The organism is Corynebacterium sp. HMSC055A01, from assembly GCF_001809405.1.
Lineage (GTDB): Bacteria > Actinomycetota > Actinomycetes > Mycobacteriales > Mycobacteriaceae > Corynebacterium > Corynebacterium hesseae.
Window position 1 is genome coordinate 1 of sequence record NZ_KV797598.1, and the last position, 56212, is coordinate 56212.

Here is a 56212-nt window from a genome sequence, read left to right on the forward strand (position 1 = left end):
TACTAATAGACCAAAACAAACACACACACCCAAAAACAGGGTGTGTCAACAACAAACACAACAGTTAAATAATCACACTGCCGTGTTCGCGTCCACTACACAGTATCTGACACAACACCAGCAACCAGACGTTGCCCTAAGTGTTTGTCGGTGGCCTATAGCAGCAGGGAAACGCCCGGTACCCATTCCGAACCCGGAAGCTAAGCCTGCTAACGCTGATGGTACTGCAACCGGGAGGTTGTGGGAGAGTAAGAAACCGCCGACACCAAACAACAACAAACAACTCAATACAACAAGCCCGCCACCATTGAGCAACCACTCAACGGTGACGGGCTTCCTCGTCGTTTTCGCATACAACCTACAAGTACAGACCTGAAAGTACAGACCTACGTGCTGCACATCCACGTCTGCGCTTATGGACCGCAATGGATCCCTGCACCGTTCATACGCGCTATTTGTCCCAGATGAAGCGTCCAGGGTCACTGACATCAATCCTCAGGTAGCGTCTTTTGCGACCGCCCAGTCGGACCCCTACCGGATATATATCCAGGGCTTTGAAATGCTGTCCTGCATCGCGCTGGTCGATGTAGTATCATGCGGCATCGCCAATCAGGCACCCACAACCGCGAGTATGGAAGCGCAGAAGCGGTTTCCTGGCGCCACATCACTCCACAGTGGAAAGGGCGATGCTTTTCGGCACTGCTCGTGGAATGCCCTGATGACGATGACAATCGGTGCAGGTGCAGCTGAACGCATTGCTACTAACCACGAAACTGTCGCTCAGGGGCCAGCGGATGAGACTAGAATGGACCTGTATAACAATGCCCAAGGTCGATTTCTTGGATCTGCTTTCGCAAGTAGTGGCGACGAAGCTTCTGTTCTGAACTAGTGCGCCATCTGGGCTAGAATTGGACTGCTATCTACACTTTCCTAGGATAGGCACGAGTAGGGGGTTATGTTAATGAGACGCATGATGGCGCGGATAGGGTTCACTAGTATTGTCTCCCTATTACTGTCCTCTTGTAGGTTTGATGACCCATTGGCTTCTCATCTCGCGTCCGTAGGACGATCGGGACATGAAACCCCCGTTACTGAGTCCATCACACTGGAGGAACTCTACGGACCAGAGTGGACTGAGTTTTCGCTCGTGTGCCCATACACTCCGTATCAAACAGTCAAAGAAACACTTATGGCTGATGATCCCCCTGTTCCAGAACACGGCTTCTCCGATCGAGAAAACTTCCTCTTTCTTAGAGGAAAGGGCGACAGCGAGAAGTGGGTGAAGTTCTCTCGACAGGCTCTTGATCTGTGTTCTCCATCAAGTCCGTCTTCTTTAATCATGGAGTCAACGACAGTTGCTCTCAGTTTTTCTCTGGATAATCCGGGTAGTGCTTGGATTCTAACCGGCTTGAACAAGTAGTCATATGGGTTCGCTGCCCGTTGAATCCAAGAAGCTGCAGTACACCCTGGACTAGTCAGATGCGGCCAAGATTGACTGGGGCACCATCATATTGTGTGGTTGCGGCATGATCTTCGGCGCCATGCTGGGCAGCTCCGGTCTAGCAGAAACTATCGGTTCCGGACTCAACAGTATGTTGGGCGTATCTAGTGCCCTGGTCATCACTGCCATGGCGGTGCTGCTGGCCATCCTCATCTCTGAGACCACAAGTAATACCCCGGCAGCGGCTGTCACTGTGCCGATTGTTGTTCCACTCGCCATGGCTGCGGGAGTAGACCCTGTTATCCCGGCGATGGCCGCTTCCTTCGGCGCATCCTTTGGCTTCATGCTTCCAATTTTCACGCCGCAAAATGCCATCGTTTATGGCTCCGGCTGCGTTTCCATCGCGCGTATGATCCGCACAGGCGTCAGCTTCGACATAATCGGCGGCGCGCTGATTATCTTCTTTCTCCCAACTGTTGCCGCCTTGGTAGGCATCGGATAGGGGATGAAGAAGACGTAGCCCTCGGCCGCCGTTATGACGGGCCGGGGGCTAGCTCTGCAGGAAGGGGCTCTTCAATCGGCGCTATCGCTCAACGTTCAACCTGGCACTCAACCGATCAATCCGAGCCCTTGTGCACTCGATGCCGCCATGTAGACTCCCACAATTGCCGCGATCCACAACAACGTCACTTTCGCTTCATACTCCAGCCGACGTATGGCGCGCTCCAGACGAGGAAATATAGCCGACCCCGCTGCGCCTGCAATGACAGCCATAAGAGTTGCCGGTAGGACCATGATGATGCAGTACCCCGCAATAAGCGCGACCTTGCCGCTAAACCCGAAGGACATAGACTGGATAATTCCCATTGCGCCTAGGTAGGGCAACATCGTCGCAGCCTCGACAACGGCAGCACCTAGCGCAAGCCCCACCATGCCGGACGCACTCAGTGACGCGCCCCGTGCAAGGCGAGAAGCCCGACTCTTTGGTACTTCTGGGTCGGCGGTCTGCGTGGCCGCGGGCTTTTTAGGGTTTGGCGAGAACGCACCGAAGATGAAAAGCCCCGCGCCCAGTACAAGAGTCACCCACCGGAACCAATCAGTCTCGCTTACGCCAGAAAGTCTCGATACTGCCGCATCGAACCCTAATAGAAGCGCAATACCAAGGCCGCAGTAGGCCGTGGCGATCGTAGCGAGATAGGTGCCCAATAGGCCTAAACGTACTCGTCGCCAGATAACAATCAGTGCAATAGGAATGACAAGGGTTCCTGCACTCAAACTATCTACGAGTGCAAGGCCGGCAAGGGGAAGGAAGTCTGACATGGAATTCTCCAGTAGTCGGGTGTTTGCGGGGAGTTTGACCTTAGATTCGAAAGAGGCCTCAATCCAGCTTCGTACGGTTGTATTAATCGCGGGCTTGGTACGATTGTACGAGGCGCAATGCGCGAGTGCAACTACACTTATGAATGGCTCATCGCATCTGAGCTACGCAAGATTGGAGCTCCATGTCCGTTGATCGCAACACACCCATCACCGGCACCGCCGCAATGATCGCTGATGCTGCTATTCGAGTGATGGTCAGCCAGGGCCTCGATGCCCTGAGCGTGCGCAACGTCGCCACTGAGGCTGGCGTCGCGCCTGGGACTGTCCAGTACCAGATGGGTAAACGGGACGACATCATCGCGAAAGCTTTTGTCAGGTCGTTGCAGCGCCAGGAGTCGCGAGCCCTCACACAGACCGATGCGACGGATTTTCACGCGGTCATCCACGGTCGCCTGGCTGAACTCTTGCCAATTGGACCTGTCCAGCGCGAGGATGCCGCTGTGTGGGTCATAGTGGGAGCTGCTGCTTCGACGCGCAAATGGCTGGCTGACTTATACGACGCCGAGGTGACGAAGTTTCGAGCGCGCGTTTCTGAAGGTCTCGAAGCAGCGCAACGTTTCGGAAAATTGGCCCGAGGGCTGTCGCCTGAGCAAGGTGCTCGTCTTGTCACTGCACTGGTCAACGGGCTGACGATCGACTACCTCAATGCTCCTGTGGACTCGTCGAAGCAGTTGCTGGCAGACCTTGCTTCGGGACTCGCGCTGATTGTAGAACCCGGTTCTCCTAAAGGCCAGAACGGAATGTAGGGGGCTGAAAGCCGTTAAAGACAAGAATGCGCAGGACAGAAGGGGCAAGCTTAGGAGCCTGAATTCTTAGGACTCTGCAGTTAGACGCCGCACGGCTTCGCGAATGACCTCGGGACGCTTGCAGAAGGCAAAGCGAACCTTGGACTTCCACGGCTCTGGGTTGTCCGTGAAGGCGGCCAGCGGGATGGCTGCCACACCCTTTGTTGCGGGCAGCTGCATGCAGAAGTCCACGCCGGTCATTCCGGTGGGGGAGACATCGGCAACCACGTAGTAGGTGCCGCCGGTGTCGTGGACGTGGAAGCCCAACTGTTCTAGCCCTTCCACTAGGATGCCGCGGCACTCTGCAAGCTCAGACACCATGCCATCCAGCCATTCTTGTTCATAGCGCAGGGCATGTGCCACGGCGGGCTGGAAGGGCGTGGTGGAGACGAAGGTGGTGAACTGCTTGGCTTTGATGACGCCGTCGAGAAGCTTAGGCTCCGCAATGGCCCAGCCGGTCTTCCAGCCGGTGCAGCTGAAGGACTTGGCGGCAGAAGACACCGTGACGGTGCGCTCGGCCATCCCCGGCAGGGAGGCGATGCTGACGTGCTCGGCGGTGCCGAAGGTGAGGTTTTCGTAGACTTCATCGGCCAACACGCGGAGGTCCTTCTCCACGCAGAGCTCGGCAAGCTCGGTGAGTGCCTCGCGGGAGAAGACCGAGCCGGTCGGGTTGTGCGGGGTATTGATGATGACCATGGCGGTCTTATCGGTCACGGCCGCACGTACCGCAGCAACGTCGATATCCCAGCTGTTGCCGGATTCCTTCAAGGGGACGGGGATGCGGGTGGCGTCGGCAAGCGCGATGGCGGCGATATAGGCGTCGTAATAAGGCTCGAGGACGATGACCTCCTGGCCGGGCTCCACGAGGCCCAAGACTGTTGCGGTGATGGCCTCGGTAGCACCGGCGGTGACCACGACGTGGTCCTGCGGCACGGAGTAGGCCTCCGCGATGGCGTCGACCGGTTCTGGGACCCCGCGTAGGGGAGCGTATTGGTTGTTGCCGCCGGCGATATTCTCCTGGGCAATCTCCAGCATGCGCTGTGGGCCATCGCTATCGGGGAAACCCTGGCCCAAGTTCACCGCGTCATGCTCCACAGCAAGCGCGGTCATGGTGGCAAAGATGGTTTCGCCAAATTCTTCAAGCCTGTGAACAGTCATTTAGAGCACCAACAGATCGTACTTCGTAGCCTTCACATCAGTCAGACGCTTGCGTGCGCGCTCCAGCCGCTGCCACTGATCCTCCGGAATGGACTTGCGTGCAATCGTCACGGTCTCCGCGTCCGGGGTGCCCCAAGCAATTGGCATCGGGGTGATCTGCTGCCAATGGTCTTTATCGCTGCTGCTGCGCTGGCCAGAAACAGCGGCCACCGGGACCTTAGTTCCCACGGTGCGCTTGATGCCTGGAATGCTCGTGACCGTGCGCAGGCATGCGCCCCACCGCGGCGGCGCCTTCGGGTCAACATTGGTGTTTACCAAGGCCATGAGGACCATGTCGCGCTCGTTGACCTCCGCGACGACGGCCGGGGCAAGCGGATAAGAGTCATAGAGCTTTTGTGCCGTGCCGACCTTGCTTGAGGCCATGATGCCAACAACGGCGCAAAAGATTCCGAAGAGCACCATGCCGACGGCCAGCGTGATGCGCCAGACGGCATCCATGCCCAAGTAAACGGCGAGGGCTCCGAGGATAAGAACCAAGCCCATGATGAGGCCGGAATTGCGCAGGCGCGAGGAATCCCGCAGGAGCTCGTTGTTCTTCTTGGCAAAGTCTTCGTTGACGTCAAACTTGAAAATCTTCATCAGCTCACAAGTCTACTTCGTCCACCAGCCGGTAGGCATAACCTTGCTCGGCCAAAAACCGCTGGCGGTGCATGGCGTATTCCGCGTCGATCGATTCGCGCGCCACCAACGTGTAGAAGGTTGCTTCCTGCCCGTCCTTCTTCGGGCGCAGCAGGCGGCCCAAACGCTGGGCCTCCTCCTGACGGGAGCCGAAGGTGCCGGAAACCTGGATGGCCAGGGCGGCTTCGGGGAGATCGATGGAGAAGTTCGCGACTTTGGAGACCACCAGGGTAGGAAGCTCGCCCTCGCGGAATTGCTGGAAGAGCTTTTCGCGTTTGGCGGTGGATGTCTTGCCGTCGATGACGGGCGCGCCGAGGTGCTCACCGAGCTCCTCCAGCTGGTCCACGTAGGCGCCGATGATGAGTGCTTGCTGTCCCTGATGCTTCTTTAGCAGCTTGTCGACGGCCCGCAGCTTAGCGCTTGCCGACGCCGCAATCCTATACCTCTCCCGCGCCTGTGCCGTGGCATAGAGCAGGCGCTCCTCCTGCGTCATATCCACGCGCACTTCCACGCAGTCCGCGGTGGCGATATAGCCGGCGGATTCCAGCTCCTTCCACGGCGCGTCATAGCGCTTGGGACCGATGAGCGAAAAGACATCGCCTTCGCGGCCGTCCTCGCGGATGAGTGTGGCGGTCAGTCCTAAGCGGCGGCGCGATTGTAGGTCGGAGGTCATTCGGAAAACTGGGGCCGGCAGGAGGTGCACTTCGTCGTAGATGATGAGGCCCCAGTCGTGGGAATCGAAGAGCTCGAGTGCACGGTATTCGCCCTTGGTCTTGCGGGTGACCACCTGGTAGGTGGCGATGGTAATCGGCTTGATTTCCTTTTTCTCCCCCGAGTACTCACCGATCTCCTCTGGCGTGAGGCTGGTGCGGCGCAGCAGCTCATCGCGCCACTGGCGCCCGGCCACGGTGTTGGTCACGAGGATGAGCGTGGTGGCCTGTGCTTTGGCCATGGCGGCAGCACCCACGATGGTTTTGCCCGCGCCACAGGGCAGGACCACGATGCCGGAGCCACCGGACCAGAAGGAATCGGCGGCATACTGCTGATAGTCGCGAAGCTGCCAGTCCACTTCCTCGGTGCTCAGCGCGATGGGATGGGATTCGCCGTCGACATAGCCGGCGCGGTCATCGGCGGGCCAGCTGACTTTGAGCAGCTCTTGTTTGAGCCGCCCGCGTGCGGAAGGCGGCACGGCGATGGTGCTGTCATCGATGCGCGGGCCCAGAAGTTCGCTGACTTTTTTGGTGCGCGTGAGCTCTTCTAGGATGACGGGCTCGTCCGATTCGAGGATGAGACCGTGGGCTGGGTGGGCCAACAGGCGCACGCGGCCGTAGCGCGACATGGTCTCGGCGACGTCGATCAGCAGCGCCTGCGGCACCGGGAAGCGGGAGTAGTTCTCCAGAACGTCGACGACTTGCTCGGCATCGTGCCCGGCGGCGCGCGCATTCCACAGGGCTAGCGGGGTGATGCGATAGGTGTGGATGTGCTCGGGCGCGCGCTCCAGCTCAGCAAAAGGCGCGAGTGCTGCGCGAGCTTCGTTGGCTTGGGGGTGATCCACCTCGAGGAGGACGGTCTTGTCCGATTGGACGATGAGCGGTCCGGGCATGATGGGGCCTTTCTACTCTGTGCGTCAGGGAGGGACTTAATCCCTGTCGGCGAAGCGGACGGAGGAAATGCGGTGAACCGGGAAACGCACGGGCTTTCCTGCGGTGCCTAGAGCATCAATGTAGCCGCCCTCTACTGATAATGGCTTCACGGTTACGGTGCGGAGATCGCCGCTTTTATCGGCATAGGAAATCACGATATCGGCGTGGAAGCGCGCGGCGGCGCGGGCCAGAGTGAGCGGATCTGGCTCCTCCTCCTGGTGTTGGCTCGGATCCTGCGCTGACTTCTGCAAAGCCTGAAGCGCCTGCTCCACCGAGGCGGGCTCGCGCTTGCGCGGCTTCGTGCGGGGCGTGGGCAAAAGGTAGGGCTCGGGGGCGACGGTAAGGGAAGCGCCGGATTCATCCTCCGGGGTGGGGGATAGGCCCTTCGCTCGCAGCTTCTCCAGCAACTCGCCCACGCGCAGCTGCGATACCGCGACGGTGGGCGCGAGCAGGCGCAGACCGGGAACGGATGCGACGGCAAGCTCCAGCAGCGCGGGGTCCTCGCTGCGAAGGTACGAGAGCGCTGGCCCGCTGCGGAGGGTGCCATGGCGCTTGGCGACGTCCCCGATGGCAAACCCCAACGCCTGCGGCACGCCCGTCGGGCAATGCGTTTCCAAAAAGTCGGTCATTTCCTGGGCGGTCAGACCCTGGTCCATGCCACGGCGAATGGTGGACTCGCTGATGCGGTACACGCTGGCCAAGCCTGGGGATTCGAGGTCCGCCAGGGAGGCGAGGGTGCGGTGCGTGTCTGGCTCAAGGGGGCCGGGCACGAGGACGGTGAGATCTTGTTGGATGATGAATTCGCTGACGGTATCGGGGACGAGGCTGGCGGCCGCGGCGGAATCAGCCAGCACGCGGGTGGCTTTGCCCAGTGCAATGGCACCGATCCATTCGGCTTCGGCGCGCAGATTCTCAATGGTCAGCGTGCGCGTGTGGCTGGCAAAGAGAGGGGAGCGAAAGCGCAGATCCTCCCAGAACTCTTCGCTGTTCAGCGCGACGGCGGAGTGAGCGTAGACACCCAGGACGAAGCTACGGAAGCGCGGCAGGCGGCGCACTGCGCTGTCGTCTGCGAGCACCCGAGTATCGCTCCATGTGGCCCAGGGGGAGGTACGCCAGGCGTCGAGAAGAATGCGCCACTTCTCCCCGAGATCGGCCTCGAGCCAGTCCTGGGAGCCGGTGGTGGGGGCGAGGAAATGGCCCTCTAAGCCATCAGGTTCGCCGCGGTGGAGAAGCCGGGCGTGGTGTCCTAGAGCAATAAGCCGCCCGACTTCTTCTTTATCCAAGTCGAGGTCCTTCGCCAACTGGTTGAGCGGGCGAACGCCCACCGAAGAATCCTTGAGCAGCGCGACCGGGTGGCTACCGAGCAACTCGATGAGCCTCTCCATGCCGCGCACGGCCTCGAGGCCCGCCGCGGCACCGGCGTCGTCTGCCTTTGAATCCGGTTCCGGGGTGCCGGCGCGTCCTGAAGGAGTGGTGGGGATGGGCGGGGTTGCGTCCCCAACCAGTGCACGGGCGAGCGCGCGCGGCAGGCGTACCGAGTGGGCATTGATGCGCTCCAAGAAACCTTTGGCCAGCAGGCGCTTGGCGGGGTCGTCAGAGTTGATATCCGGCTCGGTGTCAGTGGTGTATCCCACGCCATCGCCCTTGGCCAAAGCGTCGAGGATGTGGCGCTCTTCTGGAGTGAGCGCTTCGATGTCTTGTGCGTCGAACTCGACTTGATTGCGCAGCGACCAGCCGGTGGGAAGCGAGCCCATGACGGCGGTGACGATGCGCACCTGCGGGGCGTTGCCGAAGACGAGGCCGCGCTCCTTGAGCTGTTTCGTGATTGCCGGGTTGGTGTCTTCCACCATGTCGACTTCGCCGCCGCGTTGTGCGATGTCCTCCAAGGCGGCGAGCTGCTCGGCGTTGCTTGCCGCCAAGGCATCCGCGACGTGCATCGGAAGTGTCAGGCGCGAGGCCAGCGCGTCGAAGTCCTTCGGTGCGGGGGAGAGAACATCGCTGCGGTTACTCAGCAGGGCGCGTAAGTCTTCAGCGGGTAGTTGGCTGAGCCATTCGCGGTAGCTCTCGGTGACGTGGGCGCGGTTTGAGGGGGAGGTCATGATGGCCATCAAGTTTAGTAGGCGGGGGAGGGATGGGGCCCTCGTTGGGTGATTAAGTTACTTTTCGGCGCAGGGTTTGGAATAATAAGGAGCATGTCGAATGAGAACAAAGGCTTCGTATCCCCGGCTTGGCCGAAGAACAGCCCCCGCGAGCACGTCATTACTGAGATCACTGCACCGTTTGCTGGCGCATCCAGCCCGTATGGTGACGATCTGATTCTGCCGATGCCGGCAGAGAAGCTGAACTACGTACACCCGTACACCCGCATCAACCGCTAAGTTGGCGCGCAGAAATCTGCGCTTCACTTAGCGAATGTGCTGAGCCTGACTGGCCTGCTTTCAGCCCCTCCGAGAATGTTCTCCTCGGTGGGGCTATACGTGTTTGTAATGTACTTGCGCCTCAACTAGTCGGCACGGGAACTAGTCGGCACGGGCTTGGGCTTTAAAGCCGTCGAGCAGCGTATCGATGAGCTGGGCTTGTATACCTGATAGGTAGTCGGTGCTCACTAGCGTTCTGGGCAGCGGGCGGGTGATGAGACCGATGCCGATGTGAAGTTCGAGTGGGGTGAGGGACTCGGGGCAGAGGCCTGCTTGCCGCGCGAGTTCGATCATCGGTTGGTAGATCGATTTCAGTTCTGCTGTGCGATGGGCAGCGATCTTCTGCGCGTCATCGTCTGAGAACGCAGCAGTGTTCATTTCGGCTGCCGCAGCTTGAACAACGGCGGCGAAGTTAAGGCCGGCGATGCGATGAATGATATCGCGCCAGGTGCCTTCGGGGTCCTCGTCGAAGCCTTGCAGGTGGCTGTCCACCTCTTCCTTGATGTTCGCTACCTCCGCGCTGGTGATGGCAACGATGAGGGAGAGCCGCTCGGGGAAGTGGCGTGAGACCGTGGCGACGCCCACGCCAGCTTTCTTGGCGATTGAGCGCATGGATACGCCCGGTCCCTCGGTGATGAGCAGCTGCCTGGCTGCTGCGACGATGGCTTGCTTGTTTTCTGCTGCATCTTGTCTCACGGCTTGCATCATATCAAACGGAACACTATGCTCCACTTTGTAAGTGAAACATCCTGTTCCGTTTGGAGGCTATGTAATGTCAGCGGTGAAAAGTCGGGAAAGAAAGCAGCCATCGGTTGCTGTGAAATCGATAGCTGCCATCGTGGGGATCCCCATCGTTATCGGTCTCATGCTGTGGGCATTCTTGGCGCCCACCTTTGCATCCGGGCCAGCCGGAGTGCCGATTGCGGTCTCTGTACCGGAGCCCATGCTCGATGGCATCTCGCAGAAGATTGAGAGCGCGGCTGGGGATGAGGCCCCGGAGATCGTCGTGAAGCACGGCGAGGCGGAGGTGCGAGACGCGGTGCTACAGCGTGAGGCTGTTGGCGGCCTCGCTATCTCTCCTCAGGGCGCGAATGCTTTCACGGCCGCGGGAAATGGTGCTCCCTACGTTGCGATGGTTGACGGTCTTGCGAGCCAGCTCGAGGCTCAGGGGATGACCGTGGAGAAGCGGGAGCTGGCACCGACGACGAAGGAGGACCCGCAGGCAAGCGGCATTGCATTGCTTGGCCTTCCGCTAGCTTTTGGTGGCATTATTTCCGCTGTCATTGCCACCTTTGCATTCCGTGGTAAGAAGTGGATCAAGATGGGAGTGCTCGTTGGTATCGCGCTGGTGGGTGCGCTTATTGCTACGTGGATGCTGCACTCGGTTTATGGAACCCTCGGTGGCAGCTTCGCTGCCGAGTGGATGGCCATCGCAGCGGGTATCCTTGCGACTTCTGCGGTAACCGCCGGCCTCGCGGGAGTGATGGGGGCCGCGGGCATCGGAATCGGTGCTGTGGCGACCATCTTCCTGGCGAACCCGCTGTCGGGTCTGGCGACGGGACCATGGCTGCTTCCTGCCGGGTGGTCGACGCTGGGGCAGTGGATGCCCATCGGCGCGACGGGCCACTTGGTCCGTTCACTGTCCTTCTTTGATGGCAATGGTGCCGTCCATGCGTGGTGGGCACTGGGGCTGTGGATCGTTGTCGGTCTAGTGTTGCTGGCCTTCGATAGGTCGCGCGCTAAGGAAGACGTTGCCGTTGAGGAAAAGGTTTAAGCAAAACCAAAAGAGACTGGATGGAGGACACCATCCAGTCTCTTTTTATGTAGTTAGAGTTTTGCCTCGATGTGCCGTGCTTGCACGGCGCTGCGCGCTGCTTAGCGTGCAGCCAGAACCTGTGCCAGCGGGTCGATGACGTGGCGGTTGGCGGAGTAGAAGGCGTTGAAGTCGTGGCGGTTTGCCTTGTACTGCTCGGTGAAGGATGCCGGGATCGTCAGGCCGTACTGGGTGGCGGTGTCCTGGATGAGGGAGTAGAGGGCGTCGGAAGCCAGCTCATCGGTGGGCTCCTCAGCGGCCTCCTGAACGGCCTGCGGGGCGTCAGCCGGAGCCTCCGGAGCGGTCTTCTCCTCGGCCGGGGCTGCGGCTGCGCTTGCATCACGCGGGGTCGGGGCGGAGTTCAGGCCCAGGCTTGCGGAGCAAGCCGGCCATGCGCCCCAACCCTGCTGTGCCAGGGTGCGCTCAGCAACAACGATCTGCTGCTCGCGGGTTGCCAGGTTAGCGGTCGGAGCGAACTCGCCGCCGCCGTAGGCCTGCCAGGTCTGAGCGTTGAACTGCAGGCCGCCGTGGTAACCGTTGCCGGTGTTGATGGCCCAGTTGCCGCCGGACTCGCACTGCGCGAGGCGGTCCCAATCGGAATCCGGTGCAGCGGCAGCGTTCGGTGCCATGATGGCTGCGGCGGCGCCCACGGCAACGGTGGAGGCGGCAAACTTGGTGGCGATGGACTTGTTCTTAGCGGAGTGGCGTCCCATTAAAGTATTCCTTCTCTAGGTTGTTCTTGCTTTCTCGCGCCCAGATGATGCCCAGTCCGGCATAGTGTCTTGCAGTTGATGTTCATAGTCATGCACATCATGTGCGGCCGCCTAGTGGAAGCCCGGACTGTGTCTGGGGCGAGACTTCCACGGCCGGTGGCCGAAGTGCCTGTGGGAAAGAGTAGCGGTTTATAACGAAACAGTCACGTTAAATGCTCCAAAACGGTAACAATCATGGCAATTTATCTATGTTTCCCCTGTTCGCGGCGGCAATGTTAGCTACATCACGCATGTTATGGGTGTGGTTGATGGGGTGAACCCTGGGGCAAGTTTCTCTGGCGGAGCGTGGGGAGGTTAAGATGTATCTCTTTATAAGTTCCACGGATAGTTCCTCCGCGCGGCCGCTTCAGTATTAATTACGCCGCGCCTCCTCGTCCCGGAATGCTTGCGGCCTATAGGCCTGGTGCATGGCAGCGCCTAAGCTTTCTAAAGAGGAGAGACGGAAAGAAAGTGAGTGAAGAACCATGCCTATCGGCAAAGTGAAGTGGTATGACGCGGACAAGGGCTTCGGCTTTGTCAGCAACCCCGGCGATGAAGACGTCTACGTTGGCCGCAACGTGCTGCCCAAGGGCGTTGACGAGCTGTATCAAGGCCAGCGAATCGAGTTCGACTTCGCTGCTGGCCGCCGCGGCCCGCAGGCGCTGCGCGTGAAGGTCCTTGATTCCCCGCGCCGCCGTACCCCGGCCCGCAAGCCGGAGGAGCTGTCGAGCATGCTTTCCGACGTCATGACGTTGCTCGAAACCCAAGTGCAGCCCGTGCTAAGCCAGGGCCGCTACCCAGAGCGCAAGACCGGCCGTCAGGTGGCTGAGATTCTTCGCGCTATTGCCAAGGACTTGGATAGCTAAGGGGCGGCCTACATTCGTAGGCCGATGACTGAAAAGTGCCCTAGTTGCCAAAAGCTAGGCTGATTTTTCAATGATCAGCCCTAAGTTTGGCAGCTGGGGCACTTTGTCGATCGGTGGGGCGGGGCGCTACTTCTCAGCTGGCGCGTTGCCCGTGGCCTTGGACTCCTTGAGTTCTTCATCCGTCATGGTGGACAGGGACCACACCGTCTGCATCGGGGTTTCCTCGCCATTGGCATCGTGGCCAATCATGAGCGTGGAAATCTCCACCACCATCAGCTTGGGGCGCTCACCGGTGGAGGCCTCAATCGGCGGCACAGAGCCGGGGATGTCCAGCGAGGTGGTCTCGTTGGCGCCGTGAGAGGTGCTGTCATTGGCGGCCGGGTCATCATAGATGGACAGCACGGACCACTCGTGGTTAGAGATGGCCTCGGGGATCTCCAACTTCAGGGTGTCATCGGGGCCCACCGTGAGGTTGGGAACTTCGCCTTCCTTGCAGTCGGTGCCAGGCTCGCAGACGCTATAGGGTGCAACGTCAAGGGTGTCGGAGCCCACCGTGGCCGTGATGGTGACGTCCTGTGGCTCGGGGCCCGGGCGGTCATTCCTCCACTTTTGGAACAGCACCACCGCCACGACGATGACCGCCACGGCGATGATGAGCGCCAGAAACTGCAGCAGCGACTTCTTCCTTGCTTGCTTCACGGTAGCCATGGCTGAGAATCCTACTCGAAGCGCACCCGGTACAGCTCATCCCAGAGCTTGCCGGTGATCCAAAACTCGTCGGTGCCCGGGATTCGGGCAATGCCGTTGAGGACGGCGTTGGGATCCGTAGAAGGGGAGTGGTTGAGGTTTGCGGTATCGATCACGGCGGTGACTGCGCCGGATTCCGGGTCGATGCGCAGGATATCCTCGCTCATCCAGACGTTGGCATAGACCGCACCGTCGACGCACTCAAGCTCGTTGAGGTTATTCACGGGGGAGCCGTCGAGGGTGACTTCGGTGCGCGGGCCGAGCTCTGCGAAGGTCTTCGGATCGAGGTGGCGCAGCTTGGCGGAGCCGTCGGACATGATGAGTTCGGATCCCGCGTTGCACAGGCCCCAGCCCTCGCCGTCATAGCTAGCGCGGTCCAGTTCCTCAAAGGTGGCGGAATCCCGCAGGAAAGCTGCCCCGGATTTCCAGGTCAGCTGCCAGATGCCGGCGTCGGTCTGCGTGATTCCCTCTCCGAAGAATGAGCCTTCCAGCGAGGTTTCTTCCTGTGGGTCCTCTGCACCCGGGCTTAGGCGCAGCAGCCGGGACTTGCCGTTGAGCCCTGTGCCGATCAGCAGGTTGCCATCGGTGTCAACCTCCAGGCCCTGGGTAAAGGTATCGGGCGGCAGGGGTGCGGTGTCCATGACGGTAACGCCCAAGCGTTCTGGGGAGCGTGCGCTTGGCGACGTCCCACCGCTCCCCATCGACGAGGAAGATGACGCCGAAGAGGCAGGCGACACCGCGTGATCGCCTGCGGGTTGGGAGGAACACGACGCGAGCGGTGCGAGGAGAGCGCCGGCGGAGAGAGCTGCAGCTAGTGCGCGAGACGCGAGAGCGAGGTGTGGGAGGGCCATGACTGTCATTGTGCACTATGGCTTGGTGCGTGATTAATAATGGGAGGGTGACTCGCAAGAAAAAGATGCATTCCCCGCTTCTCGATTCGACCGCCGTCGACTTGGCGCGCCGGGCCGTGGAAGAGGTAGGTGAGGGGGACGTCGGCAAGCACCGCGGCGTTGCCGGAGTAGGCCGCAACGTGGCTACTCACCGTTTCGACGCCCACGTGCCGGGCTATCCGGGGTGGGAGTGGCATGCCGTCGTCGCCTGCGCGGAGGGCTCGCGTACACCGACCGTTAACGAGGTCGCGCTGGTTCCCGGTGGCCAGGCCCTGCAGGCGCCGGAATGGGTGCCCTATTCCGAGCGCCTGCGCCCAGGGGACCTTGGGCCGGGCGACCTCATGCCGCCCGCGCCCGATGATGAAAGGCTTGATGATGGGAAGCTTTCCGAGGCAGGCCTCAAGGAAGCTAAGGATCGCTGGCGCAAGAAGCATGGGCCGAATTCGGAGATGGCGGCGCAGGCGCAGCTGCAGTGCAAAACCTGTGCTTTCTATCTTGAGCTGATACCTAATTACGGCGTCTGTGCCAATGAATACTCGGCGGACGGGAAAGTGGTGCACGCCACCTACGGGTGCGGTGCGCATTCCGGCACGACCATCCGTGAGGAGGGATCGGAGCAGGAGCGTCCCTTTGATGATGAGAAGCCGATCTTTTAAGAGGCTCGCCTTTCTCCCCGCACGCAGCAACGACGCAGCGTGCGGGGTTTGCGTTTTAGTGCCTGGATGGAGCACCCTTAGCAGGTAAAACTTCACTTCTCTAGATAGAAGGGGCGCTCTCTCACGATGAACGCAGCTATCGATCGCTATTTCAAGATTTCCGAACGCGGATCCACCGTGGGAACCGAGGTCCGCGCCGGCGTGGTCTCGTTCTTCGCGATGGCCTACATCATCCTCCTCAACCCTCTCATCCTGGGCACGTCCGCTGACGCTGCCGGCACCACCCTGGGCATCCCGCAGGTCGCCGCCGCCACCGCACTGGTGGCCGGCGTCATGACCATCGCCTTCGGCATGATCGCCCGTTACCCATTCGCCATGGCTGCGGGCCTGGGTATGAACACCTTCGTCGCCGTGACGATGGTTTCCCTCAACGGCCTGGAATGGCGCGAGGCGATGGGCCTCGTCGTCATCGAAGGCATCATCATCGTCCTGCTGGCCATCTCTGGCTTCCGCCAGGCCGTCTTCGATGCCATCCCGGCCTCCATGAAGGCAGCGATGGGCGTGGGCATTGGTATGTTCATCGCGCTCATCGGTTTCGTGGATGGTCACTTTGTTACCCGCGTGCCGGATGCCGCGATGACCACTGTTCCGGTGAGCCTGGGCGTTAACGGCTCGATCGCTACGTGGCCGGCCTTCGTCTTCGTCGTGGGCCTGATTCTCTCCGCTTTCTTCGTCATCCGCCAGGTCCGCGGCGGACTGTTCATCGGCATCGTCATTACCACCATCATCGCCATGATCATTCAGGCGCTGACCGGTTCCGAGGACTGGGGCATGGCCACTCCGGAGGTGCCCAGTTCCTTGGGTGGTCTGCCGGATCTCTCGATTGTGGGCCAGGTCGATCCGATCAGCGCCTTTACCAAACTCGGCGTGGTCTCCACGGTCTTGCTGATCTTCACCCTGCTGCTCACCAACTTCTTCGACGCCATGGGCACCATGAACGGCCTGGGCAAGCAAGCCAACCTCGTGGACGAGAAAGGCAACCTTCCGGAGATGAAGACCGCCCTGGTGGTTGAGGGCTTTGGCGCCGTTGCCGGTGGCGCCGGTTCGGTCTCCTCCAACACGGTGTTTGCGGATTCGGCGGCCGGCATCGGTGACGGTGCCCGCACCGGCCTGGCCAACGTAGTGACCGGTGTGATCTTCCTGCTGGCCATGTTCCTCACCCCGCTCTACGAGATCGTGCCCATTGAGGCAGCGGCCCCCGTCCTCGTCGTCGTGGGCGTGATGATGGCGGCACAGCTCAAGGACATCGAGTGGAACCGCATGGAGGAGGCCATCCCGGCCTTCCTGACCATCGTGGTCATGCCCTTTACCTACTCCATTGCTAACGGTATTGGTGTGGGCTTCATCGCTTATGCCCTGATGGCTACCTTTGCCGGCAAAGCCAAGAAGGTGCACTGGATCATGTGGCTCGTGGCCGCCCTCTTCGTGGTCTACTTCGCCATGGAGCCCATCAGCTCGCTGCTGGCTTAGCCCGCCTGGGGTGAGCACGCGGCCCTGTGCCTAAACTAGGGGCCATGCGTTTTGTCATCGATGACCCCACAGACCCTCGCCTGGACGATATCCGCGATCTCAAGCACGCGGACAAGTCCGGCGAGGGTTTCGTCTTTGGTGAGGGCCCACTGTGCGTGGAGCGCCTGCTCGCCTCACGATTCCCGGTGCGCTGCATCATCGGCTTTGAAGGAAAGCTCGACACTTTCCTAGCGAACCACGATGTTGGCGATATTCCCGTCTATCAGGTCACTCGAGCAACGTTGGGGGAGGTCACAGGTTTCGACATGCACCGCGGGCTGGTTGCCGCAGCCGACCGCGCAGAGGCCTGGACCGTGGATGAAGTCATTGAGGGCGCTCGCACCCTGGCCATCATGGAAGGTGTGGGTGATCATGAGAACATCGGCTCGCTCTTCCGCAACGCCGCGGGCATGGATGTTGATGGCATCCTCTTAGGCTCGGGAGCTGCGGATCCGCTCTACCGGCGCTCGGTGCGCGTTTCCATGGGGCACGTGCTGCGTTTGCCCTGGGCTCGGTTCGATGGCGGCTTTACCACCTGGCAGCGCGGGCTGGAGAAGCTGCGCGACCAAGGCTTCAGGCTGGTGTCGCTGACCCCGCATCCGGAGGCCGTGCATATCGCCGACGCCCTGGAGGGGGCGGAGAAGGTGGCGCTGCTGGTTGGCGCGGAGGGCCCAGGCCTGACCGAGCATGCCATGCGCGCCACCGATGTGAGGGCGCGTATCCCCATGGCGGAGGGCACGGATTCCCTCAACGTGGCGACGTCGGCGGCAATTGCCTTCTACGAGCGCCAGCGTTCCCAGAGGCTCCGTGACGTCGACACCGCATAGCGGCGCACGAGTCCGCCGAGGTGCTTGGCGGTGCGGACAATCTCTTCGCCGGTGGATTCCGGCTCGAGGTCGTGCTCTTCATAGTCGTCATAATCGTTGAGCCCCAGCTTCGCCACTGAGGTTGTGGCCACCTCAGCCACGGTGCGGCGCGGTGGGGGAGTATCGACCTTGGGCTCGGGGCGGCCGTCGGTGGCATAGCCCACGACGTCCACGTCTGGGCCATCTTCGCCCACTTCGATGCCCAGCCAGAACTCTTGGGCTGCCTGGGTGATGGTGAGCGGCTCGAAGGGCAGGGCAATCCCACCTGCGGGCTCGTCCATCTCCCCGGCCCAGTAAGGGGCCTCAAAGGTTTCGGGCAGGCCATGATCCTCGTAGAGGTTAAAGCGCGTTCCACACAGGGAGCGCCGCAGGCGGCTGCCCGTCCAGTGCGCAAAGCCGGCATAGCCAGTCTCTGGGTTAGAGGTGAAGGCGTAAATCTCCTCTGCCGGCACGGCCTCGCGCAGGGTGCGGGAGAGCTGCGAGAGGATCAGCTGGTCATCATGGATGATGGTTTGCACGACGGCCACACCGGGGTAGCCGCCGATGTAGAACTCGCTCGCGCCGGGTTCGGCGGAACGGTTTAGGGGGAACTGCCCGATAGGCGTTACCGGTAGGGAGGGGTTGAGTTGAGCGAGAAACTTGCGGCCGAAACCGCGGTCAGCCTTGGGCTCTCCGCGGAGAACCTCGGCGGGATCGGCGGCGGTGACGTACCAGAGAGTGAGAACGGCGCTTTGGGTATCCACGGCAGGCTACTCGTTAATCGCGGGGGCGCTTGGTAGAGGAACGAACGCCGAGCAGCACATCCTCCCAGTGCGGGGTGACGGCCTTGCGGCGGCGCTTGGCAGGCTTGGGTTCCGGATCCGGGTTCTGGAGGAAGTCCTCGTCTACGCCCGATTCCTTCTCCTCCGGCTGTGCCGCCGCGCCCTCGTCGCGGGCATCTGCGTTTTCATCGGCGCCGGTTTCGGCGGGGTGCTCCCCACCGCGCGGGGAGGGAAGCACGGAAGGCTCGGCAGTGACGTCGGCCTCCGCCTCAGTGTTCTCATTTGCGTTGCCGGTGTAGGAAGACAGTTCCGTTACGCCGGGGGCTCCAGCGCGCGCGTCCTCGTTGACCTCTCGGCCCTCGGCGTAGTCACGCCCATCGATGGCTTCGTCATAGCGCTCGCCACGGCCCACGGAGGTCAGCGAACGCACCGGCTGCACGAAGTCCGGGTCCGTCAGGTCTGCGGCCACGGAATTGCGTGCCTCCACCGTGGCCGGGGAGGACATCGTCTGCTTGAAGGTCCACTCCGCTTCGTTGGCGGAAAGCCCCGTCTTCCACGTGATGCGCAGGATCCACGGTTCACCTTGATGGCGGTAGGCGTCCCATGTTGCCTCCGACAGCGAGTGCCCACGTGCGGCGAATGCGGTGGCCAGGATCTCCCACAGGGTGAGCTTGGCCGGGCCATCCTCGCGGATGGGGTGCGCCTGCTTGGCGACGTCCGCAATGCGCGCCCGCTCCAAAAGCACCGGGTGCGCAAAAGGCTCGATGCGGGATTCCGGAACGTCGAGCTCCTCGGCGATCTCAGCGGCGCTGGCACCGGCGCGGATGCGGGCTTGAATCTCATTGGGGCGCAGGCGGATTTCTTGCGCCTGCTGCGTGTGCTGAGTCTGCGGAGAGGAAGGGGAGCCACCAGAAGATGGCATCACGGTGTGCAAACCAGCAGAGCGCGAAGCCTGTGCAGAAGTGGGGGAGGAATCGTCGGTGGCGTTCCCGGCCTCGTGCGTGGTGTGGTCGGATGCCTCTTTCGCGGAGTCGGAGTCGGCGGAGTCGGCGGGAGCGAAAAGCTCGCGAAGCTCGTCGGTGACCTCGAGGAAGAACTCCTCACCATCCTCGGCCCGGAGGACGAGCGAGGTGTCAGTTGAGTCGCTGGGTGCGAGGAAAATCTCGCGCATGATGGCGCTCCTTAGCCTGGTAGCGGACATGTGATGAAATCCACTTTACCCAGAACATGCCCCGAACTCTGGCAAGAGCGCGGGGCATGTTGTATGACTCAACACATAGGTGCAAACAAAGTTGTTGCGTGGTGCAAGGAGTGGCGGGCGAAGGCTATCGGTTGTCCAAAACGTAATCGATAGCCTTGGTGAGCTTGGTGACGTCCGCGGAGTCGATCGCCGGGAACAAGCCCACTCGCAGCTGGTTGCGGCCCAGCTTGCGGTAAGGCTCGACGTCGAGAATGCCGTTGGCGCGCAGCGTCGCGGCAACCGCAGCTGCGTCGACGGAGTCCTCGAAGTCGATGGTGCCCACCACGAGGGAACGTGCGGCAGGCTCGGCCACGAAGGGGGTGGTCTCCGGGCGGGACTCTGCCCAGTTGTACAGGATGGAGGAGTTCTCCGTGGTGCGCTTGACCATGCCGTCGAGGCCGCCGTTGGCGTTCATCCACTGCACCTGATTCTCCAGCATGAGCAGCGTGGCCACAGCTGGGGTGTTGTAGGTCTGGTTCTTGCGGGAGTTGTCCACGGCGGTCTGCAGGTTGAGGAAGGGTGGGATGAAGCGATCGGAGGAGTTAATCTTCTCGATGCGCTCGAGGGCTGCCGGGGACATGGCCGCCAGCCACAGGCCGCCGTCGGAAGCGAAGCACTTCTGCGGGGAGAAGTAGTAGACGTCGGCATCCGACATATTCACGGGCAGGCCGCCGGCGCCGGACGTGGCGTCGACGACGACGAGCTGCTCCGCGTTTTCGGGGTTGGGGCGGGTCACCGGAACCATGGCTCCAGTCGAAGTTTCGTTGTGGGCCCACGCGATGATGTCGGCGCCTTCGGCATCAGCTGCCTTCGGATCAGGTGCGGTGCCGACCTCGGCTTCGGTGACGAGCGGGGCGTCGAGCCAGGGGGCGGCGGCTGCGGCTTTAGCAAACTTAGAGGAGAATTCGCCGAAGCTGAGGTGGGCGGATTTCTTCTCAATCAGGCCGAAGGTCGCCGCGTCCCAAAACGCGGTGGCACCGCCAAGGGAGAGGACAATTTCATAGCCTTCTGGCAGGGAAAACAACTCGGAAAGCCCTTCGCGGATGGAACCGACGAGGTTCTTGACGGCTGGCTTGCGGTGCGAGGTGCCAATGATGGTGCTGGCACCCGCGGTGATTGCCTCAATTTGGGAGGGGCGGACCTTCGAGGGCCCGCAGCCAAAGCGGCCGTCGGTGGGGAGGAGATCTGCTGGCAGGACGAGTTCTGAGTTGCTCATGTGGGCAGTGTAGCCTAATTTCGTTCGCGCATTAGATACTTTGCCAGGATTGCCAATGTTGGCAGAGTCACAGGTTTTGCTAGAGTGTGAAGAGGTTTAGATCTGTCGCGCCGGCTGCGGTCGGCGTTGAACATTGAGGAAAGGAATATACGTGGCTTCTGAAAAGAACAAGGTTGTACTGCAGTACCCCGGCGGCGAGTACGAGATGGACATTAAGCAGTCCACGGAGGGTGACTCCGGCTTCGATATTGGCAAGCTCCGTAACGAGACCGGCCTAGTCACCTTTGACCCGGGCTATGCGTCTACCGGCTCTACCGAATCCAAGATCACCTTTATTAATGGTGAGGAAGGCATCCTCCGCCACCGCGGCTACGACATCGCGGACTTGGCTGAGAACGCCACCTTCAACGAGGTGTCTTACCTGTTGATCAAGGGCCACCTGCCCACCGAGGATGAGCTGTCCAAGTTCAACAACGAGATCCGTCACCACACCCTGTTGGATGAGGACTTCAAGGCAGCCTTCAACATCTTCCCGCGCAACGCGCACCCGATGGCTGTTCTAGCCTCCTCCCTCAACATTCTTTCCGCCTACTACCAGGACCAGCTCAACCCGCTGGATGAGGAGCAGCTGGATAAGGCAACCGTCCGCCTGCTGGCTAAGGTGCCGATGTTGGCCGCTTATGCTTACCGCGCATCGCAGGGTAAGCCCTACATGTACCCGGATAACAAGCTCAACGCGCGCGAGAACTTCCTGCGCATGATGTTTGGTTACCCGACTGAAGATTATGAGGTCGACCCGATCGTGGCCAAGGCTCTGGATAAGCTCCTTATCCTGCACGCTGACCACGAGCAGAACTGCTCCACCTCCACCGTCCGCATGATCGGCTCCGCTCAGGCCAACCTGTTCGTTGCTATCGCCGGTGGTATCAACGCCCTGTCCGGCCCGCTGCACGGTGGTGCTAACCAGGCTGTTCTGGAGATGCTCGAGGATATCCAGAACAACCACGGTGGTGACGCAACCGACTTCATGAACCGCGTGAAGAACAAGGAAAAGGGCGTTCGCCTCATGGGCTTCGGCCACCGCGTGTACAAGAACTACGACCCGCGCGCGGCCATCGTCAAGGACACCGCTCACGAGATCATCGATCACCTCGGTGGCGATCCGATGCTGGACCTGGCTATGAAGCTCGAGGAGATTGCGCTGAACGACGACTACTTCGTCTCCCGCAAGCTCTACCCGAACGTCGACTTCTACACCGGCCTGATCTACCGCGCCATGGGCTTCCCGACGGACTTCTTCACCGTCCTCTTCGCCATCGGCCGCCTGCCGGGCTGGATTGCTCAGTACCGCGAGCAGCTTGAGCTCAACACCAAGATCAACCGCCCGCGCCAGATCTACACCGGCGAGACCCTGCGCAAGGTCACCCCGCGCAGCGAGCGCTAAACGGTAGCCTGAACGGTGGTCTTTAACAGGCCGCCGTGGCTTGACGTATAACCCATACGCTGGGTTTCTAGGGCCGAGCCCCGCATCTCCGCTTATACTGGGGAACGTTGTGGCTCGGCCCACGCGTATGCGGCCAGCAAAGAAGAAAATAATCCAAGGAGGATAATCCCCAATGGAAAAGCCCGTAATTGAGCCGGCAACGGAGCCTGCTCCCCAGGACCTTGTCATCGAAGACATCGTGGTGGGTGACGGTGCCGAAGCCCAGCCGGGCGGCTTCGTTGAGGTCCACTACGTTGGTGTTGACTACGAGACGAACCAGGAGTTCGACTCTTCATGGGGCCGTGGCCAGTCCATCGAGTTCCCGCTGACCGGTCTCATCGCCGGCTGGCAGGAAGGAATCCCGGGTATGAAGGTCGGCGGCCGCCGCAAGCTGGTCATCCCGCCGGAGAAGGCCTACGGCCCGGCCGGTGGCGCACACCCGCTGTCGGGTCGCACGCTGACCTTCGTCATCGATCTCATCCGCGCCTAGGGGAGAGGGCTTAGCCCTTTCTGTTTCCCTAAACGACGCCCTGCCCGGCCGTGCACTACTGCACGGCCGGGTAGGGCGTTTCGCATGCGTAGGTTTGGGGTAAAGCGCTGAGGAGCTATGCTTCGCCCCCACAGGAAGTTAAAGTGCGGCACAATGGGGGACATGAGTGTCCCACAAACCACGTTCAATGATGACCGCGAGATGCCGCTGATGGGTCTCGGAACCTACAAGCTGCGCGGAGAGGATCTCATCCGCTCCGTGCGTGAAGCCATCGATCTGGGCTACCGCCACTTCGATACTGCGACTCTGTACGAGAATGAAGAAGAACTTGGGCAGGCACTGAATGAGGCCATGAAGGCCGGTGACGTAACCCGGGATGAGCTGTTTATCACCAGCAAGGTCTGGCACGACCATCACGGCAAGGACAAGGTAGGCCAAGCCTTCCGTGAATCCTTGGACAAACTGCAGCTGGACTACCTTGACCTCTACCTCATTCACTGGCCGTGGCCGCAGGGTGGGCTCTATGTGGAGACGTTCGAGGAGATTGCCCGCATGCAGGGCATGGGTCAGATTGCGTCGATTGGCGTGGCCAACTTCTATGAGGAAACCTTGCAAACCCTGATTGATGAGACCGGTATCGTCCCAGTTCTCAACCAGGTGGAGCTGCACCCGGGCTTCACCCAGCCGGAGCTGCGCGAATTCCACGCCAAGCACGGCATCGTGACGGAGGCTTGGTCGCCGTTGGCACGCGGCGTAGTGCTCAACAACCCGGTGGTTGAGTCCGTCGCTGAGAAGCATGGCATCACTGCCGGACAGGCGGTGCTGGCGTACCTGCTGAACAAGGGAATTTCTGTTATCCCGAAGTCCAGCCGCCGGGAGCGCCTTGCAGAAAACTTCGCTGCCGCAGAGGTTGAGCTTACGTCCGAAGACGTAGCGGCTCTTGATGCGCTTGATGGCCAGGAAGGCTTTGGCCGTATGTTCAAGGACCCGCGAGAGTTCCCTGGCGCCTAAAGCCGAAACACGTGGGGCGTATCAAACGCCCGCGAGCGGTGGAGCCCGCCTTCAGTGCCTTGCTCTTTCTTCTTACATCGTTAGGGGAGAGGGGGAGGACGTTGAAGGCGGGCTTTGTTGTGTGCTCAGGGGAGCGGGAATCGTGAGGGGTGGGGGAGTGAAGATCTGTGAAAGACTCTGTGAAGTTTCGGTTTGCTAAATTAGATTCTTCCTTTGGAATCTCCTGTGGGGGTGCTAGCAGCGAGATAGAAATCCCTTGTAGTTGCAGGGGTAGGGGGTAGCGAAAGTGTATGTTATTAACTTTTCTTGGCAGGATTTACAACCTTGCAAGAGTGGTTAGGTAACTTACTGTGCAAGGCAAAACGTGATTGAAGACACTACCCCTTGTCTCTTACCGCGGTTTGTGGAGAAAAGACTCCTTGTAAGGAGAGCGACATGACTGACGCACCTGCTTCGATTAACTCGCGCCGCGAACCTACGCCGCAAGAGTTCATCGAGATGCGTGACAGCCCGCAGTTTGCCAAGCTGCGCAGCGCGTACCGCAAATTCACCTTCCCCATGACTGTGGCGTTCTTTGTGTGGTACGTCCTCTATGTGCTGGCTGCGGTCTTTGCCCCCAGCTTCATGGCCATAGAACTTGGTGGCGGTTGGAACATTGGCCTTGTCTTCGGCCTAGCCCAGTTCCTGACAACCTTCATCATCACGTACATCTACGTCAACTACGCCAATAAGAACATCGAGCCGCAAGCAGCGGCCATTCGCCAGGAACTGGAGGGCTAAACAATGCAGACCATAACCTTGGCCGCAGCGGAATCCTCCGCCGGCAACCCGATTCTGAATATCTCAGTCTTCGCCGCCTTCCTTGTCGTCACCATGTACGTGGTGCTTCGCGCCGGCAAGTCCACGAAGGAAGCCTCTGACTTTTACACCGGCGGTGGTAGCTTCTCCGGCCGGCAGAACGGCCTTGCTATCTCCGGCGACTACCTGTCCGCCGCGTCCTTCCTGGGCATCGTCGGCGCCGTTGCGCTCAACGGCTACGATGGCTTCCTCTACTCGGTCGGCTTTTTCGTCGCCTGGCTCGTTGCGCTGATGCTCGTCGCGGAGCCGATGCGCAACGTTGGCCGCTTCACCATGGCGGACGTGTTGTCCTTCCGCCTTAAGCAGCGCCCGGTGCGCGTGGCAGCTGCGATTTCGACCCTGTTCGTGTCGCTGTTCTACCTCATCGCGCAGATGGCCGGCGCAGGCTCCCTCGTGGCCGTGCTCCTGAATATTCACGATTTCAAGTGGCAGGCCGTCGTCGTCGGCATCGTGGGCATCCTCATGATTGTCTACGTTCTTGTCGGTGGCATGAAGGGTACGACCTACGTGCAGATGATCAAGGCCGTGCTCCTGGTAACCGGCGTGGTCATCATGTGCATCCTCACCTTCGTCATGCTCAAGGGCGGCTTCAGCGCACTCTTTACCCAAGCCATTGATATGCACGCTAATTCCGAAGCTATCAAGGAAGGCGGCTACGAAGCCTCCCAGATCATGGAGCCGGGCCTGAAGTACGGAAAGAACCTCACCACCAAGCTTGACTTCATCTCCCTGGGTATTGCCCTCGTTCTCGGCGTTGGCGGCCTGCCGCACGTTCTCATGCGCTTCTACACGGTGCCGACCGCGACCGAGGCTCGCCGCTCCGTTACCTGGGCCATCGTCATCATCGGTGCCTTCTACCTCATGACCCTGGTCCTGGGCTACGGCGCTGCCGCCCTGGTTGGCCCGGACCGCATCCTCGCCGCACCGGGTGGTGCTAACTCCGCAGCACCGCTGCTGGCCCTGGAAATCGGTGGCTCCATCTTCATGGCGGTCATCTCCGCGGTGGCCTTCGCTACCGTTCTGGCTGTTGTCGCCGGCCTCGCCATCACCGCGTCAGCCTCCATCGCGCACGATATCTACCACTCTGTCATCCGCAACGGTGAATCCACTGAGGCTGAGCAGGTCCGCGTCTCCCAGATCACCGTGGTTGTCCTGGGCATCGTCGCCATCATTCTGGGCATCCTGGCCATGACCCAAAACGTTGCCTTCCTGGTGTCCCTGGCCTTCGCGGTCGCGGCATCCGCTAACCTGCCGACCATCCTGTACTCCCTGTACTGGCGTCGATTCAACACCGCGGGCGCTGTCGCATCGATGTACACCGGTGTTATCTCCTGCTTGGTACTCATCTTCCTGTCCCCGGCGGTATCCGGTTCCCCGACCTCGATGTTCCCGAACGCCGACTGGTCCATCTTCCCGCTGTCCTCCCCGGGCCTGGTCACCATCCCGCTGGCCTTCTTCGCGGGCTGGATCGTCTCCATCATGACCCCGCCGGACAACCTGGAAGAGCTGTCCGCAGAGATGGAGGTTCGTTCCCTGACCGGTGTGGGTGTTGAGGCTCCGGTGGACCACTAAAACACCTAAAACGCTACGTTTCGGACGGTAGAGAGTAGACTCAGGTTCTGTGTTTTACTCTCAGCCTTCTCACAGGGCGGTGTCAGCGCGAGCTGGTGCCGCCCTTCTGGCGTGCGTGCTCGGAGCAGCGAGTCTCGCTGCATGCTCACCAGCGCATGAAGAAGACTTCACGGCTGGCGGTTCAGCGCAGACCAGCGCAAGCAAGCCTGGTCCCATCACACATAGGAAAGGGCAGCTGCAGCTGGCAGCTGTCCCGGACTCAGTAGGTCAGTTCCTCAAGGGCGATGAGTCCAAGGCCATCACGTATTACCGCATTGAGACGGGCATGCACATGGGCTCGACCACTGAACACCAGCCGCGCTATGCGCTGAGCTTGATTAAGCTCTACATCGCAACCTACGTGCTGGAACGCGGGTCTTTCGAGGACAAGTACCTAGCGTTGGATATGGTTGCTGATTCCTCTGACGAGAGTGCCGCACAGCTCTTTGAGAAATATCCGCGATCCATCGATGCCATTGCTAAGGAATATGGCTTGGAGTCCACGTCCGCGGGGGAGGACTGGGGGCATTCCATGACCTCTACGTACGACGTTGTGAGGTTCATTGTTCAGCTCATGGAGGATGATCCGACCCATCCTGTGCTGGTAGCTATGTCCCACGCCGATGCTGTATCTGCCGACGGATATCAACAGAACTATGGCACCGCGAAGCTGAGCGACGTCGTGGGCTCTAAGTGGGGATGGTCGGACAGCAAGGATCGTCATTCCTCGGTGTCTTTTGGAGAGAACTTTGTCGTGGCTGCATCCATCGAAGGAAGCGCTCAGGAACTCACGTCTTATGTACGCAAGGAGATCACCGGTAAGAACCTGGTGAAGGGCAACAACCTGAACAAGGAGGCGCTGGCTAATCCTGGTGCTGTTGCCACGCGCTTGACGACGTCCAGCGCTGCGCCCACTGCGACCTCCACGACAGCGACGCCGGCTGCCGCGACATCTTCGGAGCCGTCTTCTTCTGCGCCGTCCTCTCAACCAACGTCTAGAACGTCGGCCTCGAAGACCTCTGCGGCACGGTAGGGGACTGCGCCGCAGCAGGGCATTTAGCCCATGGACTTGCGCACGGTGTTGAGGATATCCACCGCGCCGCGGACTTGGTCATTGCTGATGGAAGAACCAGCAATGGTGATGCCATCGCTGCTCACACTGGAGCCGCGACCAGTGGGATCCGGCAGGGTGATGTTGGGCAGCGGGATGTTGTCCGGCACGCTCGGGATGTCCTTGACCTTGGGCGGTGTCACCGCGCCTTGGCCCGGGGTCCACTGACCCCAGTCATTGGCGTAGACGGTGTTAATATCGCAGGTCACGCCGTCGATGGTGGCCTGGTTCTTGGCTTTTTGGTGGATGGTGGTGCGCGGGTGAATCTTGCCGCCCGAGCCCCAATCGTGCATCCAGTAGAACTGGCCAATGTGGTCGTTGACGCACCAGTCGATGACGTTGTAATTGCCGTACACGCCGGTTTGGTAGCCGGCCGCGCTCAGCGCCGTCGAGAAGGCCTTGAGGTAGGGGCGGATTTGGTTCTCATACTGGGCGCGGGTGGGGTTGTCATCGATCGCGATGTAGATTGGGCGGCCCGTCGGCCCGCCAGCGGCCTTGTGAATAGCGATGGCCTGCGGGGCGTGGACGGCGGCACCCGCCGCACCGTTGAGCCAGTCGGCGGTCTCGGCGCGGCCGAACTGGTAAATGGAGGCGGTCTTCAGGCCGACAGCGGCATTGGCCTTCGTTTCCGCCAGCGTGACGGGTTTGCCCTGCATCCAGTTAGCGCCGGGGCGGCGCTGGGAAACATAGCGAATGGCGCCGAGGTGGCCGGCGGCCTTGATGGCGCGCGCAGAAGGGACACCGGCGGAGAAGTCAATGATGGTGCCCACAGCTGGACCCACGGCGAGCGCAGCGGGTGCTTGGCTGCCGATGGCACCGGCGGTCAGCGCGAGGGCACTGGCTTTGATAAGGGAACGGCGGGACAAAGACATGATGGAGTTCTCCTAGCGAGGGTCAAGTGGGCTGACAAAGATGGGGCCGAAGAAAGTATCTGAAGTCACTTTAGCCACGATGGTCTAAAATTGCACCACAATTAGTATGGGTGGGTGCACAGGTGCGCCTCGCAGAGCCATAAACGTGCACGGAGCCCCATAAGACGGAGGAATAAGTATGGCTGAAGAGCTGAGAATGCGTTTCATTCAGGGCGACAGCGTGTTCCGGCTGAACCACCAGCAGTTCAGCGATGCTGAGGTGCAAGCGGTGCTTCAGGGTTACATCGAGAACTGCCGTCGGAACTCTCAGTGGATCCTCGATACCCGTGAAGAAGGAAACACCCTCGTGGTGGAGCATCTTTTCCCCGCGGAAGAATTCATCGAGGCGAATAATGGCCGCCTGCATATCGATGAGGCTTTCGTCGAATCACTGCCCCTGACGTACCCGATCGTGTTTGAGATCCGCTCGGGCTACCTGCGCATCCACAAGCCGCTAGCCAATAAGTACGGCGCTCTCCTGTCTGACTTCATTCGTGGCTTGTGGGAAGTGTTGCTGCAAGGTCAGATGCACTACCTGTGGGATCACGGCTTTGCGCAGTGTGGTGGTGTGGGAACGATACAACTCAACGCCTATGGGCTGCTGGAGCCGGACGAGCCGCTCATTGGGTTTTACCGGGTAGACGTCGATATGCAGCACGAGGCCTGGGTGTACATCACCCCGCAAGGGCTCATCCTGGTTTTCGACGATGACGACGTCCTTGCCTTCGACAAGGTGGACATGCGCAATCCCTCGATTCCTTCAGGAGTCTTTTCTTTTAGCATGCTCAAGGCTGAGGTGGTTGGAACCGGCGGCGGCAAGACTATTAAAACCTCAATGAGTCCAAAGGATCTTGGGGAACTGGACCAGGCTCGGACGGATATCCGCACCATGTTGTCCTCGCCACACCAAGGGCAGCCGCGCCGTATGGTGGATCCGAACCCGCTTCCCTGGATCGTGGTGGACGGCGAAGAGCTGGGCTATATGGCACAGGCGGATCTGGAGCGCTACCGCCGCCAGCGCTCCGATGCCGGGCACAACCCATTCGGGGATGGCTCCCACACTATGCAGCAAGCCATGGACAACCCCTTCGTTGAATCGTGGGAGGAGAACCCTTCGCGCGACGATAACCCTTTCGCTTAAAGCGCTCTAAAGGCGCTTAAAGCGGAGTGGGCTTAGGGCTGGGTCGTGCGGAACGTGACGTTGGTGGGGTTTTCTACCGTGCGGGAGACGGTGCAGTCCTTCTCGTGGGAGATGCGCACGAGGCGCTCCACCATGGACTGGGCCTGACGGCCGGCATCGGTATCGGGGAAGCGGAGGGAGAATTCCACGTTGACGTCGCTAAGCCTTGAGGCGCCGTCCTCGTTGACGCGGGTGCCTTCTACGTGGACGTCGAAAAGCTCCGGCTCCGTGCGCCGGGAGGTGACCACGTCGACGTCCACGGCCGAGCAGCCCGCCACGGCAGCGAGCAACAGCTCGACCGGACTTAGCAGTCCGTCGCCCGTGCCGAATTCGAGGGTCGCGCCCGCAGTGTTCGTGGCGCGGTAGCGACCGGTATCAACGCGGGTGACGTCGACGTTGTATTTCTTAGTGATATTGCTCATGAGCGTTCATCCTAGCGGCGGGTAATCATTTAAACGTGCGTTCATGCGGTCGTTACGTGAGGGAAAGCTATGGAGAATACATTTCTTATGTCTCTTTTGGCTTTATTCACTGTGATTGGAAGAACTATGGCTTCTCGCCGCCTGCTCGGCACCGTGGTCACCGCCTCGGTGGCCGGTACGTTCCTTATTGTCCCTGCTTCTGCCGATGAGTCGGTGGAAGGCCTAGGTTCGCGCTTCAGCATCGGTGTGCTGCCGGATACTCAGTTCTATTCCCGTTACTCCACCCCGGAAACCGGCAACCTGGCGCAAGCGCGCTACGGTAGCGAGCCTTTTAAGGCGCAGACCGAGTGGCTGGTGAAGAACCAGCAGGCGCTCAACATGGACTTCGCTACCCACCTCGGTGACGTGGTGGACCAGGCGGACGTCGAGGGGGAGTGGAAGGTTGCTGATGAGGCGATGAAGGTCCTCGATGATTCCGACCTGAACTACTCCATCTTGCCGGGCAACCACGACATGATTGAGGATAAGTCAGCGCACCCGTACGACGTCTACTTCAGTGCCGAGCGCGCCAAGACCGCCAACCCGGAAACCTTCCAAGAGCGCCACACCGCGGTCAACAATGACTCCGAGTACCACATTTTTGAGGCCGAGGGCCAGAAGTACCTGGTCCTGGCGCTGGGCTGGCGCGCGGATGATGCGGCTCTGGAGTGGGCGCAAGGCGTTCTCGATGCGCACCCGGACCTGCCGGTCATCCTCACCAGCCACGAGGTGCTCAACCTCGATGGTGCTGGCGAGGTTTTCTACTCCGATGACTATGGCCAGGGCCTGTGGGACAAGTTCATTAAGAAGAACGACCAGATCTTCTTGACCATGGGCGGCCACCACCACGGCGCGGGCTACCGCGTGGACAAGAACGATGCAGGCCACGACGTCATCGGCATCCTGCAGGACTACCAGATGGCTTACCAGGGCGGTAACGGTCTGCTCGGCGTGCTCGAGTTCGACCTGAGCGGCAATGAGCTGGAGATGACCGCCCTGTCCCCGTGGGTCGCGCAGAAACCAGCGAAGGAGCTCACGCAGTTCGACAAGCTCATCCTCGACGGCACAGGCGATAGCTACCACGTGCCGCTGAACTTCAAGGAGCGTTTCGCTGACTTCGCCCCGGACTGGACCATTGGCGATGAAAACGACCCGGACCTCGGTCAGAAGGCCCGCGACATCGCTGAGGAAGGCTACACCCCGTACACCATCCCGAAGGACCAGCTGCCGGAGGGCCCGAATGACTTCGTGAAGTCCGACAAGACCGTCTTCCACTGGCGCCCGGGGCAGACCAAGAACACGGACGGCAAGCAGCTTGCCGACGGCGACGTGGCCACCGAAGGCGCAGTCATTCCGGATGTCTTCGGTGCTGATGGTGCCGGTGACCTCGTTCGCGAGGGTGGTCCTTCCAACACGGGTGAGCGCATCACCTACACCAAGGACCACCACCCGTTGTCCTCTGATTCTGGCTCCCTCTACTGGTCCGACCCAGCTGGCAAGCTCGCGATGGCAGAGTTTCGGTCCAAGGAAGGCGCGGAGATCAACAAGGTCGATACCTCCGAGGGCTACACCTTTGAGTCCTTCGTGAAGATTCCGAAGGACTTCAACGGCTCTGAGCACGGCTGGGGGAGTGCGCTCTCCCGCGACTCCAGCATCGCCGAGCTTGTCGACGGATCCGAGGACACCGACCCCACCGTCATGTTCGGCATTTCTAACCTCCGTGAGCTGCGCTGGTGGGCGGAACCGAAGGAAGGCGAAGGTTCGACTGTCTGGTCCCACGAGGTTCCCACCGAGGAGTGGATGCACATCGCCGTAGTCAACAAGCCGGATTCCGACACCGTAGAGATGTTCATCAACGGTGCACCCATCCTGCGCAACGCCAAGGGTGCTGAAGGCCTCCTCCCGCGCGACCTGCAGTGGGTTATGGGCGCTGGCTTTGATAGCCGCAAGCCGCAGGACCCGTGGTACGGCTGGATTGGTGAGACCCGCCTGACCCAGGGCGTTCTGGACTCCGACGAGTGGCTCACCGCGCGCCCGGCCGTGAAGGAGGAAGAGCCGTCGAGCTCCACTACGACGCCTACCGAGCCGACCAAGCCTTCTAAGCCGACCAACACGAAGGAGCCTTCTGCCGACGATATGGCTGCGGCCTTCTTCGCAGGCTCCAGCCGTGGCGCGAAGGTTATCCTCCCCATCATCGCCGTCATTGCAGTCGTCGGCGGTGCCGCCTACGGCCTCATCCCGACCATCAACCGCATCTTCGGTCTTAACATCCCGCAGCCGAAGCTGCCGCAGATCCCGGGTCTGAACTAGTTACCGTTCACCCTCCGTCCCCCGACTCACATTGAGGCGGGGGTTTTCTATTGTGATGGCCCTGGGCGGATTTTAGCGGGTTAAGGGTCAAAATGTGTGTCTGGCTCGGCGTGTCGCTGGGGTTAGATTTGGCCTTTTTGGATGCCGATTGAGTGGGTGTACTCGGTGTCGATACCGTTGTCGTAGAGGGCTGGTCGTCCTGTTTCGTGGTCGGCTTGGTTCTCGGTGTGGGTCAGGATGGATACTTTGGCGAGTTGGTCCTGGCCCCAGTGGGACTGTCTGGCGATGCGTAGTGGATCGTCGGGCAGTTCTGTTTTTAGGTACAGCCACCAGTCCAGCATTTTGCGCTGGTGTTCATTTGTTCTGCCCCGGTGAGCACGCGCAATCTCTTTCAGGCGAGCGTTAATCCCGCCTTCAAGACTGTTGGTCGTAGATTTGATGCGGGCAGGTTCTAAGACGCCTTTAGGTTGATTGATGTAGACAAAGAGCATGCCTTGGCGCCATAGATGGTTCAGACTGTTGTAGGCCTTTCGCACGTTGGAATGTGTCCATACCCATGTCCAATTTCCTGTATCAGGGTCTTTAACCCTGGTCCTCTCGTCCATCCACCTGCGGTAGACAGTGTTGAAGTTATGGAGCAATACACCCCAGTCAGCTACCTCTTCTTTAGTTCGCACTCGGGTGAGTTTCAGCGCTAGCGTGTAGATAGCTTTGCCGGCATCAGTGCGCGGACGTGAGGTTGTATAGCGGCGAACTACACGCTGTGCGTGGACAGAGGCAACGCTGCACATGTGTTGTTGACCAGCAGGTTTTTATTGCACTTGCTGTTCCTTGCCCGCCATCTGTCGTTGCGATTAACGGGGCGGGGATGCGTTCGAGCAGGCGTGTGTAATCGGGAGCGGTTTCGTGTTTGGCACCAGTGCCAAGCAACAACATGATCGAGGGTGGAAGCTACAATCAAGCATCCGCCAGCGGTGTAGGTACCGTCGAGAAATATCTGGTCATAGACTCGGCCTGTATGTGCCACGGTGGGATCCGGTACGTCAATAAGCCAGTACCATGTAAATCTGCGCTTCATAGTGGAATGGCTTACATTGTTGCGTTTAGCCAGTGCAGTTAGCGAGATTGTGGTGGTGCAATGCTCGATAAAATCCGCAAAAATTCTAGCGTTGGTGACGTCGGGGCGACGTTTGATGCCTGATGCCCCACAGGCTTTACATCGCCATCGTGTGGTTCCTTTGCTGGTAGTTCCGTTGCGTTTCATGTCGCCGCCGCAGTGGCAGCGTGGTCGATTCTTCGGCATCAAGCCACCACACCACCAGGGCCTACCACATCCAGGTAGAAACACCGGGGATTTACCGTCAAGGACAGCGATATACGGTCGTGAAGCCTATACTTTCAACAATCACACTGGACAGTGACTATAAATCACCGATCCCAGACAAACTTTCTGACCATTAACCCATTTTAGCGGACGTGCGGCAACATGGTCCGTATCGGGAACGTGGCAATCAGACCCTAGACAGCAAACCCTTACCTAAGTAAGATAAGGCTATGCAAAAGAAAGACTTCATGAATGTGCGTGCAGTTATCGCACTCGTAGCCACTCTAGCCCTAGGCGCAGGCCTTGTTGCGTGTTCTTCTGATTCTTCTTCTAAGGAAGGAAACGGAGAAAAGAAGATCGAGCGAGTTGTGGCGCTTGATTGGCGCTACGAGGAAATTCTCAAGGCCCTCGATGTGGACCCAGTGGGAATCGTGGAAATCGGTAAGTCGGAGGCACCGACCACTTTGAAAGGGCAGCTGGGTCAAGCGACCTCTGTGGGCCAGGCCAAGCAGCCGAATCTAGAGGTTATCCAGTCCTTGGAGCCGGATCTGATCCTGGCTAGCCCTACCCGTCAAGCCGATATCATGCCGCAGTTGGAAGAGATTGGGCAGACCGAATCCTACCCAGATGAGACTTACTTGGACGTGCTGGACTCGATGGATGAGATCGCGGCCAAGCTAGGTAAAGAGGAAAAGGCCAAAGAAGTCCGTCAGCGCATCGAGGACAAGATTGCTCATACCAAGGACGCGGTAAAGCCGGGGAGTCGTGCGGTCGTGGCTGGCTGGTCCAGTGAGATGCTCTATACCTGGGTCAACCCTTCCTTCCCCCAGTCGCTACTAAGTGAGGTGGGCTATGACTATGCCTTCGAAGGTGAGAAGTCATCCATCGAATCTAAGACTGATGTAGCGGAACTGACCGGCGATAAGCTCCCTGGTATGAAGGCTGACCTAGTCTTTATGTACAAGGACGTCGATGCGTTTAAAAAGACGCCCTATGCCAAGGGTAGCGGCGACATCGTAGAGGTGGACCAAGATATCTGGTCGCGCGCCCGCGGGCCGCTTTCCGCCGAGCATATGCTCGATGACATCATCGCCGCCGAAGAGTAGTGGCACCTCGAACTAAAACCAGCGCCTGCCTGGTCCTTGCAACCGCTGCCGTCGCCTTCGTGTGGTGGTGGCGGCTTCGCCATGTTCAGGTGCCAGCTGATACCCCGTGGCTGGAAGAAGAGCTGCATAGCGTGGCCTTTGACCGTCTCCTTGCCACCACGGTCGTCGGTATCGCATTAGGGGTAGGCGGGTTATTGCTGCGGACGGCAACTGCGAATCCGCTAGCCGATCCGTCCATCACTGGTGTGAACTCCGGTGCGGCACTCGGCGCAGTCGCAACAGCAATGTTTATAGGAAGCGAAACCTCGAGTGTTGACCAGTTGCCCGGTGCGCTGTTGGGTGCGGGGATTGCTGTGGGGGTGACGGTGGGCGTCGGTAAGAGCGGTGCGATCCAGCGCATGGTACTCGTTGGCGTTGCTGTTTCCGCGCTGTGTAGCGCATTGACCTCCATTTTCTTGGTAGTAGATGAAGCTCAACTGGCTACGGTGATGTCATGGCTTTCTGGTCGGCTTGCCGGTGTGCGCCTAAGCGGTATCATGCCGGCGCTGATTGCCGTGCTGGTCGTGGTTCCCTTGACCTTAGTCGGTGCAAAAACGCTGGACTTGCTCGTAGCAGGCGATGCCGTGGCTGGTGCTGTCGGCGCGAAGCCGGAGCGCATTCGGTTGGCAGCCATTGTGGCGGCGGTAGTGCTTATTGCTCCGGCCGTAGCTGCAACTGGGCCGATTGGCTTCTTGGGGTTGATGGCCGCGGCCGTAGCGTGGCGGGTGTGCGGCTCACACCACCGCATGGGGCTGTGCGTGGCTGGAATTGTTGGAGCAGCGGTGCTTTTGGTGGCCGATTCGGTTGGCCAGGCAATCTGGGCGCCAGCCGAGACCCCAGTGGGCATCGTGACTTCTTTGGCTGGCATGCCATTAGTGTTGTGGGCCGTCCATGCGCTGGGGAGGAGGAAGCATGCGGCATAAGAGATTTGTTGGGGTGCTAGTAGGACTCATCCTGGCGTTGGCGTTGAGCGCAATCATCGGCATGGGCGTCGGTGCGGTGATGAAACCGCCGGGCGAGGTGATCACCGCCTTCGTTACCGGAGAGCCGCTCATCTGGAAGTACCGCGCCCCGCGGATCTTGGTGGGAATCTGCGCTGGTATTGCCATGGCCGTCTCTGGCTGTCTATTGCAGTCCGCGCTACGCAATCCTTTGGCCGCACCAGATACGGTGGGTATTACCTCCGGCGGCGGACTCGCGGCCGTTGCGGTACTCATGGGATCAGGCGCCCTGCCGGCCCACCTGCTGACTTTCATAGCCTTTATTGGAGCGTTGGCTGGAACTGGGCTGGTTCTTCTCCTCGCCGGGCGCGGGGCAAGTGATCCGGTGCGCCTGCCGCTTACCGGGGTGGCGGTATCTTTTGGGCTGGGCGCCATCACCGAATTGCTCCTGGTGCGGGCTGCCCCAGAGGCAGGAGCGGCCATGACATGGTTGAAAGGTTCGCTTTACGCCCGCTCGCTTGGCGATGCCACCATTGTCGCCCCCTTTATCCTTCTCGCCCTAACCGTCGCGATGGTGGTGGCAAAACACCTGGATATGCTCGCGCTGGATGATTCCACCATGGCCGGCATCGGCGTGAGCACCAAGATATGGCGCCTAATAGCAGTAGCCTTAGCCGTCATCCTCGGTGCCGCGGGAGTCGCCGCGGCCGGGGTCTTGGGCTTCGCCGGACTCATCGTCCCCCATGCTGCTCGCTTGGTTGTTGGCGCGAACCTGCGCTGGCAAATACCCGTGGCAGCCCTAGGCGGCGCGGTCCTTGTGACCGCATGCGATACGCTCGGTCGCTGGGCCTTCGCCCCCACGGAAATCCCCGTTGGCGCGCTCATCGCGCTGATCGGTGCACCGTATTTCATTTTCCTATTGACTCGACTGACCCGAGTGCGAAACGGAGGCTAGACATGACACTGACGTGCAGCGGATTAACCGTGGGCTACGGTGGACCCGATGTGGTCAAGGACGTAAATCTTCACTTATCCAGCGGTCAAGTAACCGCTCTGATCGGGCCGAATGGCTGCGGCAAGTCGACGCTTCTCAAGACATTGGGCCGCCAACTTACGCCCAGCGCAGGTGCGGTGTACCTCTCGGACCAAAATATCAGCAAGTATTCCTCGCGTGCCTTTGCCCGTGAAGTTTCTTTTCTGCCACAACATCCCGTGGCTCCGGAAGGGGTATTAGTGCGTGACGTCATCGGTTACGGCCGCTATCCCTATACAGGGGCGCTAGCGACGATGCGGGCCGGAGATCATGCAGCGGTTGAGCGTGCTGCCTCGCGTGCTGGGGTGAGCGAGCTTCTCGACGCCCCCGCGGCAGACCTTTCCGGTGGTCAGCGCCAGCGCGTCTTCCTCGCTATGACTTTGGCCCAAGAAACGCCAATTACCTTGCTTGACGAGCCGACTACTTACCTCGACCCCGCGCACCAATTGTCCATTTTGGATCTGATTCGAGATCTCAATGGCGCCGGGGTCACAGTGGTCATGGTGGTCCACGATATGGTCCATGCCGCGCGTTACGCCGATAGAATCGTAGCCATGCGTGAGGGACGCATTGTGGCCGAAGGGGCCACCGAGGAGGTGATGACCGCTGAACTCGTACGCGAAACCTTCCATGTTGAGTGTTTAGAGATGACTGATCCCTCCACCGGTCGACGCTTTCCCATACCCATTTCCGTGCACGCTCCTGAATTTTCTGGAACCCTAGAAGGAAGAAGATAAATCTATTTAAAGGAGTACGTAGCAATGGCAAACGAACTAGGCCACGAAGTTGACCTGGATCGCAACGAATACAAGTACCTGGCATCTGAGGACACTGTGTCTTCGGCAGCTAACTCTGGCACCTCCGCTCGGTCCGGCGCGGCTGCAGCAGGTGCAGGGGTTGCAGCGGCAGGCGCCGCGGGCACAGCCGGCCTATCTACCGCCAGCAAGTACGAGCCGCAGAATCACGTCGTTGCTGGCGCCGACGAAGAGCATGTAGGCTCTGCCTCCGAGCAGCCGGACCTGCAGGAGAAGCTGGATGAGAACAACGCTGACTACGCGCCGAGCCAGCACATCGTAGGTGAGGCGCAGGAAGAGCACATTGGTTCCGCCCCGCAGCAGCCGGACCTGCAGGAGAAGCTGGACGAGGAGAACTCGGACTATGCGCCGAGCCAGCACATCGTAGGCGGCGCGCAGGAAGAGCACATTGGTTCCGCCCCGCAGCAACCGGACCTGCAGGAGAAGCTGGACGAGGGTAACTCTGACTACGCCCCGAGCCAGCACATCGTAGGCGAAGCAAACGAAGAGCGTGTTGCTACTGCGCCGAACCAGGACAACGTCAACGGTCAGCAGTCCTCTGAGCGCCTGGATCAGCTAAAGGACAAGGCATCCGAGGCTGGTAGCGCCGTCGGCGATGCGTTCCAGCGCGCTAAGGGCTTCGTGGAGGACAAGGCACACGAGTACCAAGAGGAGTCCACGAAGAAGGGTGGCTTCTTTGACCGCGTCAAGGGCGCTGTCCGTGATGCTCGCGAGTCCATCGAAGACAAGCGCAAGAACTAACCAGCGCTGATACTAAGCCGCTTTCCCAGGGCTCGGGGAGGCGGCTTTTGTCGTATGCGCAATCCTGCTAATCGTCTAAGGCGTGAAGGTAGAGTTGGCTAATCAGCAGGCGCCTTGGCACGTCCACAAGTGGGCGCAGGGAGGGGAGGAAGGGCTCTGAGGCGGCGTCGATAAGCAGCAGTGTGCGGCCATCGCGCAGGCGCTCCAGAGCGAAGGTCTCCTCGCCGCGCTCAAGGTGTCCGGGAAGGGTGCCGTAGGTGAACCCGCAGCGGCCGTCCTTGTGGAATACATCGACCACGCGGCAGCGAAAATCCCATGGGCCAAAGCCACGTTTCGCGGCGGCCTCTATTTGTTAGAAAGGTCGCTTGACTGATTCGGCTTCACAGTGCTTCGTGGGCCCGAAATCGCTAGGGCAGCATGTGCTTGCCCGTGCGCAAGGAACTGAAGATTAAGGAGAACCATCATGAACAACAAACTGGCGAAGGCATGGCCAACGCCGCGCAGTGGTCGCTCGTAGCCGCTACCGCATTCTTCGCTCTGAGCTTTGTCGGTGCACTTAGGGTGCTCCGTGCTGCGGGGGGGGGAGAAGGGTGCCCCCGCAAACAACGCCGATCTCGGTGCCCGCGTTAATCGCGTCCCGAACTGATTTTCCACCCGCGTGCTGCTTTGCGTTGCTGCCAGAAGTGACGGTAGATACCGGGGACATCGGAAAGCTCAGAATGCGTGCCCAGCTGGCTGACTTGCCCGTGTTCATCCAAGACTACGATTTGATCAGCAGATTTGATTGTATCCAGCTTATGGGCGATGACAATAAAAGTAGATTGCTCCCGTAGCTCGTCCATCGCAGCAAGAATGTTTGCCTCATTTTCTGCATCGAGCGCGGAGGTAGCCTCATCAAAGAGTACAATCGGCGCTTGCTTGAGAAGCGCGCGAGCTACAGATACGCGCTGGCGTTCACCACCGGATAGAAGCCGACCGCCTTCACCAACAGGAGTATGCCACCCTAGGCGGTTGGCAATAGAAGTCACGCCTGAAAGATCAGCTGCGCGGAAGACTTCCTCATCGGAGGCGTCGGGACGACCAACGCGGATATTAGCGATTAACGAGTCGTCGAAGAGGTAGACATCCTGAAAAACCATGGACAGTCTGGACATTAACTGTTCGGTTCCAAGCTCGCGGATATCTACGCCGTCAACCATCACCGCCCCGGAATCTACATCCCAGAATCGCGAAATAAGGCGCGCAATTGTGGTCTTTCCGGAGCCAGAAGGACCGACAATGGCGGTAACGGTGCCTGGTCGAGCATGGAAAGCGATATCTACCAATACTGGTTTATCGCCGTATCCAAACGTGACATTACGCAGCTCTACACTTCCCGAACCATCGCCTGGGCGCGGAGTAGTGGGTTCCGGTAGGGAAGGGGCATCGGTGATGAGCTCAGTTTCTGTGAGCGCGATACGGCCGGCATCTAAACCGACGAAAGAAGAACCCAGCTGCTCAAGCGTGCGGGTAAACCTCAAGCTGATTCCGATGATCGCAATTGTTTCTAGTGGCGATAGGGCGCCTTCAACGGCAAGATCCGCGGAGACCATAATGAGAGCCACAATGAAGATCTGCACTACTATGCCGTTGAGTAGCAAAGCTAATGTGGATACCCATAGCTCGCGTATTCGTGCTTTATGGTCGATTTCTAGCGCTTGCTCTAGTGGCGCAAAAACTTGTGATTGTCCTGCCGCGCGCAGGGCTGGTTGACGGTTAGCAAATTCTACGATGCGCTGGGAGAGCTCTTTACTCGGCCCCAGTGCGCGGTTCGATGCTTTCTCACGAATCCATGCAGCCAACTGCATCACCACGAGCGCCAATGGTGCGATGATAAGAAGGACCAAGCCCAGCTTCGGGTTCCAGAAACACGCTCCTACTAACAAGGTGACAAGTGCCGCGCTATCGCGGTATATCGTTCCTTGAATATGCGCAATGGTCTCGGCCGCCACCATAAAGCGATCTGAAACGAGGCGAGATAGGCCGCCGGTATTAGCCGGTACGAACCAGCCGAGCGGTAGCGTTGCTAATTTATCGCCCACAGTCGTGTGCGCGGCTCGGATGAAATCCAAGGCCGTGTGGTAAGAGGCCATGGTTGCGAAAAATCGTAGCGCAAAAGCTACGAGCGCAATTGCCAAAAGCGTCCACATCCATGGTGCGATCGTCGTATCCCCATCGAGTGCCTTTGTAAGTGGCACGAGCGTGAGAACGGCGAGGCCATCAAGCACGCCAACGATAAGCGATAGACAAGCATACCTTTTATTGAGCTTATGGCCTACAGGACTTTGCAGCTTTTTGACACTGCGAGTGAGTAGCGGATCACGAAGACGCGAACTAACAGGCGTAGTGGCATTAGACATGAGAATTATCCTTCATAGGCTTGAGGCAGATTATTTGGTCTGCTCCTTGGATGGACTCCGGCTTGTGGGCGATGACTAAGACGGTCTTGCCTCTGACGAGTGTGGCTAGAGCTGCTTGAATTTCTGCTTCGCAGTCAGGATCAGTTGCCGCAGTAGCTTCATCCAGGATCAAGATTGGGGAATTGGTAATGATTGCCCGGGCAATAGAAATGCGTTGCTGTTGTCCACCGGATAAAGAGGTGTCCTCACCAACAACGGTGTCGAGCCCAGCCGGTAAAGCGCGAATATCAGCAGCTATGTGCGCAGCCTCTGCGGCTTGCCAGATCTCTTCATCGCGGGCTTCTGGGCGTGCAAGGCGAATGTTTTCCCGAATACTCATACGCAGTAAGTGAGGATCTTGTAAGACGAAAGCCACAGTGCGGTACAAACTGTCGAAAGTGAGATCACGGATATCCACGTTGTTGATAGTGATTGTGCCCGAATCTGGATCCTGGAAACGCGCCAACATCGTTGCTGCTGTGGATTTGCCAGACCCGGAGGGGCCAATCAATGCCGTGACAGTGCCTGCATTTAGTTGCGCAGAAAAGTCTTGGAGGACTGGTGTGTCTGGGGCGTAGCTAAAGCTGACCTTATGGAACTCCACCTCCATGTCTTGACTATTGGCGTCGAGGCTCTTTTGGCCTTCTTTCACATGGGAAATTGTCATGACTTCATCAAGGCGCAACGCCGCATTGCCAGCGAGCTGGTAAGACCACATCATTTGGCCGACGGTTTGAATCGTGCCCGGGAGCACCAGCGCAATTAACGTTGTTGCGATGACTTCAGCGACCGTGACATAGCCACCAGCTATCAGCAGGGAACCGACTCCTAGATTGATAAGGATGAGGACAGGAACCGCCACCACAGACTCTGAGATTGCGGAAACACGCAGAAGCGGACGTACCCACTCGTAATAGAATTCCGCGAATTTTTGGGCAGCTTCGCGATATCGAGCGTGGGCTTTGCCAACGGTGCCGAAAGCCTTGACGACGGAAATACCTTCGGAGAACTCCACCGCAGTCGCAGAGACCTCACCCAGATAATTATCCATTTCCGCAGTTTTTGTGCCCATATCTTTCATTGAATATGCTTGGATTGCTAGGAAAATGGGCACAGTGGCAATAGAAAGTAGACCAAGGCGCCAATCCAAGATAAAGGCATAAACCAGAAGCGCGAGGGGCGTAAAGATCGCGGCGACCTTCTCTACAGGAGCATGGGCTGTCAGGGTGTGCAGAGTTAACGTATCGTCCTCGACGGCTTTGCGGACTTTGCCGGAATTAGTCTGGCTAAACCACGAGAGTGGTGCTTTCGCAATAGCGGTAATAATTCGGCGCCGGTTAATCCCCACCAACTTTGCATCAGCGAAGTGGGTGATTGCAAGGGCAAGGAAATAGAAGAATAGCTGGCCCAAAAATGCAGCAAGTAGCCATTTCACAATGGACGCGACGTCATCAGTATTGCCGTCGATTAGAGCATTTCCCAGTGCCACCAACGCGACGTAGGGTGCTACGGCGAGTACCGAGGATATAAGCGCGAGAAACTGTGCGAAGTAGATGGTTGTTTGCACTGGGGCCAGTAGTTTTTTTAGAGCGACCTGGCCGGCTTTTAGTTTTGCGCGAGCCTCTTCTTCCGGTGACGCACCGTGTGATTCTGGTGCGTGGGTTCCGCTTGATTCTGTGGAACTTTGTTTTAGTTCAGACATTTCTTTCTCAATTCTTGTTGATGTCAGTCATATCGATGATTCTGGTGACTGATTCTTGGATGAATTCGTGGTCATGGGTGATGACGATGACCACTGCTCCGCTTGCTGCAAGAGATCGAAGTAGCGCAGAGATGGATTGCAGTTGGCGCCAGCCCACGCCAGAGGTAGGTTCATCGAAGATGTAGATCGCTGCTTGCTCGGCTTGGGCTGAAGCTATGGCTAAGCGTTGCCGTTGCCCACCGGACAGAGACTGCGGATGCCGTTGGGCCATTCCTGCCAGATCGAGGCGATGGAGAATCTCATTGACATCGATGTGGTCCCGCTTCTTCTTTGCCAGTCCGAGCGTGACTTCTTCTTCGGTGGTGGCTGCGAATAATTGGCGGCCAACATCTTGCATCACCATGTACGCGGCACGTCTGCGGGCAGCCGCTCCTACTCGTTTGCTGTTCAAACGGAGACTACCGCCGCGTTTGGGAGAAGCAAGACCACAAATGATCCTGGCGAGGGTGGTTTTTCCAGCGCCGTTGGGCCCGATTAAGGCGGTGACTTCGCCGCTGGGGAAAAATGCGTGGTCAATGTTTAATACCTCATGTGCGCCATAAGAAAAACAGATGTTGCTTAGCTCGAGTCCGCTCCGCTGGGGATCGGCGTTTTCGAGCGTGGGTGGTACCGGCACGCTCGCGGGCAGGGGAACATGGTGTAAGCTGCGTAGCCCCAATTGTTTGCGTTCGGGTTCGTCTAAGGCATAAAACTCCTGAGCGCGGAAACTCCGCGTTATTTTTCCCTGAGTCAAGTAAATAACTTGGTCAGCGATATCTTTTAAGAAAAAGAGACGGTGATCAGCGATAATGATCGTTGTGCCTAATTCCTTCAAGCGGTGTAGCACGCGTGCAAGAATATCGATGCTTTCCATAGAGAGATTGGACGTGGGTTCATCGAGAAGCACGAGACTGCCCGGGGACACAAGCGCGCATGCGCATGCCACGGTTTGTAACTGCCCACCGGATAATTCTTTGAATCGCCGGCCCCGAAGATCGTTAATGCCTAGTAGCTCGACCGCTGATTGAATCCTCGACTCAATTTCTTTGGGATCTACACCAAGGTTTTCTAGCCCGAAGGCCAATTCTGCATTGACGCTTTCAGTGAAAAATTGTGTCCTTGGATTCTGGAATACTGAGGCGCTGAACTCGATGGCTCGGGACAGCGGTTCTTCCGCAGGGGTAAAAGCCTGGTCATCCTTTATAATAGTGATGGTGCCTAGTAGCTCTCCTGGATTGAAATGGGGGATGAGTCCGTTGATCAACTTGAGTACCGTGGACTTTCCCGATCCGGAATCACCGGTAATCAGTAGACACTGTCCTGGAGAGACAGAAAAAGACACATCAGATACACCTTGAATACCTGGCCGAGCTCCCAATGGATATGTAAAAGAAACGTTGTGGGCGTCTACACTGGTTGCGATACTGCGTTCGTTCATAAGTGGACCTCCGTGGGAAGCCAGACAGAGGCAACAACGAGGCCCAACCCAGCTAGTGCAGTTGCATCGACAAGCTTGAAGGAAAGATCGGCGGTGGTGGTTGGGCGTGCGGGTCCTCCCAATCCCCGGACAAGAGCAGAGGCAGCGAGCTCATCACCAGCGCGGACGACGGCACCTAATAAGGGGATGATCAACATCGCGGACGATTGTGTGGGCTGTGTGATCCAGCTTTTTACTCCAGGCTGGAGACCCCGAAGGACCATGGCATCGCGGATGGCTTTGGCTTCTGCCACGATGATCGGCAAAACGCGCAGGAATACCGCCGGTGGAATGGTGGCCCAGCCTGGTAAACGCAGGTCCCGCAGTGCTGAGGTCAACGTGGATGGTGTGAGAGTGAGCAAGCCGAATGTGCCGATGGACATGCTGATGACAAAACGGCTTAGCCACGAAAAAATTGCCGCTGAAAAAGCGAAAAATGTGGAGCCAGGAAGCTGTAATAGGCCCCAGTACCCTAGATAGGATAATGCAAAAGCGAACAGGCAAATAAGACCATAGTGTGGCTTTACTGTAGCTAGTGCGATGGAGCTGAAAGCGATAGAAATCAGCAGTGTCGGTAGGTGGCCGTGGCTGAGAGCTACCGCATTGATTACTAGAACAGAAAGCAGCACGGTCCGTGGATCGATCGAAGATCGATGAAGCACGCCCTGTTTTTGCAGGCTCACAGGAGACCAGCGCTTTCAAAGTGTTTGCGGCTGACGCGAACTCCGACCTTTCCTCCGATAAAGCCGACGATGAGCGCACAAATGGCCAGTACTCCAATGGTCCATGGCTGGAAGATATCCGACATGGCATCGGCATATTCTTGACCCATTTGGTCTGCGATATCGACGTAGTAGGAGTCCGTATCCAGAATTAGCGGGATAAAAGGCATAGAAATCCAGACACAGAAGACGCTGTAGGCAATAGGGAAGGATTTGGCAATACTGAGGTGGCTTTTTGTAATAATCAAATCCGCGATAAACCCTAGAATTATGCTTCCCAGCAGGGTCCAGAAGTAGTGTCCGGTGAGCATGAATGCTAGTCCGTTAATACCACCGACGAGGGTGAAAGCACCCATTTTGGGCGTGCGGGCGGCATAAAGCGCTAGCACGATTCCGTTTGCGATTGCCGCGATGAACCATCCAATAAACATGAATTGTGGTCCTGCGAATCCAATCATTCCGCTTACAAAGGTGATTACAAAGTAAAGTGCAGCAAAGATGCCAGCGTTGATGAGATCTCTGGTGTTTAAACGTGCCGTCGACCCACTGGATGAGCTTGCACTCCGTGCGGGCGTAGAGGACTGTTGGGTCATAGTAAACCTCGATTTATGAACAGCAGGAAAGGTAAGGCTTACCTAAGTTAGGTAATACTGTTTATAAAACATTTCAAGTTTTGATCTGAAGATTCACCCTTAATGGGGGTGAATGCAGATAAGTAGACATCAAACCAGACCACGACTACCGACTAAGTACCGACAAAATCGGCACCAACGGCAAGACAACCCTGCGATGGGGAGGCAAACTACGCCGCCTCTACATCGGACGCAGATGGGGCGGGGAACCAATCACCATGGTCTGCATCGACAACCACGTCGACGTCAAAATAGCCATCACTGGGGCACAAATCGCCGCCTACACACTCACCGAAGAAAAGATCTACTACAACTAGAAAGACAACGAACTCAACCCCAGTCGGGGCAACTAAAAAATCTCGAGACACCGACCGGAACGATGTCTCGAGACTTCACAGCGTGCCCCAGAGAAGATTCGAACTTCCGACACCGGCTTTAGGAGAGCCGTGCTCTATCCCCTGAGCTACTGGGGCGGGGGTGCGTTGCGCACCTAGGTAAGACTAGCAGCCCCGCGTGGGGCGGCGTTAAATGCGTCGCCTTTCGTTTATTCGCCGGCCAGCTCCGCGTACTTGGCGCGGACCTCGCTGGCGGAAGGGTTGGTGGCGTGGGTGCCGTCGGAGTAGAGGACGGTGGGCACGATGCGGTTGCCGTCGTTGACGGACTCGATCCAGGCGTTGATGTCGGCGGTGTCGGGGGAATCCGCTTCGACGTTGACGAGCTCGTATGGGGTTTCGGTGCGGTCCAGGTTTTTGATCAGCTTGGCACAGAACGGGCACCAATCGGCGAAGAAGATGGTGACGTGCTCAGTGGTTTCGGGAGTGGCAACGTTGGTGCTCATTAAGCAGCAGCCTTTCTGTCGTAGGTGAGGAAACGGTATTTCATCGGCAGCTCGCTGGGCGGCTGGCCGGGAATGGTGAGGTGGCCTGATTCGGAGGTCAGCCAGTCACTATCGGCAGATAGGCTGAATTCCTCCGGAACGCTCGGGGCCAGGACGGCATCTGCGCCGTAGGCATCGCCGACTTGTACACCCATGAGGGTGAGCTCGATTGTATCCACGCGGTCGAGGGCGGAGCTATAGAGCTGGCCGCCGCCGATGATCCAGGCGTCGTCAAGCGTGGCGTGAAGTGCGGCGTCGAGGTTGTCCACCACGGTGGCGCCCGCAGACCACTCGCCGGGCTCGCGGCGGGACAGCACGATGTTGTCCCTGCCCGGAAGTGGGCGGAACTTGGGGGTGAGGGATTCCCACGTCTTACGGCCCATGATGACGGGCGCGCCCATGGTCACTTCCTTGAAATGCTTGAGGTCCTCCGGCACGTGCCAGGGCATGACCACGCCGTCACCAATGACCCCGTCGAGGGACTGGGCCCAGATTGCGCCCAGCATTAAACGGACACCTGCGCCTTGATGGTGGGGTGGGGGTCGTAGCCGATGACCTCAAAATCATCGAAGTCATAGTCAAAGAGGCTCTCAGCCTTGTGGAGTTTGAGCTGTGGGTACTCGCGGGGCTGACGGGAGAGCTGTTCCTTAACCTGCTCGATGTGGTCGTTGTAGATGTGGCAATCTCCGCCGGTCCAGATGAGCTCGCCTACCTCTAAACCTGCTTGCTGCGCAAACATGTGAGTCAGCGCCGCGTAGGAGGCTAAGTTGAAGGGAACGCCGAGGAACATGTCCGCCGAGCGCTGGTAAACCTGCATGGACAACTTGCCGTCGGCGACATAAAGCTGGAAAAGCAAGTGGCAGGGCATGAGCGCCATCTTGTCCAACTCAGAGACGTTCCACGCGGAGACCAAGTTGCGGCGGGAATCCGGGTTGTTCTTGAGCGTGTCCAGCGCGACCTGAATCTGGTCGATGTGCTGGCCATCCGGTGTGGGCCACGAGCGCCATTGCACGCCGTAGACGGGGCCTAGCTCACCGTCCTCATCGGCCCACTCGTTCCAGATGCGAACCTTGTTCTCCTGCAGCCACTTCACGTTGGAGTCACCGCGCAGGAACCACAGCAGCTCACCAATCACGCCGTGGAAGTAGACCTTCTTGGTGGTCAGCAGGGGAAAAGACTCCGCCAGGTTATAGCGAAGCTGGGCACCGAACAGGGAGAGGGTGCCGGTGCCAGTGCGGTCGCCTTTGGGAGCGCCTTCTTCCAGGACGCGGCGCAGGAGGTCCTCGTACGGAGTCTCAATCATGGTCGCCATGATAGCGCTCTTGCGCCCGTGCCACGCGCGTGGGGTTAGTACCCGCCGTTGGCCTCCGCGTAGGCGGCGGCGTGTTCCAGAATCTCCTCTGCCAGCTCCGGGCGGCAGATCAAAAGATCCGGGATGAAGGTGTCCTCGTTATTGAACTTGATGGGGGAGCCATCCAGGCGTGAACAGTGCAGGCCCGCGGCCAAAGCCACGCCCACCGGGGCGGCTTGGTCCCACTCGTACTGGCCGCCGGCATGGATGTAGCCGTCATAGTCGCCCAAGAGCACGTGGATCGCCTTCGCACCTGCGGAGCCCACGCCGACGGTCTCAAAGCTCATCTTCTCCGCGACGTAATCCGCCACCTTCGGCGGACGGTTGCGGGAAACCACGAACTTCTTTGACAGCGGGCCGGTTACCGCGCGCACGTCGGAGGACTTAAAGGTCACGCCCATGTCCGGCATGCCGACGGCCGCGTGGATGGGGGTGCCGTTTTCGACCAGAGCGATGTGGACGGCCCAGTCCTGGCGGCCGGTAGCGAACTCCTTCGTGCCGTCGAGCGGGTCAATGATCCACACGCGGTCCTTCTTCAAACGGCTTAAGTCATCGGCAGCCTCTTCCGACAGGACGCCGTCCTTGGGACGGTGCTGCTCAAGGACGCGGGAGATCCACTCCTGAGCGGCCTCATCGCCGGCATCACCCAGCGCCAAGCCGCGCAGCAGGCCACCGTTGCGCACGCCTTTGAGTATTTCGCCGCAGCCATCGGCGAGGGAGTTGGTTAGACGGGAATCAGAAATCTCAACGGTCATAGTGACCAGATTAGCGCGCGCGATACAGTAGGGCATGTCTAAAAACGTTCTGGCGAAGTTCCGCCCACAGGTGGCCGGGTGGTTCCAGGACGTTTTCGCCGCCCCCACCCCCGTCCAAGAGCAGGCATGGGAGGCGATTTCCGGTGGTGCGAATGCGCTGGTTGTGGCACCGACCGGCTCTGGTAAGACGCTCGCGGCATTTCTGTGGGCGCTGAATTCTTTAGTGGAGCGCGAAGGCCAGACCGCGCTGCCGCTGAGCAATGAACCCTCCCGCGAGGGAGCTCATGATGGCGTGAGAGTGCTGTATATCTCACCGCTCAAGGCTTTGGGCGTGGACGTTGAGAATAATCTGCGTGCCCCGCTCAACGGCATTGCCCGCACCGCCGAGCGGCTGGGCCTAGAGGTGCCGGATATTACCGTCGGCGTGCGCTCAGGGGATACCCCGCAGGCAGAGCGCGCCCGCCAGGTGCGCAAGCCGCCAGACATCCTCATCACCACGCCGGAATCGGCCTACCTCATGCTCACTTCCAAAGCTGCGGGGATTCTGAAGACCGTGGATACCGTCATCATCGATGAGATCCATGCTCTGGCTGGCACCAAGCGCGGCGTGCACCTAGCTCTGACTTTGGAGCGCCTCGGGCTTATCGCCGGGGAGTTCCAGCGCATTGGGCTCTCCGCCACGGTGCGCCCGCTGAGTGCTGTCGCGAACTTCTTGGGCGGCGACCGTCCCGTGGACATCATCGCCCCGCCCGCGAAGAAGCGCTGGCAGCTCGACGTCCACGTGCCGGTCGAGGACATGTCGGACCTGCCCACCCCGGAGCAGGGATCCCCCATCGGGGAGGCGACTGTCGACGACCCCCTGGGTATCACCCAAGGCCCCCAAGACGCCCTGCGCGTACAGGCGCAGCGTGGGGAAACGGACACACACGGCGGGGTAGGAGACTCCGCCCTGCCCACGGCGAAGTCCATCTGGCCCTTCATCGAAGAAGAGCTGTACGCCGAAATTATGGAGCAGCGCTCCACCCTTGTCTTCGTCAACTCGCGTCGCACCGCCGAGCGGCTTACTAGCCGGCTCAACGAGCTTTATGCCCAGGAGCACGATCCGGAATCCTTGAGCCCAGCGACCCGGCGCGACCCGGCCCAGCTGATGAAGCAGGTGGACGTCGCCGGGAAGGCACCTGCCGTTATTGCCCGCGCGCACCACGGTTCGGTGTCTAAGGACGAGCGCGCGTTGACGGAGACGATGCTCAAGGAAGGCACGCTCAAGGCCGTGGTGGCCACGAGCTCTCTGGAGCTGGGCATTGACATGGGCGCGGTGGAGCTGGTGGTGCAGGTGGAATCCCCACCCTCGGTGGCTTCTGGTCTGCAGCGTGTGGGTCGCGCCGGGCACTCCGTGGGTGCGGTCTCTCACGGTTCTTTCTATCCCAAGCACCGCGCGGACCTCGTGCAATCAGCACTCACCGTCGCCCGCATGGAGGAGGGCCTCATTGAGGAGATGCACGCACCGCGCAACCCGTTGGATGTCTTGGCACAGCAGACGGTGGCGGCGGTGGTGGCGTCGGCAAGCGCGAGCACGGGCAAGGGCCTCGAGGCCGACAGCTGGTATGACACCGTGCGCCGTGCCTGGCCCTATAAGGACCTAGCACGCGAGGTCTTCGACTCCGTGTTGGACTTGGTCAGTGGTGTGTACCCGTCGACGGATTTTGCGGAGCTCAAACCCCGGGTGGTCTATGACCGCGTGACGGGCGTGCTCACCCCGCGCCCCGGCGCGCAACGCGTGGCGGTGACCAACGGCGGCACCATCCCGGACCGCGGCATGTTCGGCGTCTTCCTGGTGGGTACTGGTGAGGCTGGTTCCGCGCCGCGCCGCGTGGGTGAGCTCGATGAGGAAATGGTTTATGAAACCCGGGTGGGGGATATCTTCACCCTCGGTGCGACGAGCTGGCGTGTGGAGGAGATCACGCGCGACCAGGTGCTGGTGACACCCGCGCCGGGGCACACGGGGCGTTTGCCCTTCTGGAACGGGGACCAAGCTGGGCGGCCCTATGAGCTGGGCAAGGCGTTGGGTGCATTCCGGCGGGAGGCGCTCGCGGATCCGTCGGTGGTGCGCGGTGCGGATGAGAATGCGCGGCGCAATATCGCCGCCTACCTGCGGGAGCAGAACGAGGCCACCGGGCTTATCCCGGATGAAAAGACGCTGCTGCTGGAGCGCTTCACGGACGAGCTGGGGGATTGGCGCGTGCTGCTGCACACCCCGTTTGGCCGGCCGGTGAATGCGGCGTGGGCGCTGGCGGTGGGGCAGCGCGTGGCGGAGCGCACCGGGATGGATGCCCAGGCCGTGGCGGGCGATGACGGCATCGTGCTGCGCCTGCCGCAGGGGGAGGCGGACCCGGATGCTGCGCTCTTTCTTTTTGACGCCGATGAGATTGCGGACATCGTCACCGAACAGGCGGGAAACTCCGCGCTCTTCGCCTCTAGGTTTAGGGAGTGCGCGGCGCGAGCGCTGCTTCTGCCGCGGCGTAACCCGGGCAAGCGCGCGCCTTTGTGGCAGCAGCGCCAGCGCGCGGAGCAGCTTCTCGACGTCGCCCGCAACTACCCCTCTTTCCCCATCATCCTGGAGACCGTGCGCGAGTGCGTGCAGGATGTCTATGACCTGCCGGCGCTGACGGAGGTTATGCGGGAGCTGGCGCACCGCCGTATCCGCATCGCGGAGGTCACCACGGAGCAGCCTTCGCCTTTTGCGTCCTCGCTGCTGTTCAACTACACCGGCGCATTCATGTACGAGGGGGACTCGCCGCTGGCGGAAAAGCGCGCGGCGGCCCTGGCACTGGACCCGGCGTTGTTGGCGAAGCTTCTGGGCACGGTGGAGTTGCGCGAGCTTCTCGACGGCTCCATCATCGCCGAGGTCCATGCCCAGCTGCAGCGCACCACTCCAGAACGCCAGGCGCGCACCACCGAGGAGGTCGCGGACCTGCTGCGCGTGCTGGGCCCCATCCCGGTCGAGGAGTTTGGTGCGCACGCCACGGTGCCTCTGCGCGCACTCGATGCGCTGGGCGCGCGCATTATGCGGGTGCGCATCAACGGCCGCGAGCACCTGGCCCAAGCGCTTGATGCGCCGCTGCTTCGCGACGGCCTGGGCATCCCCGTCCCGCCCGGCATCCCCTCCCAGCAAGCCACGATTACCGACGCCCTGGATCAACTAGTCAGCCGCTGGGCGCGCACGCGCGGGCCGTTTGTGGCGCGCGATGTGCAGGAGGCCTTTGGCCTGTCGGCCGCGGTGGCGCACTCGACGCTGAGTGGGCTGGATTCCATCCTGGCGGGGCATTACCGCCAGGGCGTGGAGGAGCAGGAGTACTGCGCGGCGGAGGTGCTCAAGGTCATCCGCTCGCGCTCGCTGACGGCCGCGCGGGCGGCCACGCAGCCGGTCTCGCCCGCGGCTTTCGGGCGCTTCCTCCCGGACTGGCAGCAGGTGGCGGCGGTGGGCCGGCGCCCGGTGCTGCGCGGGGTGGACGGCGTCTTTGCGGTCATCGAGCAGCTGGCCGGCGTGCGCATGCCGGCCTCGGCCTGGGAGAGCCTCATTTTGCCTGCGCGCGTAGGGGACTATTCGCCGACGATGCTCGATGAGCTGACCACCGGCGGCGAGGTCCTTATCGTGGGCGCGGGCAAGGCTGGCTCGAACGACCCCTGGATCATGCTGCTACCGGCGGACTATGCCGCACAGCTCGCCCCGCAGGTTTCTGCGGAGGAGGTGGGCTTGTCCATGCTGCAGACCCAGCTGCTGGAGGCCTTGCAGGGCGGCGGCAGCTACCTTATCTCCGATATTCAACCGCAGTTGAGCGGTACGCCCGAGGAGGTCCGCGAGGCCCTCTGGGGTCTGGTGGAGGCAGGTCTGGTCAGCCCCGATTCCTTCGCTCCTATCCGCGCGCACTTGGTGACGGGGAACGCGGGGCGTACGGCACACCGCGCGCGGCGCAGACCTTCGCGCTCGCGTCTGCGCATGGGGCGCACCTCCTTTGCACAATCGCACAATGTCTCCAGTGCGCCGACCGCGCCCGATGTGGTGGGGCGGTGGTCGCTGTCCGTGCCCGCGGCCACGGATGCGACGTCGCGTTCCATCGCGCATGGCGAGGCCTGGCTGGACCGATATGGCGTGCTTACCCGTGGCTCTGTGGTGGCCGAGGACGTCCTGGGTGGCTTCGCCCTGGCTTATAAAGTGCTCTCCGGCTTCGAGGAATCCGGCAAGGCCATGCGCGGCTATGTCATTGAAGGCTTGGGGGCCGCGCAGTTCTCCACGCCCGCGGTCATTGACCGCCTACGCGGGGTGGATGATTCCCCCGACGTCACGGGCTGGCCCTCCGGCACCCGCGAGCCGCAGACGTATGTTCTGGCCGCGACCGACCCGGCCAACCCATATGGTGCGGCGCTGTCGTGGCCCGCTACCGACGCCGGCGAATCCGCAGCCCGCCCGACCCGCGCCGCGGGCGCTTTGGTGGTGCTCATGGATGGCTTGCCGGTGGCTCACCTGACCCGCGGCGGGAAGACACTGACCACGTTCTTCAACGCTTTGCCCGAGGGCATCGAGCGCACTGAAGTTTTGGCACGGGTCCTTGAGGGGCTCAACGAGCTGGTTGCCGCCGGGCACTTGAGCAAGGTGGTTATTGAGAAGGCGAATGGGCGGCCTATCTTCGAGTCGAAGCTTGGCGGCGAGCTGCGTGCACTGGGGGCGGCACTGACCCCGAAGGGCGTGCGGATTACTGGCTCTGCCCACACCGCCTCTTCCGGCCGTGCAGGACAGCACGGCCAATCTGGAGAAGCCGCGCGCTCCACCGAGCCTTACCGTCCCGCACATCGCGGTGGGCGCCGTGCTGTCGAGGCGATGGAGGAGCTCACCTTCGATGATCCGGAGGATTCCACTGAGTCTGGTGGTCCATCGACTGCACCGGGCAGCCCAGGTGGTTTCCGCCCGCGCCGGCGGCGCCGCTGAATGATATTCACCTGCATTTCGCCCACGGGCATTCCAGAGGTCTAACCTCAAAAGCTGATAGCCCAATAGAAAAGGAGTCTAGTTTCCATGCGGCTGAAGCGCCAACTGCCCAACGTGTCCGAGCTCAAGAACCTCATGCGGTTCGAAGCACCCAACCTCGACCGCCGGGCAGCACGCCTGGCAGAGGCCGCTGATGTGTGGGATCTGCGCAAGATTGCCAAGCGCCGCACCCCGAAGGCGGCCTTTGACTACGTCGATGGCGCCGCCCGCGATGAGGTCAGCTACCGCGAATCCCGCGATTTCTTCCGCGACGTTCGCCTCATGCCCAACGTGCTCAACGGCGCGAACGACATCTCCTTGAGCACTGAGATCGCCGGCGAGCTCGCGGCCCTGCCTTTCGGCATCGCGCCGACCGGCTTTACCCGCTTCATGCATGCCGAAGGCGAGGACGCCGGTTCCCAAGCCGCCCGCGACGCAGGCATCCCGTTTACGCTCTCCACGATGGGCACGCGCTCGGTGGAGGAGGTCGCGGCCTCGCAAGGCACTAGCGGGCGCCGCTGGTTCCAGCTCTACCTGTGGAAGGATCACTCCGCCTGCCAAGAACTCATCGAGCGTGCTGCCGCCAACGGCTATGACACCCTGGTGGTCACCGTGGATACGCCCGTGGCCGGCCAGCGTCTGCGCGATACCCGCAACGGCATGCGCATCCCGCCGCGCCTGACTGCCGGCACCGTCTTCGACGCCGCGTGGCGCCCGGAGTGGTGGTTCAACTTCCTCACCACGGACCCCGTCACCTTCGCGTCGTTGACCTCGACCACCGGCACCCTGGGCGAGCTGGTCAACACCATGTTTGACCCAGGCCTCAACTTCGAGGACCTCGCGTGGATTCGCAAGCAGTGGAAGGGCACGCTCTTCGTCAAGGGAATCGTCAACCCCGAAGACGCACGCAAGGTCATCGACCTTGGCGCCGACGGCATCGTGGTCTCCTCCCACGGCGGGCGCCAGCTCGACCGCGTGGTCAACACCCTCCAGGCTCTTGAGGCCGTGCGCGCAGAGGTGGGCCCAGACGTGGAGATAATCTACGACTCCGGCATCATGTCCGGCGTCGACATCGCCATTGCGCTGGCTCTGGGGGCGGACTTCGTCCTTATCGGCCGCGCCTACCTCTACGGGCTGATGGCCGGCGGCAAGGAAGGCGTGGACCGCGTCATTGAGCTGTTGGCGGAAGAGTTCAAGAACACCCTCCAGCTGCTCGGCGTGAAGAAGATCGAAGACCTGTCCCGCCAGCACGTGGTCACCCCGTGGGAGCCGGGTGCGTTGGCATTCGGTGCGGGAAAGGATGCGCCGGTAGAGTAGGCACCCGTTTGGTGAGGAGGTTCTGCTGTGCCTGAGGGTGATTCAGTTCTGCAGCTGTCGAACCGGCTGCAGTTCATGGAAGGCCGGCGTGTGACCCATTCCTCCCTGCGCGTGCCGCGCTATGCCACCGTGCGCTTCGACGGGCTGGTGTGCGAGGAAGTCTGGCCTTATGGCAAGCACCTCTTCATGGATTTCGGCGGCGAGCTCATCCTGCATACCCACCTTAAGATGGAGGGCACGTGGGCCATCCACTATGCCGGGGACCGCTGGCGCAAGCCCGGGCACAGCGCGCGCGTGGTGCTGCAGATGGAGAATACCCCGCGCGATATTGAGTTGGTGGGGCATTGGCTAGGGCTGGTCGAGGTCTTTCCAGCCCGCGAGTTTGAGCAGCGCATGGCGCACCTGGGCCCAGACATCCTCGCGCCTGAGTGGTTAGACGGCGGCTTCGAGGAGGCCGTTCGCCGCATCGAGTCGCGCCCCGAGCGCAGCATCGGCGCGGCGCTCCTGGATCAGCGCAACGTGGCCGGCTTGGGCAACGAATACCGCGCCGAGATCTGCTTCCTGGCCGGCGTTCATCCAGCAACACCTGTAGCGCTTGTCGACGCCCCTCATATCCTCACCATCTCCCGTCGCCTCATCTGGGCCAACCGAGACTCGCCGGTACGTGTGACCACCGGCGTGAAAAGGGCAGGGGAGACCACCTATGTCTTCGGACGCAACCGTCAGCGCTGCCGACGCTGCGGCACGCTGATTGAAAAGTCCACGCTGGGTGGCGTGGACGCCGGCGGTGACGAAGGAGAGTTGGAGCGCGTCATCTGGTGGTGTCCGCATTGCCAGCCGCGTCGCTAGGCTGGGATGCATGAAGATCATTTTGAACATCATCTGGTTGGCAACTGGTGGCCTTGTCCTCGCACTGGGCTACTTTCTCCTAGGCATCCTGGCCTGCATCCCCGTCGTGACGATTCCTGCCGGTGTGGCCTCGATGCGTATGGCGAATTTCGCGCTGTGGCCTTTCGGGCGCTCCGTCATTCAACCGGTCAAAGGTACCGGTGGCATGTCTCGGTTCTCTAACGTTGTCTGGTTCCTTGTCGCTGGCCTGTGGTTGGCTATTGGCCACGTCACCACTGCAGCGGCGCAGGCCGTGACCATTGTGGGCATCCCGGTGGCTCTGGCCAACCTGAAGATGATCCCGGTGACCTGCTTCCCGTTCGGCCGCAAGATCGTGGACTCTGACCACATCCCCTTTGGCTGGGAATCGATGATTAAGCTCTAACGAGTATCTCTCCGGTTGCGGGGTTGCCTGGGGTGCCTTAGGGTTCTGAGTCATGGGGGATTTAGAAACCTACTTCTCCTACCGCAACTCGGGGATCACACTGGTGAAGCAAGCGGTAGGAGGCGAGAAGCGATTACGCGCACTCGGCGCTTCATCAGCTGACGCCGTCGAACTGGCGCGCTTAAACTACATCTACTTCGGCGCCACCAAGTTCACGGGTAAGCAACGCACGGCCCGCAGCCGAGCTTTAGAACAAGGCCATGACCTGGCCACGCTGAGCCTCATCGAGGCCTACACGAAGAA

51 protein-coding genes, 1 tRNA gene, 1 rRNA gene and 3 pseudogenes (1 of these 56 cut by a window edge) are annotated in these 56212 nt (G+C 60.2%); 30 read left to right on the forward strand and 26 right to left on the reverse strand.

Annotated elements, in window-relative coordinates:
- The first annotated feature begins 146 nt into the window (after positions 1–146).
- The 4 genes and pseudogenes from rrf to HMPREF2604_RS12500 all read left to right on the forward strand — a co-directional run.
- A 5S ribosomal RNA gene (gene rrf, locus HMPREF2604_RS12490) occupies positions 147–265 on the forward strand.
- A 294-nt stretch (positions 266–559) separates the two neighbouring features.
- The gene (locus HMPREF2604_RS14575; RefSeq protein WP_371440695.1) at positions 560–889 is read left to right on the forward strand and encodes a DUF6973 domain-containing protein; all 330 of its coding nucleotides are present in this window, start codon (positions 560–562) and stop codon (positions 887–889) included.
- A 300-nt stretch (positions 890–1189) separates the two neighbouring features.
- On the forward strand, positions 1190–1420 hold the full coding sequence (locus HMPREF2604_RS14000; protein WP_141746466.1) for a hypothetical protein: 231 nt from the start codon (positions 1190–1192) through the stop codon (positions 1418–1420).
- A gap of 13 nt (positions 1421–1433) precedes the next feature.
- Positions 1434–1943, forward strand: a pseudogene (locus HMPREF2604_RS12500) (SLC13 family permease); the annotation flags it as partial.
- 107 nt (positions 1944–2050) lie between these two features.
- Here the strand turns inward: HMPREF2604_RS12500 and HMPREF2604_RS12505 are convergent.
- Entirely contained in the window at positions 2051–2761 is a 711-nt protein-coding gene (locus tag HMPREF2604_RS12505; protein WP_070529473.1) for a GAP family protein, read from the reverse strand.
- Positions 2762–2943: 182 nt separating this feature from the next.
- Between HMPREF2604_RS12505 and HMPREF2604_RS12515 the strand changes: the two genes are divergently transcribed.
- Positions 2944–3567 (forward strand): TetR/AcrR family transcriptional regulator, encoded by a 624-nt coding sequence (locus tag HMPREF2604_RS12515; RefSeq protein WP_070565674.1) that lies wholly within the window; start codon positions 2944–2946, stop codon positions 3565–3567.
- Positions 3568–3633: 66 nt separating this feature from the next.
- On the opposite strand, the gene HMPREF2604_RS12520 is transcribed toward HMPREF2604_RS12515, so the two are convergent.
- From HMPREF2604_RS12520 to HMPREF2604_RS12535, 4 genes are read right to left on the reverse strand one after another with little or no spacing between them, the layout of a single operon-like run.
- Entirely contained in the window at positions 3634–4764 is a 1131-nt protein-coding gene (locus tag HMPREF2604_RS12520) for an aminotransferase class I/II-fold pyridoxal phosphate-dependent enzyme (protein WP_070565676.1), read from the reverse strand.
- Positions 4765–5403, reverse strand: coding sequence for a DUF3239 domain-containing protein (locus HMPREF2604_RS12525; protein ID WP_070531568.1), 639 nt, complete (start codon positions 5401–5403; stop codon positions 4765–4767).
- A 4-nt stretch (positions 5404–5407) separates the two neighbouring features.
- Entirely contained in the window at positions 5408–7045 is a 1638-nt protein-coding gene (locus HMPREF2604_RS12530; RefSeq protein ID WP_070565678.1) for a DNA repair helicase XPB, read from the reverse strand.
- A gap of 36 nt (positions 7046–7081) precedes the next feature.
- Complete coding sequence (locus tag HMPREF2604_RS12535; RefSeq protein ID WP_070565827.1) at positions 7082–9184, reverse strand: helicase-associated domain-containing protein; 2103 nt, start codon at positions 9182–9184, stop codon at positions 7082–7084.
- Positions 9185–9277: 93 nt separating this feature from the next.
- Here HMPREF2604_RS12535 and HMPREF2604_RS12540 point away from each other — a divergent pair, with 93 nt between their 5' ends.
- On the forward strand, positions 9278–9463 hold the full coding sequence (locus HMPREF2604_RS12540) for a hypothetical protein (protein ID WP_070523044.1): 186 nt from the start codon (positions 9278–9280) through the stop codon (positions 9461–9463).
- A gap of 141 nt (positions 9464–9604) precedes the next feature.
- Here the strand turns inward: HMPREF2604_RS12540 and HMPREF2604_RS12545 are convergent, their stop codons facing one another.
- Positions 9605–10207: a TetR/AcrR family transcriptional regulator gene (locus tag HMPREF2604_RS12545; protein ID WP_227485958.1), complete on the reverse strand. Its 603-nt coding sequence runs from the start codon at positions 10205–10207 to the stop codon at positions 9605–9607.
- 112 nt (positions 10208–10319) lie between these two features.
- On the opposite strand from HMPREF2604_RS12545, the gene HMPREF2604_RS12550 reads away from it, so the two are divergent.
- On the forward strand, positions 10320–11276 hold the full coding sequence (locus tag HMPREF2604_RS12550; protein ID WP_232748464.1) for an ABC transporter permease: 957 nt from the start codon (positions 10320–10322) through the stop codon (positions 11274–11276).
- Between the two features lie 101 nt (positions 11277–11377).
- Here HMPREF2604_RS12550 and HMPREF2604_RS12555 read toward each other — a convergent pair whose 3' ends face one another.
- Positions 11378–12028, reverse strand: coding sequence for a resuscitation-promoting factor Rpf1 domain-containing protein (locus HMPREF2604_RS12555; RefSeq protein WP_070523053.1), 651 nt, complete (start codon positions 12026–12028; stop codon positions 11378–11380).
- 524 nt (positions 12029–12552) lie between these two features.
- Here HMPREF2604_RS12555 and HMPREF2604_RS12560 point away from each other — a divergent pair.
- Positions 12553–12933: a cold-shock protein gene (locus HMPREF2604_RS12560; protein ID WP_070565682.1), complete on the forward strand. Its 381-nt coding sequence runs from the start codon at positions 12553–12555 to the stop codon at positions 12931–12933.
- 126 nt (positions 12934–13059) lie between these two features.
- Here the strand turns inward: HMPREF2604_RS12560 and HMPREF2604_RS12565 are convergent, their stop codons facing one another.
- The gene (locus HMPREF2604_RS12565) at positions 13060–13641 is read right to left on the reverse strand and encodes a DUF2771 domain-containing protein (RefSeq protein ID WP_070565684.1); all 582 of its coding nucleotides are present in this window, start codon (positions 13639–13641) and stop codon (positions 13060–13062) included.
- An 11-nt stretch (positions 13642–13652) separates the two neighbouring features.
- Positions 13653–14540, reverse strand: coding sequence for a glutaminyl-peptide cyclotransferase (locus HMPREF2604_RS12570; protein ID WP_371440694.1), 888 nt, complete (start codon positions 14538–14540; stop codon positions 13653–13655).
- 56 nt (positions 14541–14596) lie between these two features.
- On the opposite strand from HMPREF2604_RS12570, the gene HMPREF2604_RS12575 reads away from it, so the two are divergent.
- From HMPREF2604_RS12575 to HMPREF2604_RS12585, 3 genes are all read left to right on the forward strand, one after another.
- Positions 14597–15226, forward strand: coding sequence for a DUF3027 domain-containing protein (locus tag HMPREF2604_RS12575; RefSeq protein WP_246818435.1), 630 nt, complete (start codon positions 14597–14599; stop codon positions 15224–15226).
- A 126-nt stretch (positions 15227–15352) separates the two neighbouring features.
- On the forward strand, positions 15353–16756 hold the full coding sequence (locus tag HMPREF2604_RS12580; RefSeq protein WP_070523067.1) for an NCS2 family permease: 1404 nt from the start codon (positions 15353–15355) through the stop codon (positions 16754–16756).
- Between the two features lie 44 nt (positions 16757–16800).
- Positions 16801–17622 carry a TrmH family RNA methyltransferase gene (locus tag HMPREF2604_RS12585; RefSeq protein ID WP_070523069.1) on the forward strand — a complete coding sequence of 274 codons (822 nt, stop codon included), beginning with the start codon at positions 16801–16803 and terminating at the stop codon, positions 17620–17622.
- Here HMPREF2604_RS12585 and HMPREF2604_RS12590 read toward each other — a convergent pair.
- The 3 genes from HMPREF2604_RS12590 to serC all read right to left on the reverse strand — a co-directional run bounded on the left by HMPREF2604_RS12590 (position 17574) and on the right by serC (position 20878).
- Entirely contained in the window at positions 17574–18404 is an 831-nt protein-coding gene (locus tag HMPREF2604_RS12590) for a DUF6928 family protein (RefSeq protein WP_070523079.1), read from the reverse strand. The genes HMPREF2604_RS12585 and HMPREF2604_RS12590 overlap by 49 nt on opposite strands.
- Before the next feature lie 13 nt (positions 18405–18417).
- Complete coding sequence (gene sepH / locus HMPREF2604_RS12595) at positions 18418–19593, reverse strand: septation protein SepH (RefSeq protein ID WP_070565689.1); 1176 nt, start codon at positions 19591–19593, stop codon at positions 18418–18420.
- A 154-nt stretch (positions 19594–19747) separates the two neighbouring features.
- A complete protein-coding gene (gene serC, locus HMPREF2604_RS12600) occupies positions 19748–20878 on the reverse strand; it encodes a phosphoserine transaminase (protein ID WP_070565690.1) in 1131 nt (376 codons plus the stop codon).
- A gap of 151 nt (positions 20879–21029) precedes the next feature.
- On the opposite strand from serC, the gene HMPREF2604_RS12605 reads away from it, so the two are divergent.
- The 6 genes from HMPREF2604_RS12605 to HMPREF2604_RS12630 all read left to right on the forward strand — a co-directional run bounded on the left by HMPREF2604_RS12605 (position 21030) and on the right by HMPREF2604_RS12630 (position 27364).
- Positions 21030–22322: a citrate synthase gene (locus tag HMPREF2604_RS12605; RefSeq protein WP_083299257.1), complete on the forward strand. Its 1293-nt coding sequence runs from the start codon at positions 21030–21032 to the stop codon at positions 22320–22322.
- 172 nt (positions 22323–22494) lie between these two features.
- A complete protein-coding gene (locus tag HMPREF2604_RS12610; protein ID WP_010187736.1) occupies positions 22495–22851 on the forward strand; it encodes an FKBP-type peptidyl-prolyl cis-trans isomerase in 357 nt (118 codons plus the stop codon).
- A gap of 153 nt (positions 22852–23004) precedes the next feature.
- Positions 23005–23862 carry an aldo/keto reductase gene (locus HMPREF2604_RS12615; RefSeq protein ID WP_070565695.1) on the forward strand — a complete coding sequence of 286 codons (858 nt, stop codon included), beginning with the start codon at positions 23005–23007 and terminating at the stop codon, positions 23860–23862.
- A 435-nt stretch (positions 23863–24297) separates the two neighbouring features.
- The gene (locus HMPREF2604_RS12620; protein WP_070523091.1) at positions 24298–24642 is read left to right on the forward strand and encodes a DUF485 domain-containing protein; all 345 of its coding nucleotides are present in this window, start codon (positions 24298–24300) and stop codon (positions 24640–24642) included.
- Between the two features lie 3 nt (positions 24643–24645).
- Complete coding sequence (locus HMPREF2604_RS12625; RefSeq protein ID WP_070563292.1) at positions 24646–26292, forward strand: solute symporter family protein; 1647 nt, start codon at positions 24646–24648, stop codon at positions 26290–26292.
- Positions 26293–26341: 49 nt separating this feature from the next.
- Positions 26342–27364: a hypothetical protein gene (locus HMPREF2604_RS12630; protein WP_070563295.1), complete on the forward strand. Its 1023-nt coding sequence runs from the start codon at positions 26342–26344 to the stop codon at positions 27362–27364.
- A 23-nt stretch (positions 27365–27387) separates the two neighbouring features.
- On the opposite strand, the gene HMPREF2604_RS12635 is transcribed toward HMPREF2604_RS12630, so the two are convergent.
- Positions 27388–28314 carry a DUF1906 domain-containing protein gene (locus HMPREF2604_RS12635; protein ID WP_070563298.1) on the reverse strand — a complete coding sequence of 309 codons (927 nt, stop codon included), beginning with the start codon at positions 28312–28314 and terminating at the stop codon, positions 27388–27390.
- A gap of 196 nt (positions 28315–28510) precedes the next feature.
- On the opposite strand from HMPREF2604_RS12635, the gene HMPREF2604_RS12640 reads away from it, so the two are divergent.
- On the forward strand, positions 28511–29494 hold the full coding sequence (locus HMPREF2604_RS12640; RefSeq protein WP_232748466.1) for a hypothetical protein: 984 nt from the start codon (positions 28511–28513) through the stop codon (positions 29492–29494).
- Positions 29495–29526: 32 nt separating this feature from the next.
- Here HMPREF2604_RS12640 and HMPREF2604_RS12645 read toward each other — a convergent pair whose 3' ends face one another.
- On the reverse strand, positions 29527–29955 hold the full coding sequence (locus HMPREF2604_RS12645) for an OsmC family protein (RefSeq protein ID WP_070531604.1): 429 nt from the start codon (positions 29953–29955) through the stop codon (positions 29527–29529).
- A 126-nt stretch (positions 29956–30081) separates the two neighbouring features.
- Between HMPREF2604_RS12645 and HMPREF2604_RS12650 the strand changes: the two genes are divergently transcribed.
- Entirely contained in the window at positions 30082–32304 is a 2223-nt protein-coding gene (locus HMPREF2604_RS12650; protein ID WP_070531607.1) for a LamG-like jellyroll fold domain-containing protein, read from the forward strand.
- Between the two features lie 122 nt (positions 32305–32426).
- Here the strand turns inward: HMPREF2604_RS12650 and HMPREF2604_RS12655 are convergent.
- Positions 32427–33607: pseudogene (locus tag HMPREF2604_RS12655) on the reverse strand (IS1249 family transposase).
- A 251-nt stretch (positions 33608–33858) separates the two neighbouring features.
- Here HMPREF2604_RS12655 and HMPREF2604_RS12660 point away from each other — a divergent pair.
- From HMPREF2604_RS12660 to HMPREF2604_RS12680, 5 genes are read left to right on the forward strand one after another with little or no spacing between them, the layout of a single operon-like run.
- Positions 33859–34734 (forward strand): ABC transporter substrate-binding protein, encoded by an 876-nt coding sequence (locus HMPREF2604_RS12660; protein ID WP_049157735.1) that lies wholly within the window; start codon positions 33859–33861, stop codon positions 34732–34734.
- 29 nt (positions 34735–34763) lie between these two features.
- Positions 34764–35696: a FecCD family ABC transporter permease gene (locus HMPREF2604_RS12665; RefSeq protein WP_209168001.1), complete on the forward strand. Its 933-nt coding sequence runs from the start codon at positions 34764–34766 to the stop codon at positions 35694–35696.
- Complete coding sequence (locus HMPREF2604_RS12670; protein WP_046646996.1) at positions 35686–36669, forward strand: FecCD family ABC transporter permease; 984 nt, start codon at positions 35686–35688, stop codon at positions 36667–36669. Before HMPREF2604_RS12665 ends, HMPREF2604_RS12670 begins: the two co-directional genes overlap by 11 nt.
- 2 nt (positions 36670–36671) lie before the next feature.
- On the forward strand, positions 36672–37484 hold the full coding sequence (locus HMPREF2604_RS12675; RefSeq protein WP_046646995.1) for an ABC transporter ATP-binding protein: 813 nt from the start codon (positions 36672–36674) through the stop codon (positions 37482–37484).
- Between the two features lie 24 nt (positions 37485–37508).
- Complete coding sequence (locus tag HMPREF2604_RS12680) at positions 37509–38303, forward strand: hypothetical protein (RefSeq protein ID WP_046646994.1); 795 nt, start codon at positions 37509–37511, stop codon at positions 38301–38303.
- Between the two features lie 67 nt (positions 38304–38370).
- On the opposite strand, the gene HMPREF2604_RS12685 is transcribed toward HMPREF2604_RS12680, so the two are convergent.
- The 6 genes from HMPREF2604_RS12685 to HMPREF2604_RS12710 form a co-directional block, all read right to left on the reverse strand.
- On the reverse strand, positions 38371–38652 hold the full coding sequence (locus tag HMPREF2604_RS12685) for a DUF1990 family protein (protein WP_369815742.1): 282 nt from the start codon (positions 38650–38652) through the stop codon (positions 38371–38373).
- 277 nt (positions 38653–38929) lie between these two features.
- Positions 38930–40702 carry an ABC transporter ATP-binding protein gene (locus tag HMPREF2604_RS12690; RefSeq protein ID WP_029158873.1) on the reverse strand — a complete coding sequence of 591 codons (1773 nt, stop codon included), beginning with the start codon at positions 40700–40702 and terminating at the stop codon, positions 38930–38932.
- Positions 40695–42443, reverse strand: coding sequence for an ABC transporter ATP-binding protein (locus HMPREF2604_RS12695; protein WP_070565697.1), 1749 nt, complete (start codon positions 42441–42443; stop codon positions 40695–40697). Before HMPREF2604_RS12695 ends, HMPREF2604_RS12690 begins: the two co-directional genes overlap by 8 nt.
- A 7-nt stretch (positions 42444–42450) precedes the next feature.
- Positions 42451–43920: an ABC transporter ATP-binding protein gene (locus HMPREF2604_RS12700; protein ID WP_012714930.1), complete on the reverse strand. Its 1470-nt coding sequence runs from the start codon at positions 43918–43920 to the stop codon at positions 42451–42453.
- Entirely contained in the window at positions 43917–44642 is a 726-nt protein-coding gene (locus tag HMPREF2604_RS12705) for an energy-coupling factor transporter transmembrane component T family protein (RefSeq protein WP_010187692.1), read from the reverse strand. Before HMPREF2604_RS12705 ends, HMPREF2604_RS12700 begins: the two co-directional genes overlap by 4 nt.
- Positions 44639–45274 (reverse strand): MptD family putative ECF transporter S component, encoded by a 636-nt coding sequence (locus HMPREF2604_RS12710; RefSeq protein WP_012714931.1) that lies wholly within the window; start codon positions 45272–45274, stop codon positions 44639–44641. The genes HMPREF2604_RS12705 and HMPREF2604_RS12710 overlap by 4 nt, the downstream gene beginning before the upstream one ends.
- A gap of 140 nt (positions 45275–45414) precedes the next feature.
- Here HMPREF2604_RS12710 and HMPREF2604_RS13775 point away from each other — a divergent pair.
- Positions 45415–45692: pseudogene (locus HMPREF2604_RS13775) on the forward strand (IS481 family transposase); the annotation flags it as partial.
- Positions 45693–45713: 21 nt separating this feature from the next.
- Here HMPREF2604_RS13775 and HMPREF2604_RS12720 read toward each other — a convergent pair.
- The 5 genes from HMPREF2604_RS12720 to HMPREF2604_RS12740 all read right to left on the reverse strand — a co-directional run bounded on the left by HMPREF2604_RS12720 (position 45714) and on the right by HMPREF2604_RS12740 (position 48296).
- Positions 45714–45786: transfer RNA gene (locus HMPREF2604_RS12720), tRNA-Arg, on the reverse strand.
- Between the two features lie 71 nt (positions 45787–45857).
- Positions 45858–46151: a mycoredoxin gene (locus tag HMPREF2604_RS12725; protein WP_010187687.1), complete on the reverse strand. Its 294-nt coding sequence runs from the start codon at positions 46149–46151 to the stop codon at positions 45858–45860.
- Positions 46151–46696 carry a dihydrofolate reductase gene (locus HMPREF2604_RS12730; RefSeq protein ID WP_010187686.1) on the reverse strand — a complete coding sequence of 182 codons (546 nt, stop codon included), beginning with the start codon at positions 46694–46696 and terminating at the stop codon, positions 46151–46153. Before HMPREF2604_RS12730 ends, HMPREF2604_RS12725 begins: the two co-directional genes overlap by 1 nt.
- The gene (locus HMPREF2604_RS12735) at positions 46696–47502 is read right to left on the reverse strand and encodes a thymidylate synthase (RefSeq protein ID WP_010187679.1); all 807 of its coding nucleotides are present in this window, start codon (positions 47500–47502) and stop codon (positions 46696–46698) included. Before HMPREF2604_RS12735 ends, HMPREF2604_RS12730 begins: the two co-directional genes overlap by 1 nt.
- A gap of 35 nt (positions 47503–47537) precedes the next feature.
- Positions 47538–48296: a 3'(2'),5'-bisphosphate nucleotidase CysQ gene (locus HMPREF2604_RS12740; RefSeq protein WP_012714932.1), complete on the reverse strand. Its 759-nt coding sequence runs from the start codon at positions 48294–48296 to the stop codon at positions 47538–47540.
- A gap of 34 nt (positions 48297–48330) precedes the next feature.
- On the opposite strand from HMPREF2604_RS12740, the gene HMPREF2604_RS12745 reads away from it, so the two are divergent.
- The 5 genes from HMPREF2604_RS12745 to HMPREF2604_RS12765 all read left to right on the forward strand — a co-directional run.
- Entirely contained in the window at positions 48331–53280 is a 4950-nt protein-coding gene (locus HMPREF2604_RS12745) for an Lhr family ATP-dependent helicase (RefSeq protein WP_070565699.1), read from the forward strand.
- Between the two features lie 87 nt (positions 53281–53367).
- The gene (locus HMPREF2604_RS12750) at positions 53368–54636 is read left to right on the forward strand and encodes an alpha-hydroxy acid oxidase (protein WP_070565701.1); all 1269 of its coding nucleotides are present in this window, start codon (positions 53368–53370) and stop codon (positions 54634–54636) included.
- Between the two features lie 27 nt (positions 54637–54663).
- Positions 54664–55485: a DNA-formamidopyrimidine glycosylase family protein gene (locus tag HMPREF2604_RS12755; RefSeq protein ID WP_070565702.1), complete on the forward strand. Its 822-nt coding sequence runs from the start codon at positions 54664–54666 to the stop codon at positions 55483–55485.
- 10 nt (positions 55486–55495) lie between these two features.
- Positions 55496–55909 carry a YccF domain-containing protein gene (locus HMPREF2604_RS12760; RefSeq protein ID WP_049155174.1) on the forward strand — a complete coding sequence of 138 codons (414 nt, stop codon included), beginning with the start codon at positions 55496–55498 and terminating at the stop codon, positions 55907–55909.
- Between the two features lie 52 nt (positions 55910–55961).
- Positions 55962–56212: the 5' portion of an HNH endonuclease signature motif containing protein gene (locus HMPREF2604_RS12765; protein ID WP_070520636.1), read on the forward strand. Its footprint extends 817 nt past the window's final position; 251 of the gene's 1068 nt are visible here — the first part of the coding sequence; the start codon lies at positions 55962–55964; its stop codon lies beyond the right edge, outside the window.

Excerpts from the sequence above, each read along its gene's own strand:
- HMPREF2604_RS12750 (WP_070565701.1), top strand. The coding sequence starts at position 53,368 with ATGCGGCTGAAGCGCCAACTGCCCAACGTGTCCGAGCTCAAGAACCTC.
- HMPREF2604_RS12620 (WP_070523091.1), top strand. The coding sequence starts at position 24,298 with ATGACTGACGCACCTGCTTCGATTAACTCGCGCCGCGAACCTACGCCG.
- HMPREF2604_RS12575 (WP_246818435.1), top strand. The coding sequence starts at position 14,597 with ATGCATTCCCCGCTTCTCGATTCGACCGCCGTCGACTTGGCGCGCCGG.
- HMPREF2604_RS12680 (WP_046646994.1), top strand. The coding sequence starts at position 37,509 with ATGGCAAACGAACTAGGCCACGAAGTTGACCTGGATCGCAACGAATAC.
- HMPREF2604_RS12615 (WP_070565695.1), top strand. The coding sequence starts at position 23,005 with ATGGGGGACATGAGTGTCCCACAAACCACGTTCAATGATGACCGCGAG.
- HMPREF2604_RS12580 (WP_070523067.1), top strand. The coding sequence starts at position 15,353 with ATGAACGCAGCTATCGATCGCTATTTCAAGATTTCCGAACGCGGATCC.
- HMPREF2604_RS12585 (WP_070523069.1), top strand. The coding sequence starts at position 16,801 with ATGCGTTTTGTCATCGATGACCCCACAGACCCTCGCCTGGACGATATC.
- HMPREF2604_RS14000 (WP_141746466.1), top strand. The coding sequence starts at position 1,190 with ATGGCTGATGATCCCCCTGTTCCAGAACACGGCTTCTCCGATCGAGAA.
- HMPREF2604_RS12520 (WP_070565676.1), bottom strand. The coding sequence starts at position 4,764 with ATGACTGTTCACAGGCTTGAAGAATTTGGCGAAACCATCTTTGCCACC.
- HMPREF2604_RS12760 (WP_049155174.1), top strand. The coding sequence starts at position 55,496 with ATGAAGATCATTTTGAACATCATCTGGTTGGCAACTGGTGGCCTTGTC.
- HMPREF2604_RS12670 (WP_046646996.1), top strand. The coding sequence starts at position 35,686 with ATGCGGCATAAGAGATTTGTTGGGGTGCTAGTAGGACTCATCCTGGCG.
- HMPREF2604_RS12700 (WP_012714930.1), bottom strand. The coding sequence starts at position 43,920 with ATGAACGAACGCAGTATCGCAACCAGTGTAGACGCCCACAACGTTTCT.
- HMPREF2604_RS12675 (WP_046646995.1), top strand. The coding sequence starts at position 36,672 with ATGACACTGACGTGCAGCGGATTAACCGTGGGCTACGGTGGACCCGAT.
- HMPREF2604_RS12690 (WP_029158873.1), bottom strand. The coding sequence starts at position 40,702 with ATGTCTAATGCCACTACGCCTGTTAGTTCGCGTCTTCGTGATCCGCTA.
- HMPREF2604_RS12525 (WP_070531568.1), bottom strand. The coding sequence starts at position 5,403 with ATGAAGATTTTCAAGTTTGACGTCAACGAAGACTTTGCCAAGAAGAAC.
- HMPREF2604_RS12730 (WP_010187686.1), bottom strand. The coding sequence starts at position 46,696 with ATGCTGGGCGCAATCTGGGCCCAGTCCCTCGACGGGGTCATTGGTGAC.
- HMPREF2604_RS12540 (WP_070523044.1), top strand. The coding sequence starts at position 9,278 with ATGTCGAATGAGAACAAAGGCTTCGTATCCCCGGCTTGGCCGAAGAAC.
- HMPREF2604_RS12710 (WP_012714931.1), bottom strand. The coding sequence starts at position 45,274 with ATGACCCAACAGTCCTCTACGCCCGCACGGAGTGCAAGCTCATCCAGT.
- HMPREF2604_RS12635 (WP_070563298.1), bottom strand. The coding sequence starts at position 28,314 with ATGTCTTTGTCCCGCCGTTCCCTTATCAAAGCCAGTGCCCTCGCGCTG.
- HMPREF2604_RS12660 (WP_049157735.1), top strand. The coding sequence starts at position 33,859 with ATGCAAAAGAAAGACTTCATGAATGTGCGTGCAGTTATCGCACTCGTA.
- HMPREF2604_RS14575 (WP_371440695.1), top strand. The coding sequence starts at position 560 with ATGCTGTCCTGCATCGCGCTGGTCGATGTAGTATCATGCGGCATCGCC.
- HMPREF2604_RS12565 (WP_070565684.1), bottom strand. The coding sequence starts at position 13,641 with ATGGCTACCGTGAAGCAAGCAAGGAAGAAGTCGCTGCTGCAGTTTCTG.
- HMPREF2604_RS12560 (WP_070565682.1), top strand. The coding sequence starts at position 12,553 with ATGCCTATCGGCAAAGTGAAGTGGTATGACGCGGACAAGGGCTTCGGC.
- HMPREF2604_RS12695 (WP_070565697.1), bottom strand. The coding sequence starts at position 42,443 with ATGTCTGAACTAAAACAAAGTTCCACAGAATCAAGCGGAACCCACGCA.
- HMPREF2604_RS12535 (WP_070565827.1), bottom strand. The coding sequence starts at position 9,184 with ATGACCTCCCCCTCAAACCGCGCCCACGTCACCGAGAGCTACCGCGAA.
- HMPREF2604_RS12610 (WP_010187736.1), top strand. The coding sequence starts at position 22,495 with ATGGAAAAGCCCGTAATTGAGCCGGCAACGGAGCCTGCTCCCCAGGAC.
- HMPREF2604_RS12505 (WP_070529473.1), bottom strand. The coding sequence starts at position 2,761 with ATGTCAGACTTCCTTCCCCTTGCCGGCCTTGCACTCGTAGATAGTTTG.
- HMPREF2604_RS12530 (WP_070565678.1), bottom strand. The coding sequence starts at position 7,045 with ATGCCCGGACCGCTCATCGTCCAATCGGACAAGACCGTCCTCCTCGAG.
- HMPREF2604_RS12735 (WP_010187679.1), bottom strand. The coding sequence starts at position 47,502 with ATGGCGACCATGATTGAGACTCCGTACGAGGACCTCCTGCGCCGCGTC.
- HMPREF2604_RS12725 (WP_010187687.1), bottom strand. The coding sequence starts at position 46,151 with ATGAGCACCAACGTTGCCACTCCCGAAACCACTGAGCACGTCACCATC.
- HMPREF2604_RS12555 (WP_070523053.1), bottom strand. The coding sequence starts at position 12,028 with ATGGGACGCCACTCCGCTAAGAACAAGTCCATCGCCACCAAGTTTGCC.
- HMPREF2604_RS12515 (WP_070565674.1), top strand. The coding sequence starts at position 2,944 with ATGTCCGTTGATCGCAACACACCCATCACCGGCACCGCCGCAATGATC.
- HMPREF2604_RS12745 (WP_070565699.1), top strand. The coding sequence starts at position 48,331 with ATGTCTAAAAACGTTCTGGCGAAGTTCCGCCCACAGGTGGCCGGGTGG.
- HMPREF2604_RS12570 (WP_371440694.1), bottom strand. The coding sequence starts at position 14,540 with ATGACAGTCATGGCCCTCCCACACCTCGCTCTCGCGTCTCGCGCACTA.
- HMPREF2604_RS12545 (WP_227485958.1), bottom strand. The coding sequence starts at position 10,207 with ATGCAAGCCGTGAGACAAGATGCAGCAGAAAACAAGCAAGCCATCGTC.
- sepH (WP_070565689.1), bottom strand. The coding sequence starts at position 19,593 with ATGCGCGAGATTTTCCTCGCACCCAGCGACTCAACTGACACCTCGCTC.
- HMPREF2604_RS12625 (WP_070563292.1), top strand. The coding sequence starts at position 24,646 with ATGCAGACCATAACCTTGGCCGCAGCGGAATCCTCCGCCGGCAACCCG.
- HMPREF2604_RS12640 (WP_232748466.1), top strand. The coding sequence starts at position 28,511 with ATGCGTTTCATTCAGGGCGACAGCGTGTTCCGGCTGAACCACCAGCAG.
- HMPREF2604_RS12740 (WP_012714932.1), bottom strand. The coding sequence starts at position 48,296 with ATGACCGTTGAGATTTCTGATTCCCGTCTAACCAACTCCCTCGCCGAT.
- HMPREF2604_RS12650 (WP_070531607.1), top strand. The coding sequence starts at position 30,082 with ATGGCTTCTCGCCGCCTGCTCGGCACCGTGGTCACCGCCTCGGTGGCC.
- HMPREF2604_RS12645 (WP_070531604.1), bottom strand. The coding sequence starts at position 29,955 with ATGAGCAATATCACTAAGAAATACAACGTCGACGTCACCCGCGTTGAT.
- serC (WP_070565690.1), bottom strand. The coding sequence starts at position 20,878 with ATGAGCAACTCAGAACTCGTCCTGCCAGCAGATCTCCTCCCCACCGAC.